Here is a 57671-nt window from a genome sequence, read left to right on the forward strand (position 1 = left end):
GCGACCATTGTGCTGGCCGGGATCGCCGGCGGTTCGATATATTGGCCCTTTGGCGGCTGCTGGTCGGCCTTGGCGAAGGCCGGATGGACGATCTTGCCGCCGTCGGTCAGCATGGTCGCCTTGACCAGGTCGTCATCGCGATTGATGGCAAGCGTCTTCGTCGCCTTGTCGACCAGGGTCTCGAGGAAAGCAAAAAGGTTCCTGGCGTAGAGCAGCGAGGCGGAGGCCGCGACGCGGCCCGGCACGTTGAGATGGCCGACGATCTTGACGCCGTTGGCCGTCGTCACAATCTTGCCCGCCTCGGCGCCCTCGACATTGCCGCCGCGCTCCACAGCAAGATCGACGATCACCGAAGCGGGCTTCATCGAGGCGACCATGTCAGCCGACACCAGCCTCGGCGCCGGGCGGCCGGGGATCAGCGCCGTGGTGATGACGATGTCCTGCTTGGCGATGTGCTCGGCGGTCAGCGCCGCCTGCTTGGCCTGGTATTCCCTGGACATCTCCTTGGCGTAGCCGCCGGCGGTCTCGGCCGCCTTGAACTCCTCGTCCTCGACGGCGAGGAACTTTGCGCCAAGCGAGGCGACCTGTTCCTTGGCGGCGGGGCGAACGTCGGTGGCGGTGACGACCGCGCCGAGCCGGCGCGCGGTGGCGATCGCCTGCAGGCCGGCGACGCCGACGCCCATGATGAACACCTTGGCGGCAGGAACCGTGCCGGCCGCCGTCATCATCATCGGCAGCGCGCGATCGTATTCGGCTGCGCCGTCGATCACCGCCTGGTAGCCGGCAAGGTTAGCCTGCGAGGACAAGACGTCCATCGACTGGGCGCGCGTGATGCGCGGCATGAATTCCATCGCAAAGGCCGTCACCCCGGCCTTGGCCAGCGCCGCGACGGCGGCATCGTTGCCATAGGGATCCATGATGGCGATGACCGCAGCGCCTGACTTGTAGCTTTTCAGCTCCGCATCAGTCGGCCGGCGCACCTTCAGAATCACATCCGCACGGGCCGCATCGGATGCGGAACCAATGGTGGCACCGGCCTTCGCGTAGTCTTCGTCGGCGATGCGGGACAGTGTGCCCGCTCCGCTCTCAACCACCACGTCGAAGCCAAGGGCGGCTATGCGCTTCACCGTATCGGGCGACGCCGCGACACGGGGTTCGCCCGAGCCGCCCTCGGCGGGAATGAAGATGATCTGGCTCACGCTTGGCTACCCCTCCCCGGCACGCGGCGCATCTGCGCGCCTGCCGTATCGTTCACATCTTACTACAATCCACAAAATGGGCAATTTGTCCACATATCTGATTGAGGGTACTTGTCCGCCAGTTGCCGATGCCATATCGATGGCCAAACGGCGGTTCTGGAGGTGTAAATGTCCAAGATCAATGGTGCGAAGCGGCTACGCTCGCGCGAGTGGTTCGACAATCCGGACAATCCCGGCATGACGGCGCTCTACCTCGAACGCTATCTGAACTATGGGCTGACCCGCGAAGAACTGCAGTCCGGAAAGCCGCTTATCGGCATCGCCCAGACGGGCTCGGACCTGTCACCTTGCAACCGGCATCATATCCAGCTCGCCAAGCGCGTGCGCGACGGCATTGTGGCCGCCGGCGGGGTGCCGTTGGAATTCCCGGTCCACCCGATCCAGGAGACAGGCAAGCGGCCCACCGCCGCGCTCGACCGCAACCTCGCCTATCTCGCTCTCGTCGAGTTGCTTTATGGCTATCCGCTGGATGGCGTCGTGCTGACCATCGGCTGCGACAAGACCACCCCGGCGCTGCTGATGGCCGCGGCCACCGTCAACATTCCAGCCATAGCGCTGTCCGTCGGCCCGATGCTGAACGGCTGGCACAAGGGCGAACGCACCGGCTCCGGCACGGTCGTGTGGAAGTCACGCGAAAGGCTGGCGGCAGGAGAGATCGACTACGACCAGTTCATGGACATCGTCGCTTCATCGGCGCCGTCCGTCGGCTACTGCAACACGATGGGCACGGCGACGACGATGAACTCGCTGGCCGAGGCGCTCGGCATGCAGTTGCCGGGCTCCGCCGCCATTCCAGCACCCTATCGCGAGCGCGGCCAGATCGCCTACCAAACCGGCAAGCGCATCGTCGACATGGTGCGCGAGGACTTGAAACCCTCCGACATCATGACGCGGCAAGCCTTCGAGAACGCCATCGTCGTCAATTCTGCCATCGGCGGCTCGACCAATGCGCCGATCCACCTCAACGCCATCGCGCGGCATCTCGGCGTGTCGCTGACCGTCGATGACTGGCAGAAGGTCGGTCACCACGTTCCGCTAATCGTAAATCTCCAGCCGGCCGGTGAATATCTCGGCGAGGACTATCATCATGCGGGCGGTGTGCCGGTCGTGGTGGCAGAGCTGATGAAGGCCGGCTTGCTGCCGCATCCTGGAGCCATGACCGTCAATGGCCGCACGATCGGCGACAATTGCGCCGCGGCAGAGAATCTCGACGGCAAGGTCATCCGTACCGTGGCCAATCCGCTCAGGAAGGATGCCGGCTTCATCAACCTGAAAGGCAATCTGTTCGATTCCGCAATCATGAAGACGTCGGTCATCTCGCCGGAGTTTCGCGACCGCTATCTGTCAAATCCGCGAGACCCCGATGCCTTCGAGGGCGTCGCCGTCGTCTTCGACGGTCCGGAAGACTACCACCGTCGCATTGAGGATCCGTCACTCGGCCTGAACGAGAATACCATCCTGTTCATGCGCGGAGCCGGCCCAGTCGGTTATCCGGGCGGCGCCGAAGTCGTGAACATGCAGCCGCCAGCCTACCTGCTGAAGGCGGGCATCCACTCGCTTCCCTGCATCGGCGATGGCCGTCAGTCCGGCACTTCCGGCTCTCCATCGATCCTCAACGCCTCGCCCGAGGCGGCCGTCGGTGGTGGCCTTGCGCTGCTGCGTACGGGTGACCGGGTACGCATCGACCTGCGCAAGGGGACCGCCGACATCCTCGTGTCGGACGACGAGATTAAGCGCCGTCGCGTCGACCTGCAAAACGAGGGCGGCTATGCATATCCGAAGCATCAGACACCCTGGCAGGAGATCCAGCGGTCAATGGTTGACCAGTTGTCCGAGGGAATGGTTCTGAAGCCGGCGGTGAAGTACCAGAACATCGCCGTCACCAGCGGCCTGCCGCGCGACAATCATTAGGACAGTTCCTACTTGGGCCTGCGTTCAAGATCGGTGCTCGATTGGCGAAGAACTGTGACTGATCTGGAATTAGGACCTGAAGATGCGCTATGATTTGTATTCACGCGGGCGACGGAACTCCGGATCCGGTGCCGGCTTCTGCTCTGGGGTTTGACCGGAATGGCTTATCCTTTCACCGCGGCGATCCGCGGCTTGGATGACTGGATCGCGGGACCGGCCTCCCTGCTGGATGAACTTGCGCGCGTCAAATCCAGCAGCCGCGTGGTCGCGCGGGTCGCGGACGATGGGAGCGCGTTTGAAATCGAGCCGGCGACCAGCCGAAAGCCGTCAGCACCCCTGTTGATACTGATTTCTCCAGACACGCAGGCGCCGGCCGCATTGCGCGCCGCGGTGAATGGAAAGGCGGTCCATCTCGGCATCCCGGCGAGCTGGGTGATCGCGCGCCGGATCGAACTGCCGATGGAGGCTGCCAGCCACGTCGAAGGCATCGTTACGTCGCGGATGGGCGCGCTTTCGCCATTGCCTGCTTCCGATATCTATTTCGGCCACAGGGTCCTCGGGATCAGCCGTGAGGCGCGGCAGATCACCGTCGCCGTCGCAATCGTTCCGAGGTCGCGTGTCGCTGCTGCCTTGGCCTGCCTGAATGTGGCCGAGGCCCGCCAGGTCGTGATCTCGGCGCCGTTTCCGGAAGGCGATGCCGTGGAAGTATTGACACAGCGGCAACGGGTCACCGGCACGCGTGGCCGGATAAAGTTTGTCCTTGCCGGAGTTCTGGGCGTAAGCCTAGTTGCTGCAGTCACGGCTCCGGCGGTGCGGCCGATGATCCAGAACAGCTATGCCGAGCGCCGCGCCGCCGTCGAGATCCGGGCCGAGAAGGCGCGCCAGGCAATCGCGCTGGCGGCGACTCCGGACAAGGCTGAAACAGCGCCTGAGCAGGAGGCGCTGAATATCAAGGACGACGCGATAAGCGCGCTGGGAGCATTGGACGACCTGGCTCAGGTTTTGCCGACGCATTCCTATGCCATTGAGGTGTCCTTCGCCAATGGCCGCATGCGTCTCTCGGGCCGGACCAAGGACCTACCCGAAGTACTGACCGCGCTGGAATCATCGGGTCGCTTCGAAGACAGCAAGCTGGTCGGATCGGCCCTGCGCGGCGAGGATGGCGTTACCTCGGAGTTCGAGGTCGATACCCGCCCGCTCATCCGCACGGGAGGTTCGCTGCGATGAGGACGACACCCCTGTGGCGCGACACGCGGCTTCAATCCCTGGTGGTCATGGCCCTGCTGGTCGTCGGAGCTCTTGTACTCGTCGCCGATACGCTGCTGTCCTGGCGCGCGGAGGCGGGCGCGCTGGCGCTCTATGAGGAACGTACCGCCTTGCTCGAAAGCAAGGCGTCCACTTCCCCGGTTCCCCAAGGCGCGAACCAGGCTCTGGATTCCGGCGAGGGCAAGATTCTTCTCGATGCGCAAACCAGTGGGCTCGTCTCGGCCGAATTCCAGAGTCTGCTCTCCAACCGCGTTGAACGCGTGGGTGCCGTTATCCGGCGCGTCGATGTTCCCACAGACGGTCAGGTCGCCGATATAGGCGATCCTCAGTTGGAGTCTTTGGAACGCATTCGTTTAACTGCCGATATCGAGGTTATGGAGCAATCGCTGCCCGATCTCATGTATGCCATCGAGGCAAGCTCGCCCGTCATGGTCGTTGATAGCTTCAGGCTTCGGTTGAACCGAAACGTCGATCTGGGGGGAAATCAGACCTCGGGTTCCATGGATCGGCCGCTGTCGCTGAACGTCATGCTGTCGGCCTTCCGGGAGAAGGGACCCCAGTCATGATGACCATGCTGGGCGCGACAATGATGCTCGCCGCCATCGCGGCCTCTTCGAGCCTGTCCTTCGGCGCAGAAAAGCTATCGGTCAGGGAACGCCAGGTGAGCGACTATGCGGCGCTTCGGGATCGGCCCCTGTTCTCGCCGGACCGGACTGCCCCGATCGCGTTCGGTGCCCCCGAGCCGGAACCTATTGTCGTGCAGCCCGAGCCGGAACCCGAGCCCCCGCCTGCCGCGGCGCCCGAGTGGCAATTGGTTGGCATCGTGCGGTCGGAAAGGCTCAACAGCGCGACCTTCACCACCCCGGCCGAAATGGCGGCCTTCACGCTGCGCACGGGGGAAAGCCGGGAAGGTTGGACCCTGAAGGAAGTCGGCCAGTTCGAAGTCAAGCTCGATGGAGCGGGAGGACGCGCCTCGCTGCGGTTTTCGGATGAGGCAAGCGGTGAACAAATGTTGCCACCGGAGGAGCCGGTGCCCACGCCTTCAGGGGGTTGATCCAAATGGAGTGGTTGCACATTCCGAGCCTCCGGCAGGGATTAATGGAGCGAGTTTCTTTCACAGACAGCAATCAGGAACGAACGCCTCCAGTAGAGGCGTACAGTTAGGAAATTTGGCCTCCATGGTCTCCACGGCATTCGCATACAAGGCTTTGAATGGCGAGGGTCGTCTCGAACTCGGGCGGATCGATGCGTCCGATTCCGACGATGCCGTCCAGAAGCTCGGGGCGCGCGGGCTGATCCCGGTAAGTGTCGAACCGAGGCAGTCTGCATCGCGCGCACCGCTGTTTTCGACCCGGATACCGGCGTCGCAGATCACGCGGCTGCTCTCCGACCTGTCGATCATGCTGAATGCGGGGATCCGGATCGACGAAGCGCTGGCGATCATGGAAAAGGAATTCGACAGCGGCAGGCTTCAGCCCGTGGTTGCCGGCATTCGCACCGACCTGGCGTCGGGCAACTCGTTCTCCAGAGCGCTGGAAGCCTGGCCCGCTCTGTTCCCGGCGTTCCAGGTCGCCATGGTTCGTGTCGCGGAGACCTCCGGCAAGTTACCCACCCTCCTGTCGCGCATCGTGCAGGAGCGCCAGCATTTCGAGGCATTGCGGGCCAAAGTCAGCGAGGCGCTGCGGTATCCGGCAGTCCTGTTTGCCGGCACGATCTGCGTACTGGTCTTCTTCCTGGTGGGGGTCGTTCCTCAGTTCGAACCGATGCTCATGCAGAGCGGCAAGAAGGACATGCTGATGGTGGTGATGTTCGCGGTCTCGAATTTCCTGCGCGCTTATGGGCTGGTCCTTTTGCTTGCGGCTTCGATACTCGTATTGCTGGGGTTCGTGGCGGCGCGGCGGGGCCTTCTCTGGGCATGGCTTTGGGGTTTCGCCAAGAAACTTCCGCTTTTGTCGGAGATACCGGGGAGCTATCGGACGGGGCGCTTCGCCCGTCTCCTGGGCATCATGGTCGAGACCGGCGTGGCGGTTCCTGTGGCTTTCAAGCTCATCAGCGATACCGTCGACCACGGCGAGGCCGCGCGAGCACGCGCGCAGCAGGCGTCCGACGCGCTGAGGCAGGGGAATAGGCTTGGCCATGCGCTTGAGATTCTTCAGCTTCCCCCGCTGGCGGTGCGCATGTTGAGGCTCGGCGAGCAAAGTGGCGAACTCGCAGGGCTGGCCTATCGCGTCGCCGACTTCTATGAAGTGCGGCTGGAGCGTTCGCTGTCCCGTATCGTCGGGCTTGTCGGCCCTGCGGCAGTGGCAACCATCAGTATCTTGATCGGTGGTATGATCGTGTCGATCATGTCCACCCTCATGTCATTCAACGACATGGTCCGCTAGGAGGCTGTTTGCATGAGCGTTCATTTCGCAGTTGGTCCCAATCTCATGCAGCGCAAGCGTGCCCGGCGCCGCGAGGCAGGCTTTACGCTGATCGAGATGCTGGTCGTGCTGGCCATCATCGGCCTGATCTCGGCGCTCGTCGGTCCTCGTGTTCTCGCGCAGTTGTCCGACTCGCGCGTGCGTGCGGCGAAGCTTCAGATCGAGGCGTTTTCCAGCGCGCTCGACATCTTCTACATCGATGTCGGCCGTTATCCGGTGCAGGCCGAGGGGCTGGGAGCGCTGGTGCGCAAGCCCTCGACCATCCAGGTCTGGAACGGGCCATACGTTCGCGGCGAGACCGTTCCGCTCGATCCGTGGGGCCATGAATACAGATACGCAAGCGACGGAAAGACGTTCAACATCACCACCGACGGGCCCGGTGGGCGCGGCTCCAATGTGTCCGCCCAGCCCTAAGGGCAACAGCAACCGCAAAAGGACGCAACGCGGTGTCGTGCTGCTCGACGTGGTCGCGGCGCTTGCGATCGTCGCTCTCGCGGCCTTCGTGCTGATGCCGCGCCCGCGTTCCAGCATCGGGGCTGCCGAGCTTTCTGGCGAGGCGGTTCGTGTCAGCGGGGAGTTCCGCAAGGGCAGAGCGAAGGCGCTGACCACGGGCAGCGTCGCCGACGTGAGGGTCGATCCGGGAAACAAACGCATCCAGGTGGATGGCGCCAATCCGATCTCGATCAGGGATGGGGTGGCCATGAACTGGGTCACGTCGGACCGGTGTCCCATACGAGGCGGAACCAGAGCCTTGCGCTTCCTTGCCGACGGACGGTCGTGTGGGGGCGTCATGACACTGTCCGCCAGCGGCCGGGAGATCGAACTGCGCGTCGACTGGTTGACCGGCCGCGTGGAAATGAGCCCGAAATGACAGGACGGCGCAGACGCGGCTTCACGCTGATCGAGGTTCTGGCCTCGCTTGCCGTCGCCGTGCTGCTGATCGTTCCGATCGCGCGCATGATCACGGGCACCGCAGGTGCGTTCGCGGGTCTGGAACGATCGACCGAACGCCGTGTCGGCATGCAGGCTGCCATGGCGGCGGCGATGACCCTTAACCCGTTGCGAACGGGCCGGCGCGTGATCGGAGGCTTCACGGTCATCGTGGAACCGTACCGCTTCGAACGCGGCACTGCCCTGGCTCGCGCCGGATGGCAGCTTTACTCCGTCACCGTTCGCAGCACCGACGGATCGGATGACGACGCGATGCAGACCGTGCGCCTCGGCAAGCGGCAATGACAAGGAAACGCAGCGCTCGGGCCGGCTTCACGCTGATCGAGGCATTGGCTTCGCTGGTGCTTGCGACGATGCTGTTTGGCGGGCTGGCACTCTACACCGGAACCTGGCTGCGCCAATGGCAGGGGATAATCGCCAGAGGCGGGCAGGAGGACACGGTGGCGGTGATTCTCGACCGGATGGTCGAGGATCTGGAGGCGGCGCAGCCCGGCTATTCCAACCCGGAGGGAGCCGCTGCGATCCGCTTCACCGGCCATGCCGACGAGGTCACCTTCGAGCGCCCAGCGCTCGGCTACGAGCCGCGTGCGGGACTTGATGACATCACCTATTCGATGGGTCGGGCCGGAGCCGACGAGGCCCTCATTCGTGCCCGCCGCGATCACAAGATGGGCGAGGGCGGGGAGGATCTTCCGCTGGTGCGAGGCGATCTGAAGCTTTCGTTCAGCTATGCCGGGCCGGACGGCGCGCTCAGCCCCGAATGGACAAGCACCAACCGCATGCCGTCACTCGTCCGTATCGAGATATCCGGCAGTTCTCCGCGTCCCTGGCGGCAATGGGCCTATGCGCGGTTACGCGTCGAGCTGCCCGCGCGTTGCGGCGCGGCCGAAGCGCTCGCGCCGTGTCTGCAGCGCTACGGCATCGGCTTCTGAACTCCGCAGGGCTGTACGATTGGCGCCGATAACAGGCTTGCAAAACAGCGTGGCATGCAGACGGCGCAAGGCTGCCGCTGGCTATCGACATTCGCGCGGGCTCTGTCGCAAATCGTTCTTTTGTTTTCGCGTCGCTGATCAGGCTGCCAGGATCTCGAACTGCTCGGCGATCGAGGGAGATGGATTGTAGGCAAACCTCGCCTGCTGTCTGCGCATCATGTGAACCATCTCGATGCCAGTGAGAATAACCTCGGCGGTCGCCATTCACTTGAAGCCGAGCATGGATGCGGCGCTTGACGCGTCGATGGTTCTGTTCGATCCAATTATTGAGGTACTTGCTGTTGCGGATGTGAATCGGCTTCGGTGAACGTCGCGGGCGGTCCCGCAGACGGCTTTCAGCATCGCAGGAAATGACCGCCTCGCGGTTGGTTTGGCTGCCGTCGATGACAATGCGTTCCGGCCTGCTGTGGCCCAGCGGCGTGCCGAAGGTCGTCTCGATTTCCTGCAATGCCTTGCTCGCGCCCGGCTGCGTCGACGCGACCTGCTGCGGGGCCTTCAGGAGCGAGCCGTGCTCGCCCAGCGCGACCAGGAGCCGCAACTGTTTCAGGTGGAGCCTGGAAATGATCGAGTGGAGCGGTGGGGCCATGCCTGGGTTGAGTAAACGTTATACCGAGATCACATCTTCTCAGTTGTGGCGCGAGCGAATGCTGCAATACTCCGGCCGGCCAAGTCTCTGCGGCGATCACGATTAATGAGTTTCGCTGTTCAGGCCCAGATTCAAACAATCCCGAATGCGCTGGCCCGAATGCGCTGGTCTAAAAATATCAGGAGGAGAACGTAATGACAGTCAGCCGACGCTCATTGTTGAAGGCCGGCGCCGGAATCGCCGCCGCAGGGGTGGCCAGCAGCATATTGCAGCCGAGCATTGCCAATGCCGCGGACCCGCGCGTAGCCGATATCGTCGTTGTGGGTTGCGGCTCGGCGGGCCTCGGGGCCGCAGTCGCCGCCGCAGAGGCGGGCGCGTCGGTCATTGTCCTCGAGGCGCAACCGCACATCGGGGGACGTGGCATCGTCAGCTCAGGCAACATTCCCCTGGGAGGCGGAACCCCTGCCCAGATGGCGGCCGGCATCGCGGACTCGCCAGACCTCCTGTATCGCGACCTTACCGACTGGTCCATCGTCCAGGCGAACGGCTTTCCGAGCTACCGCTATAACGATCGCGAGCTGATCCGGGCATTTGCCGACGTCAACGTCGACCTTTACAACTTTCTGGTCCGCCATGGCGTCGTGTGGACGACATCCAGGCCCGACAATGTCGGCGGCAATGAGGTCGGCAACTCGGTGAACCGTATGATGCATACGGCGATCATGAACTACGTCTCGGTCCGGACCGGCTTGCCGGTAGCCGCGAGCCAACAGCGGACGACGTCTCAAGGGCCCGGCTTCATATATCCGCTGGAGGCCGCGGCAAAGGCGCGTGGCGTGAAGATCCTGCTGAATTACCGTTTGGAGTCACTGCTGCGGACGAAAGCGGGCGTGGTCGGGGTCGTAGCCTCCAATCAGGGCCGCCTCGTTAACATTCAGGCACGCAAGGGCGTAGTGATTGCGAGTGGCGGCGGAAACGGCAATGTGGAATACCGCCGACAGTTCGACCCACGGCTCACCGCGGAGTACTGCGGCGTCGCTGGCGAGCCCTATTCCTTCCAGGACGCCAGCGGCATACTCGCAGGGCTGAATGTCGGCGCGTCGCTCGCGGGCACGTACAACCAGACTGGAGAGTTCGGCACTAACATCACCAAGCCAACCGCCATCGGAACGCGGTACAACTACTCGTTCCTGCAGTGGGGGCCCAATAGCCCTGTCTTCCACCTTGCGAAAGCTTCGGGACTAGCCAACGTCAACAACCAGAACGTTATCCATGTAAACATGATCGGGAGGCGGTTCTACGACGAAACGGGAGGTCAATTCGGGACGAACAGCGCTGGCTCGGTCAACCCGTACACTCAGGGCAGCTACCTGAACGCCAAGAACATCACATACAACCCGCAAAACTGGATCAACGCCGCTCTGGCTGGAATCGGCGACGGCCACAACGGCGGTGGCCCGATCTGGGCCATCTTCGATGCAGATGCCGTGGCCCGCCAGAGATGGAATGTGGCGCCGCCCTTCGTCGATCCCGATGGATTCTTCTTCCAGGCAAACACGCTGGAGGAACTCGCACAGAAGATCGTCATGCCGCATCAGCGGGTTCCGATGCCGGCAAGCAACCTGGTCGAAACGGTGACGCGGTACAACAGCTTTGTTGACGCGGGTGCCGACGCCGACTTCGGCAAACCGACACCCCAATACAAGATCCAACGGGGCCCCTTCTATGCCGCCTGGTCGACGCCGGTGATCCACGACGCCCGGTCCGGCCTGCGCATCAACGGCTCAAGCCAGGTCCTCGACTATGCCGCTCAGGTGATTCCCGGCCTCTACGCCGCCGGCGAAGCTGCTGGCGGATTCAGTCAGCACGGGAACGGTCGAGCTCTCTCTCAGGGCATCATCGCAGGAAGGCACGCAGCCTCCAGTTCGTATTAGCAGGACTACGGCTCTCAACAATAGTCCCGCCAGGCCTCTCGGTCCGGCGGGACTACCTGTTCCGCGGACCCGAGGCCAGTGATTCCAGCACCGGCGGCATGGGGAACTTGGCCATGCGCGCGACACAGGCCTGCGCGATGCGCCGGCCGTTGGCCACCGAGCCGATGAAGCTGATCGCGTTGACGCGTTTGTCGTCCAGCAGCACCTGGCCCACTTCGGAGCCGCGGCCCATCACAGGTTGAACACTCCCGCTGGCAGGCCCGCGCGGTGCAGGATGTCGGCGATGGCCCAGGCGCTGCCGTATACGAGATCGGCGGGCTTGAGCACCACGGCGTTGCCGCAGGCCAAGGCCGGGGCGATCTTCCAGGCGGGGATCGCGATGGGGAAGTTCCAGGGCGTGATCAGGCCCACGACGCCTACGGGCTCGCGGGTGACTTCCACGCCGACGCCGGGCGTACGGAAGGCACCACGTCGCCGCCGACACGCAGCGCTTCGCCGGCAAAGAACTTGAAGATGTTGCCGGCCCGTGCCACCTCGCCGATGGCCTCGGGCAGGGTCTTGCCTCCCTCGCGGGCGAGCAGGTCGCCCAGTTCGGCCTTGCGCGCCAGGATCCAGGCGCCGGCGGCGTCGAGGATGTCGACGCGCTGCTGCGGGGTGGACAGGCCCCAAGCGGACTGGGCCTGGGTGGCTGCGGCGATGGCCTACCTGGCTTGGGCCGCCTCGGCTTGCGTGAACTCGCCAATGACGTCGCGCGTGTCCGAGGGTTGATGTTGCGCGAGACGCGAGGGCCTTCGACCCACTCGCCGCCGATCAGGTTGTTGAACACAGTGTGCTTGCTTCCTAAAGGCTGGCTTCGAGCATCGCTTCATAACCGGTGTCGGATGCAACGCGCGGGTTGGTCAGGTGGCTGTGGTCCTTCAAGGCGCCCCGGACGATGTCGGGGAACATCGCGCGCCACGCCCCGTTGGGCCAAGCCCGTCGGCAAGCCGAGCCGCTCGGTCGTGGCGCGCACGGACGGCCCCCCTCGGCCCCGCTGGCCAGGTCCATCGCCTTGCCCATGCGGCACCCTGGCGGATACAGCGCTGACCGGCGCGGTCGCGCCGACCTGATGCTCAGGACTGGCGATGGACCAATTCGTCGATCAGCAGTTTGGCGGCGGGCGGAACCCACGCCCCCTTGCGGGTGACGAGCTCATAGGCCTCGCTTCGCGACGCCAGGGCCAGCGGCAGGATGCGCGTCATCTGCCGGTGCGCGAAGAACTGCGCGACTTCGATCGACACCAGGGCCACGAAGGACGGGTTGGCCTGCAGCAGCGCCAGCGTCGCAAAAGCGGAGGTCGTCTCGAGCAGGTGCTGCGGGAACCGGATCCCGCAATCGCGGTATTCGCGTTCGAGCAAGAGCCGCATCGGCATGTTCGCGCGGTATACCACCCATCGGTATGGCGCCAGCTCCTGCAGGGTTAGCTTCTTCGCGTGTCGCAGCGGATGGCCGACGTTCGCGATCACCGCGAGCGTTTCATCCTGGAGCTTCACGCTGTCGTAGACCTGCGGCGCCTGGCTGATGGTCGTGCGGCAGATCGCCAGGTCGAGCCGGCCGGCTTCGAGCTGGGCCAGCAGGGCGGCGCTGGTGTCCTCGACGATCTCGACGGACAAGTCGGCCTGCCGCGCAACGAGCGCGGAGATGGCATCGGTGAGCAGCGGCACCGCGCCCATGATGACGCCGGCCGCCACCCGCCCGCCCTGGCCACGCATGATTCCGACGATCTCGTCGCGCAGGTGCGCGAGATCCGTCTGGATCAGGCGCGCATAGCGGATCACGCAATGGCCGACGGCATTGGGCTCCAGGCCCCGGTTGGTGCGAACGAACAGCGGCGTGCCGAAGGTCGTCTCGATTTCCTGCAATGCCTTGCTCGCGCCCGGTTGCGTCAACGCGACCTGCTGCGATGCCTTCAAAAGCGAGCCGTGCTCGCCCAGCGCGACTAGGAGCCGCAGCTGTTTCAGGTGGAGCCTGGAAATGATCGAGTGGAGCGGTGGGGTCATGCCTGGATTGCGTAAATGTTATATCGAGATCACATCGACCGCAAGCATTTCAAATGAAGATCATTGGCGGTTTCGCCACCGAACAGCGGGACCCGCGTGGGGCCAACCCAGCCGCTGTACCAACAGCGCGTCGGCGAACCAGGACCCGCCAGTGCGTGGAAGGCCTCGGCGCTCGACGGCCGCGAAGGCGCCGATCGTCGTTCCGACAGTGCCGTGGGTCGCAGCAAGATGCGTAAGCTCGTCTGCCAAGTCGGCCGCCGTCTCGTCATCCCGGGCAAGCCCCAGGGCATCGAGAACTCCGACGACGCTCGCCTCGTCAGAAGATCCTCCGCGGGCCGAGTTGCCAGCCAGCGCCAAGCCAATTCGGCCGGCGGGACCGACGTCGTCTCCAGGTCGCGTCAGCAGAACGGCATCACGAAGTGCCGCTTCATCGTCTACACCCCCCATCTGCCGCGCCGTTACCGCCACCGCAAAAAGTTTTTTGACGAAAACTGCTCGTTTTTCAATTTCTCCTGACCAAGGATGACCACATTTGATTAGCATATGCGGTCAAAATCAGTCAAAATAATTCCAATGGAGCCAAACAATGGGAAATCGCCCACCAAAAATGACAAACGATTGGGCTTGCTGGATGGATTCATGATATTTGCGGCAGATCGCTCGCCGTGATTCAGGCGAGCGCGTTTGCGACGCCGTGCGGAGATACAAACGTGGCTAGGAATGTCCGAAAATCAGCGGTGGAGGACATGGCGCCCTCGGCGTCCGCCGGGTCACGGGAAGACGATGGCGGGCGCGGACGGGTCGATTTGATTCCGGCCAAGCGTCATGCCTTCATCCTCGAATGCCTTAAACGGCAAGGAGCCGTAGGCGTTCAGGAGCTTATCGATCTCATCGGCGCATCGCCTTCGACGATCCGGCGCGACCTCGAGATGCTTGAACGGCAGGGAGCACTGGAGCGAACGCATGGCGGTGCGATGCTTCAGCGCACGGAACTCGCCACCTTCGAGCCGGATCTCGCCACCGCGGCGCATTTCGCCAGGGCTGAGAAAGAGGCCATAGGTGCCGCCATGATGTCGGAACTCCGCGCCGGCCAAAGCGTCATTTTCGACGCAAGCACGACCGTGCTGGAAGTCGCCCGCGCCATCGCCGCGGCGCCTATCCCGCTTACCGCCGTTACCAACAGTCTTGCGATCGCGCAGATACTTGCAGCCGTGCCGGAAGTACGCCTCGTCATGCTTGGAGGCACCTGCAAGCCGGGCTCACTGACCCTGGTCGGCCAGCCCGGCGAGAATTTCCTGCGAACCATCCACGCCGATGTGGCCATTCTTGGGACCCATGCCATCACCGGAGACATGCTCACGGAGACCTCGCTAGAGGTTGCGGCGATGAAGCAGGCGATGATCGCGGCGGCACGCCGTGTCGTCGTGCTTGCGGACAATTCGAAGTTCACTGCCCCCAATTTCTGCACCATCTGCCGTCTGGCCGATATCCACCAGATCATTACCGACGAGGGCATCGATCAAGCTCACCTCACCAATCTTCGGACGCTCGATGTGAACGTCCGCGTCGTGCGCGTCAGCCGTCCAGGTTCTTCAGTTGAGCGCTCTTGAGGGCGTGGATATCCGGGTCGTAGCCGATGACCTGACCGGCGCCCTGGACAGCGCGGTTTCCTTCGCATCGCCCGGCCACGGCATTGGGGTGAGCTGGCGACTGGACGGTCCGTTTTCGGAGCGCATGGCTGTCGATGTCGCCACACGAGAGGGCGCCGAGGCGACGGCCGTCGCCAGGCACCGGGCGCTCGCGCCATGGCTCGCCGCCGGACAGCTGAGTTTCAAGAAGATCGACAGCCTTTTGCGCGGTCACGTCATCGCCGAAATAGAAGCCTGCATCGTCGAGGGGACGTACCAGCGCGTTGTGCTGGCGCCTGCTTTCCCGTTTCAGGGGCGCGTTACGCGCGTCGGACGCCAATGGCGGCTCGATCGCCCCGAAATGGTAGGTCCCGACCTCCTCGCCGACCTCGGCCAGCGCTTTTCGGTCGGGCGTTCAACACCGGGGGCACGGTCGGCTCATTTCATCACCCTCTACGACGCCGAAACGGACACGGACCTGGACAAGATCGTCGCAACGGCCGGAATGCCGGAGGCACGGATCTTGTGGGTCGGTACAGGCGGCTTGGCGGCGGCACTCGCCCGGCACATGAAAGCACCGCAGAAGCCTGCTCTTGCGTTATCCGGGCCGTTCCTTGGCCTTGTCGGCACAAATCACGAGATCACGGCGGGACAGGTGGCCGTCTTTGCCGCCGGGCATGCGGATGCGCATATCGTCGTCGAACGCGACATCGACAAAGCGAAAAAGCGCTTGGCGGAGCGTATGATGCAAGGCGCGCCATCAATTGTCAGCGTCGCTGCATCGGGTGATCGCCACGCGGTGGCGGATCATATCGGCAAGGTGTTTGCCTCGCTTCTCGAAGGTTTGCCAAGGCCCGGCACGTTGCTCGTCACTGGCGGCGAAACATTGCGGTCGGTGTGCGACAGCCTAGGCGCCGTCGAACTCACGGTCGAAAGCGAGATCGAGCCGGGGCTGCCGGTTTCCGTCATCAAAGGCGGCGTTTTCGAGGGGCTGGCCACGATTTCGAAATCGGGCGCGTTCGGCGACAGCGCCCTGCTCTGCAGGCTTGCCGCTCTCGCGCGTTCCTGATCAGGACGATCGCCGGCGAAGACGCGGCACATCCGCCTTGCCGGTCAAATAGCGTCAAAAAACACTGCGAAGCCGAGCGCGGTCGAGATTTCAGCCCGCAGAGGGAGAGGCGCAGTCCGATCAGCCGTGAAATGTGATTGCGAATGATCGCGAAAGAAAACTATTGCGCATATCTGGCCAGAAGGATTAGAAGATGATCACAATTGACCGATATGGGGTGTTTATGTCTGGTCCAAGGCTCGGCATCACAATGGGTGATCCCGCGGGCATCGGCCCCGAGATCATCGCGAAGGCATGCGCACGGCTGAAACCGCGCCTTGCCGAGGGGTCACTGTCGCTTCTCATCATCGGCAGCGTCACCGCGATGCGCGCGATGGAGTCCATTTCAGGACGTATCGAGCGGGAAGAACCGTCGGCTTCGCCCAACGGACATTTTCCGCCCGTGGCCATTCTTGAGGCCGGACCAGAGCGGATACCCATAGAGACAGGCGTCATGTCGGCCGAAGGCGGGCGCCTTGCCTACCTGGCCATCGAAAAGGCTGTTCGCCTGGCTCAGGCCGGCTCGATTGCAGGCATCGTTACGGCTCCTCTCAACAAGGAAGCGCTCAACCTGGCCGGCTATCACTATGCCGGCCATACCGACATGCTGGCGGAGCTGACAGGCGCATGCGATTCCGTGATGATGCTTGCCCATGGCGATTTTCGCGTCAGCCATGTCTCGACCCATGTGGCGCTGGCTCAAGTTCCCTCGAAACTGACCGGACCTCGTTTGCGCCGGGTTATCAAGTTGACTGTCGAGGCATTGCAGGGCCTCGGCATTGCGCATCCGCGCATTGCGATTGCCGCGCTCAACCCGCACGCTGGCGAAGGCGGCATTTTCGGTCGTGAGGATATCGACATCACGACCCCGGTCGTCGCCTCTTACACATCGCCCGATTTCACCGTGGTTGGACCTGTTCCGGGCGACACGGTCTTCGTCAAGCTACGTGCCCGTCAGTATGATGCGGTGGTCGCGATGTATCACGATCAGGGCCATGTTCCGGTGAAGCTGCTCGGCTTCAATGTCGATCCCGCGACCGGTGAATGGAAAGCGCTCTCCGGTGTCAATGTGACGCTCGGCCTTCCGATCATTCGTACCTCCGTCGACCACGGCACGGCCTTCGACATCGCCGGCAAGGGCATCGCCAACGAGGACAGCCTGGTCGAGGCGATCGAGTTCGCCGTCCAGATGGCCGCGGCAAAATCCAAACCTTAGGCGCCGGCACGCCTGCAACGCACGAAGAAGCGGATCGAACCATGGCTGTAGAGACGTCCCATCTCATGCTGATCGACGGCAGATTTGTCACCGGCGAAGCCGGCACGCGCCCGGTGATCAACCCGGCCAACGGCAAGGCTTTTGTCGACGTGCCCGAGGCAAGTCCGGATCAGGCTCGCCAGGCGATAGAGGCAGCCCGTAAGGCGCAGAAAGCCTGGGGGCTCAAATCACCCCTCGCCCGTGCGGCGATCATGAAGCGGATCGCGGTCTTGATCCGGCAGAACGCCCGACATCTGGCCGAGGTGGTCGTCAGGGAACAAGGCAAGCCGATCAATGAGGCCATGGGTGAAGTCGGCGGTGCGGCCGAGTTCTTCGACTACTACGCCGAGTTTGCCCGCCGCATTCAAGGTGAGATCCTGCCATCCGACTATGCGGGAGAGCAGGTCTGGATCCAGCGCGTACCCGTAGGCGTCGTCGCCGCCATCATTCCCTGGAATTATCCGAGCGCCCTGGTCAGCCGAAAGGTGGCGCCCGCCATGATCGCCGGCGACACCATCGTCCTCAAACCGCATGAAGACACGCCGCTTTCGGCGCTCGAAATGGCTCGCATCTTTGTGGAAGCGGGCGTGCCGGACGGCGTCGTCAACATCATAACAGGACGAGGCGAAACCATAGGCGAGGTGCTGTGCACGGAACCCGGCGTCGACCTCATCACCATGACCGGAAGCGTGCCGACCGGCAAGCGCATCATGGCGAATGCTTCGCGCAACCTGACGCCCGTTTCGCTGGAGCTTGGCGGCAAGGCGCCCTTCATCGTCCTGGCCGATGCCGATCTCGACCTGGCGGTGCGGTCGGCGGCCACTTCGCGCTACATGAATTGCGGGCAGGTCTGCATATGCAACGAACGCACGCTCGTTCACCGTTCGATTTACGATCAGTTCGTCACGCGCTTCGTGGAGTTCTCGAAGTCGCTGGTCGTCGGTGACCCGATGCAGGCGAATACCGATATCGGTCCCAAAGTCAGCCGTGAGGAATTGGAAAAGGTCGAGGTGGTCCTGGCGGAAGCCGTCGCGGGCGGCGCGAAGCTGGCGCTGGCCGGCGGACGCCCGGCCAAGGCGCCGATCGACGGCGGCTACTGGCTCAATCCGACCGTATTGACCGACGTGACGCCCGACATGCCGATCATGACGCGGGAAATCTTCGGCCCGGTCGTGCCGATCATGCCCTTCGACACCTTCGAGGAGGCAGTCAGCATCACCAATGCCAGTCGCTATGGCCTGTCGGCCTATCTTTTCACCAACGATCTTGGTCGCGTCATGAACGCCGTCAACGAGGTTTCGTTTGGCGAAATCTATGTGAACCGGATCGGGCCAGAAATGCTGCAGGGCTTCCATGTCGGCTTCCGCGAGAGCGGATTGGGCGGTGACGACGGCGTACACGGGCTCGAGAGCTACATGCGCAAGAAGACGGTCTACGTGAATTACTCGGGTGCCGCCACGGCGGCATTGATGCCTTACGGGCGCTGAACAGCGCCCAGCCAGTACGACCAGCCAGGTCGCTACCCGGCCAAAATGGCCGTTTCATCTCATCGGGAGGAATAAAATGCACTATCGTGGATTCATAGCGGCGGCTTTGGCCGTGGCATTGTCGGGGTTGGCCGCATCTTCGGCGATCGCCGACGACACCATTCCACCGGAAGCAAAGGCGTTGCTTGAGCCGTTGCCTCTATCGCCGAGAGGCCAACCCGTTCCGGGCTTCCCGGACGGTCCACCGGCGGTGTCGCCAGACGTGCTGAAATTCTCCGATGCCGACCTTGCAAAGCTGAAGGCCGGAAAGTTCACCGCCGGGCTGGTGATGCACACCATGGATGCCGGCTGGCCTCAATTGCAGGTGGCCGGGATCTCGAACACGCTCAAGGATTTTGGCATCGAGGTTGTCGGAACCACCGACGCCAAGTTCCAGCCCGGCCAGCAGATCAGTGATCTCGAGCAGATGATCGCACGCAAGCCGGATGTGATCTTCTCGATCCCGATCGATCCGAAGTCCGAATCCGAAGCCTACAAGAAGGCGGCGGCAGCCGGCATCAAGCTTGTTTTCATGGACAACGTTCCGGTCGATATGGCGCCGGGCAAGGACTATGTGTCCGTTGTCGCCTCCGACAATGAGAAGAACGCCTATTTCGCCGCCCAGGAACTTGTCGGGGCCATTGGCGGCAAGGGCGAGGTCGGCATCATCACACTGGTCTATGACTATTACTACTCTGTCGCGGCCCGCAAGGTCGGCGCACTCAAGGCATTCGGCGAACACCCCGACATCAAGGTCGCGGACGTCGGTACCTTCACCGCGCCTGAAAAGGCCTACGAGGTCGCCACCGCCATGTTGACGGCGCATCCCGACATGAAGGGCATTTTCGTTGCCTGGGACACGCCCGCGCAGCAGGTCGTGGCCGCGGCCAAGACACTCGGCCGCGACATCGTCATCACCACGAATGACATTGCCGCAGACAGCGCGCTGAACGTTGCACGTGGCGAGTTTCTGGCCGTGGGTGCGCAACGCCCCTATGACCAGGGTGTCGCGGAGGCCAAGGCGGCCGCGCTTGCTCTGCTTGGACATGACGTCCCGCCGTACATTTCGGTACCGACGTTGCGCGTCAAGAAGCTCGACCTTCTCAGTGCCCTCAAGCAGGTCACCAAGGAAGATGCGCCGGCTTCGGTGGTGAAAATCTGCAACGGCGAGTGCTTCTAGAGCAGTTCACCGTTTCACGGAAACGGCGAACCGCTCTATCTCTTTGTTTTTGCGCAATTCCAGACGGAAAACCGTACACACTTTTCCTGGAATTGCTCTGGCTCCTTCTTTCGCCGGCGGGCCGCAGCAGTCCGCCGGCGCTCCCCGAGCGATCGAGAAATCGTCATGGCCGAAGCGAAAACTTCAACGTCCCAGCGCCCTATCGTAACGATGCAACGCATCGGCAAGTCGTTTGGCGCGAACCGCGTGCTGTCGGACATTTCGTTCGAGGTCAAGGCCGGCGAAACGCATGCACTGCTCGGCGAAAACGGTGCGGGCAAGTCGACGCTCATGAAGATCCTCATGGGCGCGTATCGGACGGACGAAGGCCGGATTCTGTTCGACGGCGAGGATGTCACCGCCCTGTCGCTTCGAGAGAGGATCGATCGCGGAATCGCAATGATCTTCCAGGAACTGAGCGTGTTGCCGAATCGTTCGGTTGCCGAAAACCTGTTTATCCTTCGCGAGCCGCTCGCCTTCGGCCGACGTGTCGATGCCAGAAAAATGCTGCGCGAGGCCCGGGCTCTGATCGAGCGATATGCCTTCTCGCTCGATGCTTCGGCACGTGTGGGCGACCTGGCGTTCGCTCAGCGCCAGATGGTCGAGATTCTCAAAGCGATCTCGCGGGGCGCCAAGCTGCTCGTAATGGACGAGCCGACTTCGTCGCTGACCATCCATGAGGAGGAAACGCTTTTTCGGACAATCGGTCAGCTCAAGCAGAACGGAATCGGTATCGTCTACATCAGCCATCGCATGGCCGATGTGCTGCAGCTTTCGGATCGCATTTCGATCATCAAGGATGGGCGACTGGTTGGCCCGCTTGATCCGGAGAAGACGTCCATCGAGGATATCGCGGCGTTGATGTCCCGGCCCAAGGTCCAAACGCCTTCCCCTGCCGCAGCCGCGCCAGCAAATCAGCAGCCCGCAACGCCCGCCGGGACGCCGGCTCTTGAGGTCCATGACCTTGCCACCTCGCGCAAACTGTCCGGCGTGTCGTTCTCGATCGGCCCGGGCGAGATCGTCGGCCTTGCTGGGCTTGTCGGCAGTGGCCGCTCGACCCTGGGCAAGGCCTTGTTCGGCATCCTTCCGGATGTAACCGGCCACATCGCCGTCGGGAGCGACCTCGTCCAGCCGGGCAGTGTGAGCAGGGCCATCGCTGCCGGTATCGCGCTTGTTCCCGAAGACCGTCGGCTCGAAGGTCTTGTGGGTGGGCGCTCGATCGAGGAGAACCTCGCGCTTCCGCGCCTTTCCGATTTCTCGCTGGCGGGTCCGTTCGGGCCGATGGCGAAGGCCCGGATAACGGCTCTGTTCAGACAATACCGGGACGATCTCAGTATCCTGTGCCGCGGTCCCTTACAGAAAGCCCAGGAGCTTTCGGGCGGCAATCAGCAGAAGATCGTCTTCGCCAAATGGCTGGCCATGAAGCCGAAGCTGTTGATCCTCGACGAACCAACCTCCGGCGTCGATATCAATGCCAAGCGCGATATGCGCGAACTTGTGCGCCGCACGGCCGGCGAAGGCGTCGCCGTGCTGCTCATTTCTTCGGAACTCGAAGAACTCCTGGATTTGTCCGATCGCATTCTGGTGATGGCGCAAGGGCGGATTACGCGCAGCATCGATCGCGCGGACGACGAGACAAAACTTCGCGCGTTGCTGCAGGCCGAGGCGGCCAGACAAGCCAGTGCGCGTGCCCAGGGAGTTGCAGCATGAAACCGTCCCCTATGCCCTCGCACGCAAATGCGATAAATTTTTTCCGCGATCACATCACCTATGTGATCTTCCTGGCGATAACCCTCTACTTCGTCCTGTTTGCTCCCCACTTTGCGTCTGTCTCGACCGCAAGCGCGGTTCTGCGCATCACAGCCATCGTTTCGGCAATGGCGATCGGCATGACATTCGTCATCATCTGCGGCGAAATCGACCTGTCGGTAGGATCGGTTGCAAGTTTTTCAGGGATGATCGGAGCGCTGCTGCTCGGCCAGGATGTTCCCACCTACGTCGCAGCTCTTCTGGTGCTGGCAGCCGGCGCAGCGATCGGGGCTACCTCGGGCATCCTTGTTACAAAAATACGCATTCCATCGTTTCTTGTGACCCTTGGCATGCTGTCGATTTTTTCCGGGCTGGCGCTGACGATCACCGGCACCCGGCCAGTGTCGATCGTCGACGATGATTTCTCGAACCTGTTCTGGAACGGCAGTTTTCTGGGCGTGCAGGCGCCAATCTGGTGGACAATCGTCCTAACTTCCGTCGGCTATTATCTTCTGCACCAGATGCCCTTCGGCAGGCGTGTTTATGCGACTGGTGGAAACCCTGTAGCCGCCCGCTTTTCCGGGGTGCGGACGGACAGCGTCAAGATCTTCGCCTTTGTGCTGTCCGGCATGATGGCATCCCTTGCAGGCATGATGCTCGCGGCCCGCTCCACCGCCGGCAATCCCAGTCTGGGAGCGGGTCTCGAACTCGACGTCATCGCGGCCGTGATCATAGGCGGGACAAGTCTCTTCGGCGGCTATGGATCGATCGTCGGTTCTGTCGTCGGCGCAATCTTCATAGGGATTCTCGGATTCGGTCTTCTCGTGCTCGGTCTTTCGACCAGCATCCAGGAGGTGATCAAGGGCGCGATCATCATCATTGCCGTCTCGTTGAACCGGCGTTGAAAGCAGCAGAGTTCCATGACCCGACGAAACGCGCGCGTTCCACGCGTTGACTGATGAAATCGCGCCGCGCCCACCTGAAATTTCTCCACCGGCTACACGGCCCGCTCGGCGCCTGCGCTAGCCAGCTTCGTTGGCCAGGTGATCCTTCATGAGGTCACCATAGGGTTCAACATTGAATGCGGTTGGAAAATTCTCGGGCTTATAGGCCGGGATCGCCGCCTTCCGATCCAGAACCGACTGATGGACCAGCGGCCGCCGTTCCTGTCGCTCGATCATGCGCGGCTCGGCTTGCGGTAGGTAGAAGCCGAGGACCGATTTTCGCTTCCATTCACGCCATTTAACCGATTTTGGAATCCACTCGAGCGGCTTCCAGCCCACGGCCATTGAATCATGCACGATCCCCAACGGATCGGGGCTGACGAACGTCATCGTCCCCTCGCCCTTCCCTTCCCCGAAGACAAGCCGCTCCAGCATGCGGGAATTGGTCTGCAATCCAAATGCTTTGGCCTGATCAATCATCCAGTCGAGCGGAAATTTGGATATGGCGCTGTCCTCTTCAGGATAGCCACCGCCGATATCCGAATGAGATCCGGCGAACCAGACTTGCCTGATATCCTGCTCTTTTGCCGGCGCAATCTTGTCGAAAGGATTTTCGACGAATGGCTGCGGCTCGACCCACCGGTTCAGCCGGAACATGCGACGATGCTCATCGATCGCAATTGCATGTCGAAAGACTTCGACGCTCGGGTTGGTCCTCGTATGCGGCAGTGTGAGGAGCTGTGGCAGAAGCCGGTCGCTTCGCGGCACGATGATCGACGCTACGGTGTCCCAGACACCAAGAAACTTGATGCGCGCGTCCCGGGCTCCTGAAACCTTGGAAAAGTGCCAGGCAACGCTAAGGTCGTGCTCGTCGCTGGCTTGCTTGTAAGAGCTTACGGCATACTCGACGATGTTGAGTTGGTCCGGATGCAGCAGGCCGATCATGTGGATCAAGCCCGCAACGGCGCGGGCTGTATAGGCTCCCCGGCTGAAGCCAAAGAGGAAGATTGCGTCCCCTTCGACGTAGTGCCTGCAGATGAAGGCGTAGGCGCCGGCGATTTCGGCGTCGAGACCATATCCAGTTGCGAGCTCGAACACGGATTTCGCGTTCTGGCGCCATCGCGTCCAGGCATCGCTGGCACCGATGGTTCCTATGCCGGCGTCGTAATAGACGCGCTGCTCCTCATTCTTCTTCAGGATGCGGAACAACTTCAAGACATTCGAGAGATTGCGCTCGATCTGGTTTCCCGTTCCATCGCAGCAGACAACGATGTTTTTGCCAGTCCGCTTCAACGCCACCGCCTTTGAAGGTCCAGTTCAGACCAACCGACTTTGACCCAAGCTGTGGATCACATCAACAGGCGTCTGACGATGGATACCGATGAGAATGTAGCGGCGCGGTCGGCGTGGTTCCGGTGGCGAAAGAAGAGGGGTTCAATCAAAGAAGCCCGTATCCTCTTCCCTGAGATACTTCCTGGCTGCTTCGGCGTCGATATCGAGGCCCAGTCCCGGCGCTTCCAGCAGGTCCACCATGCTGTCCTTCACGATCTGCGACGGCAGGCCGATCACGAGATCCTCCCACCAGGGGTCAGAGGCGCTCGGATATTCGAAGGCAATGTAGTTGGCGGGCAAGGTGGCGCAAACGTTGATCAGGGCGCCGAGGCCCAGCAGGCCGTTGGCGGTGCCGTGCGGCGCCATCAGGATGGAGTGCATGTAGGCGTGCTCGGCGACCCATTTGAGTTCGGCAATACCGCCGATATCGGCAGGATCGGGGCCGATGACGCGCACGGCCTGCGTCTCGATCAGCTCCTTGAAATTGTGCCGCAAGTAGATCTGCTCGCCGGTATGGATCGGCGTCGAGGTGGAGGTGGTCAGCTCCCGATAGGCCTGCGGATTGACCCACGGCACATAGTCGCCGGTCAGCATGTCCTCGAGCCACATCAAATTGTACTTCTCCACCGCGCGAGCGAACTTGATCGCATCGGGCAGCATCCAGCCCGGGCCGCAGTCGAGCGCCAGGCTGACCTTGTCGCCCAGCACTTCCTTCATGGCGATCACGCAGTCGAGCATGTGGTTGAAACCGCGCTCGCTGATCACGCCCTGATCCATGGCACCGTGATAGCCGGCCTTCTTCTGCGTCACGCCATAATGGAAGTCCTCGATGCTGTCCTTCATGTTCGAGTGGAACGAGATTCCTTGCTTGACCATGAAGAAGTTCTGCGGCTGCTCCATCATCCATTTGACGTCGGCCGCATAATCCTCCGGCCGGTCGCCCGCGCGTTTCCGGCGGATCGAGCCGTTATAGACGCGCACCTTGTCGCGCACCTTGCCGCCGAGCAGTTTGTAGGCCGGCACGCCAGCGGCCTTGCCGGCAATGTCCCACAGCGCATGCTCGATCGCGGAGACGGCGGCGCCATAGGGCTTGAACGAACCTCGCTGGCGGATCTTCAGCATCACCCGCTCGACGTCGGTCGGATCCTCGCCGATCAGCGCCTCGCGGAAATGCAGCACAAAGGGCTTGAGATAGGTCTTTGTGAACTCGACCTCGCCAAGGCCATGGAGGCCCTCATCAGTGACGACGCGAACGATGGGATGCCGCCCGATGACAGCGCAGCGCAGGTCGGCGATCTTCATGGCACAGTCCTATTTCACAGACGAGAAAGCTGTCGGTGTGAGCAGCTGGCTGGCGATATTGGCAACGATCTGCCCGTCACGCTCAGACTCGTCCCGGGCCCTGTGCCATGCCGGATCGGTGACGAAAGCCGCCCATTTCGCCTCACGCTCGGCCAGCGATTCCCAGGCGAGGAAATAGGTAAGGCGATTGCTGTTTTCGCCGATCGCCGTGGTGAAAAACCCGGCTTGGCGGATGCCATGCCTCTCCCAGATGGCCAGCGTCTGGTCGGAAAAGCGCTTGAGCAAAGCCGGCAGCCTGCCCGGCAGGCAGTCATAGATACGCAGTTCGTAGATCATGGTTTCGTCCGTTTCTTTCTTCGCCTCTCCCCTCGGAGAGGTCGACACGAATGGCCGGTCGTTGGCCCTGTGAGCTGGAGGAATGAGGGCTGGGGGTCTGGGCTAACTCCAGGTCCGGTCCCAGCTATATTCATTGTCCCAATGCTCGGTGGATTGCCAGATGCCGACCACACCCGGCTGCAGATGCTGCGAGATCACCTCGTCTACGACGTCGTCGATCCCCAGACCCGGCTTGTCCGGAACAGTGATGAACCCGTCCTGCACGAGCGGCTTGGGAAGGCCGGTGACGATATCGTCCCACCAGTCGACATCGGCGGAGTGATATTCGAGCGCCATGAAGTTCTCGGTCGCGGTGGCGACATGGGCCGCGGCCATCGCGGCGATTGGACTTTCGGCCATGTGGATGGCCATGGCGACGCCGTGATCCTGCGCCATGTCGCCGATCTTCTTGGTCTCCAGGATGCCCCCGCTGGTGAGCAGGTCCGGGTGGACAATGGAGAGGCCACCGCTCTTGAGCAGAGGCTCGAACCCCTCCTTGAGGTAAATGTCCTCGCCGGTGCAGATGGGCACCGTGGTGGCGTCCTGCAACTGCCGGTACTGCTCGGTGTATTGCCAGGGAATCACGTCCTCAAGCCAGGCCGGCACGTATTTTTCAATTCGCCTGGCGAGCCGAATGCCGTTCTGGAGTGAGATGTGGCCGACGTGGTCGATAGCGAGCGGGATCTCCATGCCGATGACCTCGCGAACTTCGGCAATGTACTGCTCGAGCAGGTCGAGGCCCTTGTCGGAAAAATGGAGGCCGGTAAACGGGTGGGCGACATTATGCAGGTCGTAGGCCGCGTTGCGGGCGCGCCGCTCATCAACGGTCTTGAGCGGGCCGCGGGCAGGATGAACGCGATAGCCTTCGAGTGAGCCGGCAGGAGACACGACCGCGCCGGGCACATCCGCGATCTGCATCAGCCCCAGATCCATCTTGAGGAAGGTGAAGCCGAGCTCCATGCGCTGCTTGAGACGTTTGCCGGTCTCTGTGCCGCTCGGCACGGTTGCATCGGTATCGCAATAGAGGCGCACCTTCTCCCGAAACCGGCCGCCGAGCATCTGGTAGATCGGAACGCCATAGGCCTTGCCGGCGAGATCCCACAGCGCGATTTCGACCGCCGAGACGCCGCCGCCTTGCCGGCCGTGCCCGCCGAACTGCTTGATCCGGCGAAACAGGCGATCGATGTTGCAGGGATTCTCGCCAAGCAACCGGCTCTTCAGCATCAGCGCGTAGGTGGCGCTGGCCCCGTCGCGCACCTCGCCAAGCCCGACGATGCCCTGGTTGGTGTAGATCTTGAGCAGCGCCGTTGTGAACGGTGCGCCGACGATTTCAGCCACCCGCATGTCGGTGATGCGAAGATCGGACGGCTTGGAGTTCATGTTCACCCGATCAAGGGCTTCGTCGGCTCCACCGGTCTTGGGCATCACTTATCCTCGTTTTTGGTAGGCGGGCTTTTCGGCGGCATGCAGCCCCGACATGAGGCGACATGCGTCAGCCCAGCTCAATCTCGTGGGCTTGCAGGTACTCGCGGTCCATCTCGATGCCGAGACCGGGCCTCGACGTCAGTTTCAGGCTGCCGTTCGAAACGTCGAGCGGTGTGTCGATGAGATGATCGTATTTACCCAGGTTCCACTCCGACGTCTCGAGCTTGTAAAAGTTAGGAACTGTCATCATCACCTGCGCGCCCGCCACCACGTTGATCGGCCCTGCGGCGTCATGCGGCGAGACCGGGACGTAGTAGGCTTCGCACAGGGCAGAGATCTTCTTGAGTTCGGTAATGCCGCCGGTCCAGGTGACGTCAGGCATGATGTAGTCAGCGAGCTTGTTTTCGAGCACCGGCACGAAGTCCCACTTGGTGTGGCCGCGCTCTCCCCACGAGATGGCGGCGCTGACCTTCTCACGCACCTGCTTGAGGGCATTGAGGCTCTCGGGCGGGCAAGGCTCCTCGAACCAGTCGATCTGGCCGGCTTCCTCGAGGCTTCGGCAGAGGCGAATGGCGGTTGGAACATCGAAACGGCCGTGCGCGTCGATGAGAATGTCGACATCAGGGCCCGCCGTTTCGCGGATCAGAGCCGTGAGTTCGGCCGCTTCGCGCTCGTCCTTGCGAGTCATGCTGCCATCGAGGTAGCCGTCCCGCTGTTCGCGCGACACGCCATCGGCGCCACGTCCCTGATGCGGGAAAGGATCAAACTTGAGCGCGGTGTGTCCGGACTCGACGATGTCCCGAATTTCGCGGACCACCGCCTCCTTGCTGGTAAATTTGGACTGGTTAGGATGGGTGTAGAGCGCGATTTCATCGCGCACCGGCCCGCCCAGCAGCTCGTAGATGGGCTTGCCCAAAACTTTGCCCCGGATGTCCCAGAGAGCTATGTCGATGGCGCTCACGCATTCGACCGCGGCGCCGCGGCTGCCCATATAGGTGAAGCTGCGGAAAATCTTGTGCCAGAGATGCTCGATCCGGGCCGGGTCCTCGCCGGTCACGGCGGCGCCGATCTGCCGTAGGATCGTGCAGAGCGCGCGGTTGGCGAGCTTGGTGGTGGTCGTGATCTCTCCCCAGCCGCTCACCCCCTCGTCGGTCGTCACTTCGACGAACAGGTACTCTCCCCAATAGGACGCATCGGACTTGATCAGCCACGGCCGAATGCTCGTAATTTTCATGTCAGCTACCTCTGTCTGATCGTCGGGCTAGCGATGTTCTGGAACGGGCATTCTATCCGGCCCGAGCGGCGTTGCGCGCACGCATATGTTCGAGGATGTGCCGGCCGGAGCCCTCGACATGGCGAGCAACGAGTTCGGCCGCCTTGTCGGCGTCTCCGGCTTTTACGAACGCGATGAGCTCGCGGTGCTCGCGAATGATCGCGGCACGCCGGGCAAGCGTGAAATTGAAACGCCGGCTCACGGCTCGCAGCACTTCACGATGCTTCCACCAAAGCTCGGCGGCATGGCGGTTGTAATGCCGCTGGTACATCACGGTGTGGAAGGCGGTATCCAGCTCGCTGTGCCTGAACGTATCGGCGAAGTTGTTCTCTTCAATCAGGTCCTGGAGACGTTGGAGTTCGGCGATGTCCTCGCCGGTGGCCATATTCACAAACCATCGCGTCAGGGCCGGCTCGATCAGAACGCCGATCTCATAAATGTCGCGGACAAACTCCTGATCGATAGGCCGGACGCGCGCCCCGCGGTTGGGGAGAAAGGTGACAAAGCCTTCGCCGCGCAACAGCTGCAAGGCTTCGCGCACGGGGTTGGTCGAGGTGCCGTGGCGCCGGGCGAGATCAGTGACCACGAGCCGTTCGTTGGCGGCAAGCCGTCCCTCGATGATGTCTTCCCTGATCAGCTCATAAAGCGAGGCGCCCTCGCTGGACGCCCCTATGGGGTCAATCCCCACCGGTGGCTTGGCTTTGAAATCGTTTGGTTCGGCCAAGGCCGGCTCCCCTGGATTAATACACACCCTTTCCGATTAACACGCAAAGTTTCGATAAACAATGTACGATCTAACGCGTTGACAGGCAATTCATGATCTGAAAACGTACAAGGCTCCCGAACGGGTACACAGATACAAAGACGTCCTGCGATCAAACGAGCAAGACCGCTTTGCCTCGCCGCAAAGCGGCATGGGAGAACCAGGGAGGATACCTATGACGAGGATTATACTCGGCAGTGCGGTCCTGCGCGGCACTGTCGCCAGCGTTTTGGCGGCATCACTGATGTCCACATCGGCGCTGGGCGCGCCGCCGGTCGACCTCAGCAAGTGGTCGCCGGAATATGTCCGCGCCATTGCGGGCACACAGGATTTCGACACGGCGGCCGATTGTGCCAAGGTCACCCCGCTGGACTACAAGGGGCGACTGACCTTCTGGTATCAGGGCGTTTTCGAGGGCGACCCCGACCTCCTGCGCCAATACTACAAGGAATTCTTCGAAACCTTCCGCAAGACCTATCCAAACATCCAGCTCGAGGAACAAGCCCTCACCTATAACGATCTTCTCGACAAGTTCCGCACCGCGCTCCTCGGCAATGCCGCGCCGATGGCGGTCCGCTTGCAAATCCTGGGTGGTACCGAATTCGCTTCAAAAGGCTATCTGCAGCCGCTGAAGCCCGAGGATGTGGGCTATTCGACCGAGGACTTCTGGCCCGGCGCCATGAAGGCCGTGACCTGGGACGGGGTGACCTACGGCATTCCAACCAACAACGAAACGATGGCGTTCATCTGGAACGCCGACATCTTCAAACGCGCCGGCCTCGATCCGGACAAGCCACCGGCAACCTGGGACGACGTCATCAAGTATTCCAAGCAGATCCACGACAAGCTCGGCATTGCCGGGTATGGCCTCGTGGCTCGCAAGAATGCCGGCAATACGCCGTATCGCTTCATGCCGCAGCTATGGGCCTATGGTGGCGGCGTCTTCGACGAAGCGGCGGCAAACCCGACCTATGAGCAGGTCGAACTCGACAGCCCGCAGAGCAAGGCGGCGCTGCAGGCTTCCTACGACATGTATGTTCGCGACAAGTCGGTTCCGGTTTCGGCACTCACCAACCAGCAGGCCGATAACCAGCCCCTGTTCGTCGCCGGCCAACTCGGCATGATGATCTCGCACCCGTCCGACTACAATGTCATGCTCGACCTGCAGAAGAAGGCGACGGGCACCGACAAGGACAAGGCGCAGACCGTCATCGACAACATGCGCTACGGCCTGATCCCGGCCGGGCCCGACGGCAAGCGCGCGGTCGTGTTCGGCGGCTCGAACATCCACATCCTGAAGCCCGAATATGTCGAAGGCGGCAAGGTAGACGAGCCGGCGGCGAGGGCTATCATCTGCATGTGGACGAGCCCTGAATGGTCGCTGAAGATGGCCTATGCTGGATCGAATCCCGGCAACCTGAACGGCTTCAAGACCAAATGGATGAAGGAACGTCTGGACAACATCAAATTCCTCGATGTCACGACCTCGATGCTGCCATACGGCATCCCGTTCCCAGCGCTGCCGCAGGCCCCGGAGATCATGAACATCATCGTCCCGGACATGCTGCAGAATGCTCTGACCGGAGCGATGACCGTCGACCAGGCGGCGGACGACGCGGCCCAGAAGGTGAAAGACCTGATGGGCGGGCTCTAGCCTGCGCCTGACCCACGACCTGACCGGCTGCGCTGACAGCGCAGCCGGTTCGTTCCGAAGAAACAAGGGCATACCATCGTGACGATCGTGACCGGCAACGCCGAGGCGCGCCGAAAATTGCAACCCGGCAGGTCCGGTGCGCTGCGGGATATCTGGGAGCATCGCGCCGACTACGCGTACGTGCTGCCCGCGATCGCCGTGATGCTCATCGTCATCGCCTATCCGATCTACTACACGATCGAGCTGTCGTTCTATAAGACGCCGCCTGGCTTGCAGCTTCGTGACAAGACCTTCATCGGCTTCGACAACTACACGGCCATCCTCACCAGCGAGGTGTTCTGGAAAGTCACCTGGAACACGCTGATCTGGACATTCGGATCCACTTTCATCTCCTTTGTCCTGGGGTTTGCCACTGCGCTGGCACTCCACCGCGACTTTATCGGCCGCGGTGTGCTGCGCGCTATCCTGATCATTCCCTGGGTCATCAGCGCGGTCGCCGCCTCCTATATCTGGAAGTGGATCTACCATTCGGATTTCGGCATCATCGGCGCAGTGCTGGTCGGCCTCGGATTGGCCGACCGACCGCCGAATTTCATCGACAATGTCAGCACGGTTCTCCCCTCCCTGATCGTCGTCAACATCTGGCGCGAGTTTCCGTTCGCTATGATCATGATGATGGCGGGCCTGCAGACAGTCCCCGAGCAATTGCTGCTCGCCGCGAAAGTTGACGGAGCCAATGCCTGGCAGCGCTTCTGGCACGTCACCTTCCCGCACCTTCGAAACGTCTCGGTGGTGACGATCCTGCTGCTGGCAGTGGCCAACTTCAATTCCTTCATCATCCCCTGGATCATGACCGGCGGCGGGCCGTCGAACGCGTCGCATATCTGGATCACCCATATTTACGAACTCGCCTTCGGCCGGCAGCGCTGGGGCGTGGCATCGGCCTATTCGGTGCTCCTGTTCATCATCCTGATGACGCTGGGCTACTTCTATGTCCGTGCGCTGAGCGGCAACGAGCGGAAGGAGGGCGGTGCATGAGCGCGATTGCCGAGACGGTCTCCCGAGGCCAGACCCGTCGCCGTATGCGCGTCGACGGGTGGCGGTGGGCCGGGCGCATCTTCCTCGTTTTCATGCTGCTTTATACGGCGTTGCCGATGATCTGGATGCTGATCACCTCGATCAAATCCGGGTTCGCGGCGACGCAATTCCCGCCGCAATGGTGGCCGGACGAGCCGACCCTCGCCAGCTATCAGAAATTGCTCGATCCGCAGAACAGCGTCGGCCAGGACTTCCTCCGCTTCTTCTGGAACAGCCTGTTCGTGTCGACCGTCACGACAATCCTTTCCGTAATCGTGGCTGTCCCCGCGGCCTACGCTTTTTCGCGCTTCAGTTTCCCCGGACGGAACTTCCTGTTCTTCGCCGTTTTGCTGCGCAACATGTTTCCGGCAGTGATCTTTCTCGTGCCGCTCTTCATCCTGATGCGCGCGATCGGCCTGGTGAACACGCACGGCTCGCTCATTCTCACCTATCTGACCTTCGGGCTGCCGCTGGCGATCTGGCTGCTCAAGGGCTTCTACGACAACATCCCGGTGCAACTCGAGCAGGCGGCGCGCATCGACGGCGCAACGCGGTTCCAGGCCTTCATCCTGATCGTGATGCCGCTCTCGACGCCTGGGATCATCGCCACCGCGATCTATTCCTTCATCGGCGCCTGGAACGAATACATCTACGCCTACACCTTCCTTTCCAAGAACGAGCAATTGACGCTGCCGGTCGGCATCCAGCGCTTCTTCTCGGAAAACACGACGGACTTTCCGGGCCTGATGGCGGCCAGCTTCATGATGAGCGTGCCCGTCGTGGTGCTGTTCCTCGTCCTGCAACGATACTTCGTACGCGCCCTTACAGAAGGCGCGGTCAAGCATTAGGGAGTTGCCAATGGCCCACGTGGTCCTCAAAGATCTCGTCAAGACCTATGGCGGCTTCAAAGCTGTCAACGATGTTTCGCTGACGGTCAATGACGGCGAGTTCGTTGCGCTGGTCGGCCCGTCAGGCTGCGGCAAGACAACCACGCTCAATCTCGTCGCGGGGCTGACCTCGATCACATCGGGCGACATCGTCATCGGAGACCGGGTGGTCAATGATCTCGACCCCAAGGACCGGGACATCGCAATGGTGTTCCAGAACTACGCGCTGTACCCGCAGAAATCGGTCTACAAGAACCTGGCGTTCCCGCTGCAGATGCGGAAACTCTCCAGGGACGAGATCGACAAGAAGGTCAGGGAAGCGGCGCGCGTTCTCGACATGACGCACCTGCTCGAGCGCAAACCGCGGGAACTTTCGGGCGGGCAGCAGCAGCGCGTCGCCCTTGGCCGTGCCCTCGTCCGCGACCCCGCTGTGTTCCTCATGGACGAGCCGCTCTCCAACCTCGACGCCAAACTGCGCGTGCAGATGCGATCCGAGATCAAGCGCTTCCACCAGGACCTCAAGGCAACGATCATCTACGTGACGCACGACCAGCTCGAAGCCGTGACCATGGCCGACAAGATGGCGGTGATGAATGGCGGCTATCTGCAGCAATACGATTCGCCGGCGCAGGTCTTTGCCCATCCGGTCAACATGTTCGTCGCCAGCTTCATCGGCAGCCCGGCGATGAGCCTCATTCCGCTGGAGGCTTCGACGGCAAACGGCAGCACCGCATTGACCAGCGCGGAAGGCTGGACGCTTGAGCTGTCGCAACTCAACGCGCGCAAGGTCCAGGGAGCGACCACCAAGAAGGTCGTGCTCGGCGCGCGGCACTCGACGATCAAGCTGCACAAAAGCGCGGTCCCCGGTGCCATTCCGGCCAAGGCCTATACGGTGGAGCCGACCGGAGACGTCACCTTCGTGCAAGCATTCCTGTCGGGCGCCATCGTCAACATCAGCGTGTCGCCCAACGTCGCCGTCAAAGCTGATGAGCGTATCTGGCTCGAGTTCGACCAGGAGCGGATGCATCTGTTCGATGGCGAAACTGAAATGGCCCTCAAGGCCGACTGAGACAGGGGATGCGCGTGGAACGCGGGGGTGGATGACTAAGAACCTGAAGATCACCGCGATCAAGCCCTACCCGGTGTGGGTGGGAACGCGCAACCAGATGCTCGTCAAGGTCGAGACCGATCAGGGTATCTTCGGCTGGGGCGAAAGCGGCTTGAGCGGTCGCGAGAAAGCCGTGGCGGGCGCGGTCGAGCACTATCGCGAGTTTCTCATCGGCCGCGACCCGATGCAGATCGGCCTGATCTGGCAGGAGGTTTACCGCAGTCAGTACTTCGAAGGAGGCCGGGTCCTGCAGGCGGCGATTTCCGCCATCGACATCGCCCTTCATGACATCAAAGGCAAGGCGCTGGGGGTGCCCGTCTACGAGCTGCTTGGCGGCAAGCAGCGCGACCGCGTGCCCACCTTCGCCTCGACCGGAGACGAGGCCGAGGGCGATGTTGCGATCGAACGCGCCCGCGAACTGCGCGCGCAGGGCTGGCAGGCAATCCGCTTCTTCCCCATCGGACAAAGCAGCAAGGACGTCTTCGAGCCGCGTGAATCGATCGGCCCTACGGCGAGCATGCTGAACAAAGCGCGCGAGGCGCTGGGCGATGAGGTGGTGCTCGGCGTCGATTATCATCACCGGCTGTCGGTGGCCGAGGCGGCGAGCTTCTGCAGCAAGCTTGGCCGCGGCGTGCTTGATTTCCTCGAGGAGCCGATACGGGCCGAGACACCAGAGGCGTACGAGTCCCTTCGTACGATGACCGACATCCCCTTTGCCATCGGCGAGGAATTTGCCAGCAAGTGGCAGTTCCTGCCTTACATCGAGCGCGGCATCCACCAGTTCAACCGGCTCGATGTCTGCAATGTCGGCGGGCTCACCGAGGCGATGAAAGTCGCTGGCTGGAGCGAGGCGCACTATGTGGACCTGATGCCGCACAATCCCCTTGGCCCGGTGTGCACGGCCGCAACCGTGCATCTCGCCGCCGCGGTGCCCAACTTTGCGTGGCTAGAAACCAGGATCCCCGAAAGGAAGCTGGGTTTCGACAATTCCGACTTTTTCCCCGTACAGCCAAGGCTCGACGGGACCGATTATCCGGTCAGCGACCTGCCGGGCCTCGGCGTCGAGGTCAATGAAGCGGCGGTCCAGGCGCAGAGTTTCCGTTTCTGGGAAGCACCACATCTCAAGCGCCGCGACGGCTCTGTCACCAACTGGTAATTCAATTTCAACCGGAGTCCGAAAATGACGCATACTCCCGATATCACGCGGCCGCCCAAGGACCTGATCGACGCGCTAAGGGAGATCGGCGCCGCCACGGTCGCGGGCACACTTGGCCATATGGGCTTTCGCAATCCGCACATGGTCGGCCCGGTGCCGCAGAACCATGGGAAGTCGATCGTCGGGCCGGCACTGACATTGCAGTTCATGCCGCAGAGACCGGACCTCTTCACCGAGGGAGAATATGCCGATCCGGAGACGCAACTTCACAGACATGTGCTCTACCATGCGCAGGAGGGCGACGTGGTCGTCGTCGACGCGCGCGGCGACATGAGCTCCGGTGTCTTCGGCGATATGATGTCGACCTATTTCAAGGGCAGAGGCGGTGCGGGCATCGTCATCGATGGGTGCATGCGCGACCGGCCCAATGTCGAAAAGCTCGACCTGCCTCTTTGGCTGCGCGGCTGGACGCCAAATTATCATGTGCAGACCAGCATCTATCCCAATGCGGTCAACGTTCCGATTGCCTGCGGCGGTGTCACGGTGATCCCCGGCGACATCATCGTCGCCGATGACGACGGGGTGGTGGTGCTTCCCGTCGCAATGGCCCCGAAGGTCATCGAAGAATCCCAGAAGCATCACGATTGGGAGGAATTCTCACGAATGAAACTCATGGGGGGCGCGCCGTTGCAACGCTACTATCCACTGCACCCAAGCGCGAACGACGAGTACGAGGCTTGGCGGAAAGCCAACGCCAAACCTTGATAGACAGGATGAACTGACAGTCGCCAGCGCGCGTCAGCCATTCCCCCTAATTTATCCTGGCGCCGCGCTGTGCGTCGAACAGGTGCGCCTTGCGCATCATCGTCTCCAGCCCGATCTCCTGATCAGGTTTGAATGGCGGCCGATCCCGGCTCTCCGCCCGCTCGTTGACCTAAGCTGGGTTTAATCCCTGGCCACTCCAGACCTGTCCCTGCCGAAAGCTGGCGGCTTTTGCATCGGGAGATACCTGACCGCGCTGGTGGCGACACATTACCGTAACGGAAGCGGTCCTATCATTCATTCGGTGATTTTGGGCGAGGGTCGGGGATCGTCGGCCGGGACCGTCAAGATTAGGGGACCTGATATGGCCACGCAGCTTTGTCACATAGAGACAGCATTCTCGGGAACGGGCTCGGCAATGGCTCCAAAGTTCGCGGAATCATGCGCTTGGGCGAATGCACGAGGCGTAACGATCTATCAGCGTTCAAAAACGGTATGGATCGCGGCCGGCGGCTATCGAGGCCGCGATTTGAAAGTAAAGGGACGGTCGCCTGCCACCGCGCTCGCACTATGGATTGAGGCTGTCCAGTACAGAGGTTCGACATGAGGCTGACCAACGAGGCGTCCAAGGCACGCAAGGAGATCAGCATCCATCGTATCGCCGCCCTGATACCAGCTTAGGATATCGCAGGCCGTCGCCGAAAATCGATCCCCGGCCGAGCTTTGTCCATGCGATCAGCCCGGCCGCTTTGGTCGAGCTGGTTCATCATGAGCCCGCGAGCGCCAGCATGACGCTCGCCCAAGTGCGGAACGCACCTGGCTCAACATCAAGCGGACGCCCGGAGCTGAAAATTTTACGCGGCCGCGCCTGGCGCCGCGGCTCCGGTCGCGTAAAAATGCTTCTGTCGAAGCTCGAATCAACTCCGCCATCATGTTTTCTCCAGAAGAAACGCCTATATAAAAGCAGGTTGGCGGGCCGTTGCCATTCGGGCAGACACCGCTGGCGTTGCGGCGGTGATCCGAACCCGCCAAAACGGATGGCGCGCCCTGCCGGACGGTTTGATATCGCGGTCAACACGTAGGGAGAAACACGCGATCGGGTTGCGCTCGGCATGTGTTGATGGTTTGTTGCCGGTCAGCGGAGAACGAGTGATGCGAGAATCCATCGGTCAAGACGAATACGGGTCGACCAGCCCCTTCGATCCGGATGACCTGCCGAATTTGAATGCGATCGGTCCGGCGATGGGCAGCGGCAATGACTTCGAGAGATACGCGGTCGCCGTCATAATCGTGTTCGGCGCCCTGATCATAGGCGGGCTGATGGCCGCGTCGATGACCTTCGGCCACCGCAACGGTTTCCTGTTCGCGCTCGGCGGCGCCACATCGGCCTGGATATCGGGAAACGCGCTTCTGCTCGACCGGCCGCGCATCTACGCACTGTTCGTCGGCATCGCGGCCCTGATGCTGATCGCATCCACCGTCACGCTGATTTCGTGACGGCTTGATCGTCAATTAGAGCGGTCGTTTCACGGAAACTCAGGTCGCCCTGTCTTTTCGTTTTCGGTGCGATTGCGGACGCGGGTTCACGCGCTTGCGGAGTGCGCCAGTCCCATCAGTAGCCGAGCGCCTCGCCGGAAGCGGCGCGGCTGTCGATGGCGCCATTGTAGCGCGCGCCGCCACCCTTCCCGATTTCCGCAAGGCTCTTGCCGCCGACCAGGATGCCCGCCGCCTGGCCCCAGGTCTTGTCGCTGAGATCGAGGTGATAACCCATGCCGGCCAGCAACCTTTCGGTGTCCGGCGACAGGCCGAACGGCTCGATGTAGACCGTGTCGGGCAGCCATTGATGATGGATGCGCGGCGCGTCGATCGCCTCCTGGATGTTCATGCCGTGGTCGATGACGTTGACGATGGCTTCCAGCGTAATGGTGATGATGCGCGAACCGCCGGGGCTGCCGATGACCATGAACGGCTTGCCGTCCTTGGCCACCACGGTCGGGCTCATCGACGACAGCGGCGTCTTCTTCGGCTGGATGGCGTTGGCCTCGCCCTGGACCAGGCCGTAGAGGTTGGGCACGCCGGGCTTCTGGGTGAAATCGTCCATCTCGTTGTTGAGCAGGATACCGGTTCCGTCGGCGACGACGCCGGCGCCAAACGAGCCGTTGAGCGTGTAGGTGACCGCGACCGCGTTGCCGTCCTTGTCGATGATCGAATAATGCGTCGTCTCCTTGCTCTCGCCGAACCCCTTCGGCATCAGGTCCTGAGACACGCCGGCCCGGAACGGATCGATCTTGTCGCGGATGTCCTTGGCGTAGGCCTTGTCCAGCAGTTTCGAGACCGGATTGTCGACGAAATCGGGATCTCCGAGCGCCGAATTGCGGTCGACATAGGCGTGGCGCATGGCCTCGACCATGACATGCACGGTCTCGGCCGAACCGGCGCCAAGATAGGACAGCGGATAGCCTTCCAGCACGTTGAGGATTTCACAGATGATGACGCCGCCGGAGCTGGGCGGCGGCGAGGAAATGATCTCGTAGCCGCGATAGGAACAGGTCACCGGCTTGAGCTCGCGCACCGCATATTGTTCGAAATCGCCCTTGGCCAGGATACCGCCCTTGGCGCCGCTTGCCTTGACGATGGCATCGGCGATGGCGCCCTTGTAGAAGGCGTCGGGGCCTTTTTCGGAAATCGCCGAGAGCGACGCGGCTAGGTCGGGTTGGACCAGCCGCTCGCCGATGCCATAGGGCTTGCCATCCGGCTTCAGGAATATGGCCGCCGCGGCGGGATCCTTCGCCAGCCTGTCGGCACCTCCGGCAAACGAGGCGGCGTCACCCTGATTGAGGATGAACCCGTCCTTGGCATAGCGAATGGCCGGCGCCATGAGGTCCTGCCGGGACAAGGTGCCGTATTTTTCGCGCGCCATCTCGAAACCGGCGACGGAGCCCGGCACGCCGACGGCGAGGTAGCCGTCGAGGCTGGCGCCTTTCACCGGTTTGCCGTCCTTGTCGAGATACATGGTCTTGGTCGCGGCCAGCGGCGCACGTTCGCGGAAATCGAGGAAGGTCGACTTGCCGTCCTTGAAGCGGACAGTCATGAAGCCGCCGCCGCCGATATTGCCGGCATTGGGATAGACGACGGCGAGCGCATAACCAACGGCGACCGCCGCATCGACGGCGTTGCCGCCCTTCTTCAGGACTTCGACGCCCACCTCCGACGCCAGATGCTGCGCGGTGACAACCATGCCGTTCTCGCCTTTGGCAGGCGCTGGCGAGGCGGCGAAGGCGGCCGCCCATGGCGCGAAAGCGATTGTGAAGGAGAGGCTGACGGCGATCAGCGTGCGGCGAGTGATATGCATGGCGAGGCTCCTGGCGGGGGACGCCTAGGAAACCGTGTTGGGGTGATCGAGTCCACTAACAATTGAGGGGGCACGAGAAAGAGCCCCACCCGGATTGCCATCCGACCTCTTCCCTAGTCTAGTGGAGAGGAGGCTGTCAGCGCTCGCGCCAGTCTCTTCTCCCCAGCGGGGGAAGGTGGCCGCGAAGCGACCGGATGAGGGGCGGGCTCGGCCTCAGACAATGCCACCGCTGCCGCCGGCAACGGCCGGGCGTTCCGCCGCGACCTTGGCGCGGTAGCCTGCCGCCCGGTAAGCGGCGACCGGATCGATGGCGCCGCCGGTGTTCAGCCGCGCCATGGCCAAGATCGGCTCGACATCGGTGCGGTAGGCTGATTTTAGCGTCTGCGTTGCCATCAGCGCGTCATTGCCGTCCTGAAAAGCTTCAAGCGCCTTGCGGTCGACCAGCAGCGCCTGCGCGTAGGCGCGCTGCACCTCGACCGCGGACAGCATCAGGCTCTCGATCGGATCGGTGACGTTGTGGCTCTGGTCGAGCATATGGGCCGGATCGAAGCCGTCGGCGCCGGACAGTTCGGCGTCGACCAGTTCGTTGAAGACCAGGAACAGCCGGTAGGGGTCGATCGAACCGGCATCGAGGTCGTCGTCGCCATATTTCGAATCGTTGAAGTGGAAGCCGCCGAGTTTCCTGAACTGGATCAGCCGCGACACGATCATCTCGATGTTGACGTTGGGCGCGTGGTGGCCGAGGTCGACCAGGCAGAACGCCTTGTCGCCGAGTTCCTTGGCAATAATGTAATTGGTGCCCCAATCCTGCACGACGGTGGAATAGAAGGCAGGCTCGTATATCTTGTGTTCGGTGAACAGCTTCCAGTCAGCGGGCAGCCCGACATAGACCTCTTTCATGGCATCGAGATAGCGCTCGAACGCCTTGGCGAAGTTGACCTGGCCGGGGAAGTTCGAGCCGTCGCCGATCCACACCGTCAGCGCCTTCGACCCAAGCGTCTTGCCGATCTCGATGCATTCAAGATTGTGCTCGACCGCTTGCCGGCGCGTTCCGGCATCGGCATGCGAGAGCGAGCCGAATTTGTAGGACAGCTTTTGGTCCCTGGCGTCGGAGAACGTATTGGAGTTCATGGCGTCGAAGCCGAGGCCGAAACGCGAGGCCGCCTGCTTCAGCCGGTTCGGGTCGGCCTTGTCCCAGGGAATGTGCAGCGACACCGTCGGTGTCGCCTGCGTCAATTGCTTGATGACGGCGCAATCCTCGATCTTGTCGAAGATGTCGCGCGGTTCGCCGGCGCCGGGGAAACGGGCAAAGCGCGTGCCGCCGGTACCGACACCCCAGGAGGGGATCGCCACCGCGAATTTCTCGACCTTGTCTCGGATCGCGTCGATGGCGATGCCGCGACGGTCGAGCCGTTCGCCGAGCGAGGCGTAGTCACGCTCGAGGTCGGCCTTGCGCGCGGCGTTGTTTTTTTCGACGACGTCAGCCGAGATGATGGTTTCGGACACTGCTGTTCCTCCCAGATTTCGTTCGGCTGGCGCTGCCCCTCATCCGCCTGCCGGCACCTTCTCCCCGTGAACGGGGAGAAGGAAGGCCTAGCGCGTAAAGCTTTGCGCGTTACCGGCGTCGACATTGACGATGTTGCCGGTCGACTTGGCCGACATGTCGGAGGCGAAGAAATAGATCGCTTCGGCGATGTCCTCGGGAAACACCGAGCGCTTCAGCATCGAGCGCGAGCGGTAATGTTCCTCGAGGTCGTCGGTCGACATCTTGTAGGCGGCGGCGCGCTGTTCCTTCCACTCGCCGGACCAGATCTTGGAGCCGCGCAGTACGGCGTCCGGATTGACGACGTTGACCCTGATCTGCGCCTCCGCGCCCTCAAGCGCCAAGCAGCGGGCGAGATGGATCTCGGCGGCCTTGGCGGTGCAATAGGCGGCAGCGTTCGGCGAGGCGGCAAGGCCGTTCTTGGAGGCGACGAAAACGACGTTGCCGCCGATCTTCTGCACCCTGAACAGCCGGAACGCTTCCCGCGAGACCAGGAAATATCCCGTCGACAGGATGTCCATGTTCTTGTTCCACAGCGCCAGCGTCGTGTCCTCGATCGGCGCCGAGGAGGCGAGGCCGGCGTTGGAGACCAGAATATCAATGCCGCCGAACTCGACCGCCGTTTCGGCAAAGCCGGCGACGACCTGATCCTCCGACGTGACGTTGATGACCACGGGGCGGACAAAATCCTTGCCATAGGCCTTGGCCAGTTCGTCGTTGGCGCTGGCAAGTGCTGTCTCGTCGATGTCGGCGAGCACCACGCAGGCGCCTTCGCGCAGCAGCCGGCTCGCCGTCGCGCGGCCGATGCCGCCCGCGCCGCCAGTGACGAGCGCGATCTTGCCGGCAAGAGCCTTGGGCTTCGGCATGCGCTGCAGCTTCAGATCCTCGAGCAGCCAGTATTCGATGTCGAAGGCTTCCTGCGCAGGCAGGCCGACATAGGAGGAGACGGTCGAGGCGCCGCGCATGACGTTGATGGCGTTGACGTAGAACTCCCCCGAAATGCGCGCCGTGGCCTTGTCGCCGGCGAAGGTGAACATGCCGACGCCGGGCATCAGATAGACGACGGCGTTGGGATCGCGGATGGCGGGCGAGTCCGCATGCTTGCAGCTGTCATAATAGGCCTGGTAGCCGACGCGGTATTCGGCAATGTCGTCGGCCAGCCGCGCGATGACGGCATCGACATCGGGCTTGGCCGGATCGAACTCGATGACCAGCGGCCGGATCTTGGTGCGCAGGAAATGGTCCGGGCATGAGGTGCCGAGTGCCGCCAGCGGGCGCAGATCCCTGGAATTGACGAATTCGAGCACGGCGGCGGAATCGTCGAAATGGCCGAGCTTATGACTCTTTTCCGAGATGAGGCCGCGGATCCTCGGCATCAGCTTCGCGGCGATGGCGCGGCGTTCGGCGGCGTCGAGCGACTTGACCGCTTCGCCACCGAAAATGGCGACGCCCTCGGAACGCCGCTCGAACCACTCGATCGCCTGGTTGATCACCGAGATCGTCGTTTCGTAGCATTCCTTCGGGCTGTCGCCCCAGGTGAACAGGCCGTGGCTTTCCAGGATCACGCCCTTGGCGGCTGGATGGTCGAGGCAGAATTTCTCCAGCCACAGGCCAAGTTCGAAGCCCGGCCGCTTCCACGGCAGCCAGCCTATGGCGTCGCCGAAGATTTCCTTCGTCAGGGCCTTGGAATCTTTGGCGGCAGCGATGGCGATGATGGCGTCGGGATGCATGTGATCGACATAGGGCTTCGGCACGTAGGCATGCAGCGGCGTGTCGATCGAGGCCGCGCGCGGATTGAGATTGAAGGTGCAATGGGGTAGATAACCCACCATCTCGTCTTCATGCTCGACGCCGCGATAAAGGCCTTTGAGGGCTCGCAATTTGTCCATGTAGAGCGTGGCAAAACCATCAAGCTTGATCGAAGCGCTGTCGCCGCCGGAGCCCTTCACCCACAGCACTTCCACGTCCTGTCCGGTGAGCGGATCCTGTTGCCGGATTTTCGACGATGTGTTGCCGCCGCCGTAATTGGTGACACGCTTGTCGGAGCCGAGCGTGTTCGAACGATAGACCAGAAGCTCGGGATCGCTCATCCCCCTTGCCTTCGCATCATCCCAAAGATTGGCGAGGCGCGAGCCGGAGCGCTTGTCGAGCATGGGTAATCCTCCCTTGAAGCGCGGACGGTGCGCTCCTCTTTTCGTCGGGAATGTCTACGCAAGGCGTGGCTTTGTCAATCACAAACGATCAACATCAATCATATTGCACTGCACAATGAAATTATATGATCGGAAATGATTGACACTGCGCGATTTCTAATGCCAGATGGCCATGCAGGGAGGAACCATGCACGAAAAAGAGCGCCACAGGATCATTCTGTCCGCCGTCCAGGAAAAGCCTGTGGTGACGGTGCAGGAAATGGTCGACCTGACGGAGTCTTCCGAGGCGACGATCCGGCGCGATATCGCGGCCCTGCACGTGCAAAAGCGACTGCGCCGGGTGCGCGGCGGCGCCGAGGCGATCACGCCGCCACAGTTCATCGGCCTTGCCGGCAGGCCTTTTTCCGTCAACGAGACGCTCAATGCCGCGCAGAAGCGGGCGATAGCGCGGGAAGCGGTGGAACTCTGCAAGGACGGCGAGCCGATCATCATCAACGGCGGCACCACCACCTTCCAGATGGTGCATTTCCTGACCGGCCGCCGCATGCCGATCTTCACCAATTCCTTCCCGATCGCCGAAAGCCTGCTCAAGCACTCCAAGAACACGGTGATGCTGTCCGGCGGCACCATCTACCGCGAGCAGAACATCATCCTGTCGCCCTTCGACAATGACGTGACGCGCAATTTCTACGCGCGCCGCATGTTCATGGGCGCCCAGGGGCTCGGGCCGCTCGGCCTGATGGAAGGCGATCCGCTCTTGATCCAGGCGGAACAGAAGCTGATCGATCAGGCCGACGAGTTGGTGGTGCTGGTCGATTCCTCGAAATTCCGCAAACGCTCCAGCCTGATCCTGTGCGGCCTGTCGCGCATCGCCACCGTCATCACCGACGACGGCATCGAGGACCGCGAGGCAAAGATGCTCGAAACAGCGGGGGTAACGCTGATCGTCGCCCGCAAGTCGGCAAAGGAAGAATCTTCGCTGCAAGCCTGAGACACCCTCACGCCCGCAGCGGCGATGGAATGCAACGCTCAAGGGAGGAATATTCGATGAGCTTTCTGAAGAAACTGATGGTTACGGCGGCCTTTTCCGCCGCCATGGTCGTGAATGCCGCCTATGCCGAGAACGTCAAGATCGCGCTGGTGGTGAAGTCGCTCGGCAACGGCTTCTTCGACGCCGCCAACAAGGGCGCCGAAGAGGCGGCCAAGGAACTGGGCGATGTCGACATCATCTACACCGGCCCGACCAAGGCGACCGCCGAAGCGCAAATCGAGGTGGTCAATTCACTGATCGCGCAAAAGGTCAACGCTATCGCCATCTCGGCCAATGACGCCGACGCGCTGGTGCCGGTGCTGAAGAAGGCCATGGAGCGCGGCATCACCGTCATCTCCTGGGATTCGGGCGTCGCCAAGGAAGGCCGCCAGCTTCACCTGAACCCGTCCGACACCGGCCTGATCGGCGAGACCATCATCAAGCTCGCCGCCGACTATTTGCCGGAGGGCGGCGACGTCGCCATCCTGTCGGCCTCCTCGACCGCGACCAACCAGAATGCCTGGATCGACGCGGCCAAGAAGGTGCTGCCGGAGAAATTCCCGAAGATCAAGCTCGTCGCCACCGTCTATGGCGACGACGATTCGGCCAAGAGCACCGACGAAGCCAAGGGCCTCTTGAAGTCCTATCCGAACCTGAAGGCGATCATCGCGCCGACCACCGTCGGCGTCGTCGCCGCTGCCCAGGTCGTCACCGATGAGAAGCTGATCGGCAAGGTCAACGTCACCGGCCTCGCGCTGCCGTCGGAGTTCAAGAAGTTCATCGACAACGGCGCTTCACAGGCCGTGGCTCTTTGGAACCCGATCGATCTCGGTTACTCCGCCGTCTACCTCGCCCACGATCTGGCGGTGAAGAAGGAAGAGGCCAAGCCCGGTGCGACGCTGTCGATCGGCCGCGTCGGCAAGGTCACGCTCGACGACACCAATTCGGCTGCGATGGCTCCGCCCTTCCAGTTCGACAAGACCAACATCGAGAAGTTCTCCAAGATCTACTGATCCGGAGCTTCAAGCTGACGCGGCGGGGTTCACGCCCCGCCGCAACTTCAAACGCACCTTGTTTCAGGGCTTGATACGACCATGGACACGACAGCCCAACACGGCACGGTGAAGGATGGGCCCCAGGCCTCCACGCCACGCCTGACGCTGTCCGGCATCTCGAAGAGCTTTCCCGGCGTGCGCGCGCTGCACAATGTCAGCCTCTCGCTCTATCCGGGCCAGGTGACGGCGCTGATCGGCGAGAACGGCGCCGGCAAGTCGACGCTGGTCAAGATCATGACCGGCATCTACCAGCCCGATGCGGGCACGATCAGCATAGACGGGCAGGACGTCACCCTGCCCAGCGCGCACGCCGCCTTCGGCCACGGCGTTACCGCCATCCATCAGGAAACCGTGCTGTTCGACGATCTGACGGTCGCCGAAAACATCTTTCTCGGCCATGCGCCGCGCACCCGCTTTGGCACCATCGACTGGCGCACCATGCGCAGAAATGCGCGCGAAGTGCTCGACACCATGCATGCCCGCCATATCGACGCCGATGCAAGGCTGAAGGACCTCGGCATTGCCAACAAGCATCTCGTTGCCGTGGCGCGGGCCATGTCGATCGACGCGCGGATCGTCATCATGGACGAACCGACGGCCGCCCTTTCGATGAAGGAGATCGAAGAGCTCTTTTTGCTGATCGAGTTCCTCAAGAGCGAAGGCAAGGCGATCCTGTTCATCAGCCACAAGTTCGACGAGATCTACCGCATCGCCGACCGCTACACCGTGTTCCGCGACGGCGAGATGGTCGGCGAAGGGCTGATCAAGGATGCCGCCCAGAGCCAGATCGTGCGCATGATGGTGGGCCGTGCGGTCGATCACATCTTTCCACAGCGCAAGGCCGAGATCGGCGCGCCGGTGCTGTCGGTCTCCGGCCTGTCGCACCCCACCGAATTCAACGACATCGGTTTCGAGCTGCACAAGGGCGAGATTCTCGGCTTCTACGGCCTTGTCGGCGCCGGCCGCAGCGAGGTGATGCAGGCGATTTCAGGGATCACCCGCACCTCCGGCGGCACGATCACGCTGGACGGCAAGACGATCGCGCCGAAATCGGCGGCGGATTCGATCGAGGCCGGCATCGTCTACGTGCCCGAGGAGCGCGGCAAGCAAGGCGTGGTGATCGGCCTGCCCATCTTCCAGAATGTTTCTCTCCCGTCGCTGGCACGCACCTCCAAATCCGGCGTGCTGCGGCTGGCGGAGGAGTTTTCGCTCGCCCGCTCCTACACCGAGCGGCTCGACCTCAGGGCCTCCTCGCTCAGCCAGGATGTCGGCACGCTGTCGGGCGGCAACCAGCAGAAGGTCGTGATTGCCAAATGGCTGGCGACCGCCCCCAAAGTCATCATCCTGGACGAGCCGACCAAGGGCATCGACATCGGCTCCAAAGCCGCCGTGCACGGCTTCATGGCCGAGCTGGTGGCGCAAGGCCTGTCGGTTATCATGGTTTCGTCGGAGCTGCCCGAAATCCTCGGCATGTCCGACCGCGTCGTCGTCATGCGCGAGGGCCTTGTCGCGGCCGTCTACGACAACAACGGACTGGACGCCGAGACGCTGGTCCGGACGGCGGCGGGGATCGCGGCATGAAAACTTTGCTGAAATATCGCGAAATCTGGTTGCTGGCGGCCATCGTCGTGCTGATCGGGCTGATCTCGACGCGTTTTCCCGCCTTCGCCGACCCCGGCAATTTGCGCCAGGTGTTCAACGACACCTCGATCCTGATGATCCTGGCGCTCGGGCAGATGGTGGTCATCCTGACCCGTTCGATCGACCTGTCGATGGCATCGAACCTCTGCTTCACCGGCATGGTGGTGGCGATGCTGAACGCCGCTCACCCGGCGATCCCGATCCCGCTGCTGATCGTCATTGCCCTGGTCGTCGGCCTGGTGCTCGGCGCCATCAACGGCCTTCTGGTGTGGCGGCTGAACATCCCCTCGATCGTGGTGACATTGGGCACGCTGACCATCTATCGCGGCGCCACCTTCGTCATCTCCGGCGGCGCCTGGGTCAATGCCGACAAGATGAGCCCCGAGTTCATCGGCTTCCAACGCGCGGCCTTACTCGGCATTCCGGTGCTGTCCTGGATCGCCATTCTGGTCATCGCGCTGTTCTTCATCCTGATGACGCGCACCGCGCTCGGCCGCTCGATCTATGCCATCGGCGTCAATCCTACGGCGTCGGTTTATGCCGGCATCGATGTCGGGCGGACGAAATTCATCGTCTTCTGCATCTCCGGCATGATCGGCGGGCTCGCCGGCTATCTCTGGATCTCACGCTACGTGATCGCCTCGGTCGAGGTCGCCAATGGCTACGAGCTCAACATCATCGCCGCTTGCGTCATCGGCGGCATCTCGATTGCCGGCGGCATCGGTTCGGTCGGGGGCGCGGTGTTGGGGGCGCTGTTCCTGGGCATCATCTCCAACGCGCTGCCGGTCATCAACATCTCGCCCTTCTGGCAGATGGCGATTTCGGGCAGCGCCATCATCCTCGCCGTCGTGCTCAACGCGCGCGGCGAACGCCAGCAGGGCCGCATCATCCTGAGAAAAATGGAGGCGGCATGAGCGACGTCCCTGCCCCGCGCCACATTCCGGACCGGCTCGACAAGCCGTTTCGTTCGGCGATCTTTTCCTGGGAAGCGCTGCTGGTCGTGGTGGCCCTCGCCATCTTCGCCATCAACAGCTTCGCCTCGCCCTATTTCCTCGACCCTTATTCGCTGTCGGACCTGACCTTCAACTTCACCGAGAAGGGCCTGATCGCCTTCGCCATGGCGCTGCTGATCATTTCGGGCGAGATCGACCTGTCGGTCGCCGCCATCATCGCGCTGGCCTCGACCATGATGGGCATGGCGGTGCAGGCCGGCGCCGGAACGCCGGTGCTGGTGGCGATCGGCATCGTCGTCGGGCTCGGCTGCGGGGCCTTCAACGGCCTTCTGGTCACGAGGCTTGGCCTGCCCTCGATCGTCGTCACCATCGGCACGATGAGCCTGTTTCGAGGCATCGCCTTCATCATCCTCGGCGACCAGGCCTACAAGGGTTATCCCGAGAGCTTCGCCTTCTTTGGCCAGGGTTATGTCTGGTGGGTGGTGTCGTTCGAGCTGGTGCTCTTTCTCATCGCCGCCGTCGCCTACTGGTTCGCGCTGCACCGCACGAGTTTCGGCCGCCGCGTCTTCGCCATCGGCAACAATCCGGTCGCGGCACAGTTTTCCGGCGTGCGTGTCGGCCGCATCAAGTTCATCCTGTTCTGCCTGACCGGGCTGATGTCCGGCATCGCCTCTGTGCTGATCACCTCCCGGCTCGGTTCGACCCGTCCCTCGATCGCGCAGGGCTATGAGCTGGAAGTCATCACCATGGTGGTGCTTGGCGGCGTCAGCATCCTTGGCGGCGCAGGCAGCATTGTCGGCGTCGTGCTCGCCGCCTTCATCATGGGGCTGGTGACCTTCGGGCTCGGCCTGCTCAACGTGCCCGGCATCGTCATGTCGATCTTCATCGGCCTGCTCCTGATCATCGTCATCGCGCTGCCGATCGTCTGGCGGCGGCTGCGCGGGGGACGCTGATGGCCGAAAAATACGCGTTCAAGATGATGCTCAAGCCCGGCATGAAGGCGGAATATAAGAAGCGTCACGACGAGATATGGCCATCGCTGGTCGCGCTGTTGAAGCAGGCCGGGGTTTCCGACTATTCCATCCATCTCGACGAGGAGACCAACATCCTGTTCGGCGTGCTGTGGCGGCGGGACGACCATGGCATGGCCGACCTGCCGAAGCATCCGGTGATGCAGCGCTGGTGGGCAGACATGGCCGACCTCATGGAGACCAGGCCTGACAATGAGCCGGTGGCCGTGCCCCTGGAAACCATGTTCCACATGGCATGAGTGCCCCGCGCCACATCGCCGTCATCGACATCGGCAAGACCAACGCCAAGGTGGCGCTGGTCGACCTCGCCACGCTGCGCGAGGTCGCGCTGCGCCGAGTGGCGAACGCGCCGGTGCGGCAAGCCCGCTACCCGCATCACGACGTCGAGGCGCTGTGGGCCTTCATCCTCGACAGTCTTGCCGATCTCAACCGCGAACAGACCATCGACGCCGTTTCGATCACTACCCATGGCGCGACGGGCGCTCTGGTTGAGGCCTCCGGCGAACTGGTGTTGCCCGTGCTCGACTACGAATTCGACGGCCCGGAGGAACTCGCGGCCGAGTATGACGCGATCCGTCCGCCCTTCGCTGAAACCGGCACGCCGCGGCTGCCGCTCGGCCTCAATCTCGGCGCGCAATTCTTCTGGCAGCAGAAGCGCTTTCCGACGGAATTCGCCAGGGCAACGGCGATGTTGATGTATCCCCAATATTGGGCGCTGCGGCTGACCGGCATCGCCGCCAACGAGGTGACCTCGCTCGGCTGCCACACCGATCTGTGGAACCCGTGGAAAGCGGATTTCTCGGCGATGATCGACCGCCTCGGTTGGCGCGCGTTGATGGCGCCGGTGCGGCCGGCAAGGGACCGGCTCGGCCCGCTCCTGCCGGCGCTTGCCGAGCGAACGGGGCTCGATCCGCGGACGCCTGTGTTCTGCGGCCTGCACGATTCCAACGCCTCGCTGTTGCCGCATCTTCTCGCCGACGCGCCGCCTTTCAGCGTCGTCTCGACCGGCACCTGGGTGGTGTCGATGTCGGTCAGCGGCAGATCGGTGGCGCTCGACCCGGCGCGTGATACGCTGGTCAACGTCAACGCGCTGGGCGATCCCGTGCCATCGGCGCGCTTCATGGGCGGCCGCGAATTTTCCGTGCTGACGGATGATCAGCCGGAGAACTGGACCGAAGACGATGTCGGGGCCGTGCTGGCAAAAAGGACGCTGCTGCTGCCATCGACACAACAGGGGTCGGGACCGTTCCCGCATCATGCGGCGGCGTGGCTCAACGCTGACGGCATGAACAGCGGCCAGCGCTTTGCCGCCATCTCTTTCTATCTGGCGCTGATGACGGCGACCTGCCTCGATCTGATCGGCGCCGACGGCCCGACCATTGTCGAAGGCCCTTTCGCCCGCAACCGGCTCTTTGTCGGCATGCTGGCGGCGGCGACCGCCAGAAGCGTCGTCGCCTCCGAAGCCGCGACCGGCACCAGCATCGGTGCCGCGTTGCTGGCATCGGACAAGGCTGAGGCGCATGGCAAGGGCTTGAGACAAGAACCGCCGGTCGACCCCGCCTTGACGGATTATGCAAGCACCTGGCGTGCGGCGGTCGAAGGGCGGGGCTAACTACGGATCCGCTTGCCTAATCTTCATAGACCAGCCCCTGTGGATCGATTTCGGGCTTTCGGCCGGCGACGAGATCGGCGAGGAATTTGCCCGAGCCGCAGGCCATGGTCCATCCGACATGGCCGTGGCCGGTGTCGAGATAGAGATTTTTGTAGCGGGCCCGGCCGATGACCGGCACGGAATTGGGCATCATCGGCCGCAGGCCCGCCCAGAACATGGCCTTCTTCTCGTCGAAGGCGCCAGGGAAAAGATCCTTGCCGGTGCTGATGATGGTGTTGAAGTCAGCGGGCTTGAAGCTTCGGTCAAAGCCGGTGAACTCGGCCGTCGAGGACATCCGCAAGCGGTTGCCCAGCCTGGAATAGCCGATCAGCCGGTCCTCGTCGGCGCCACCCATAGTCGGCCCCTTGCTTTCGTCCTCCAGGGGGATCGTCGCGGTATAGCCTTTCACCGGATAAACCGGCAGGTCGATGCCGTAGCGGCGGCCGAGTAGGCCGCTTTCCGGGCCCATTGCGATGACAACCGCATCGCCGGCCACCGGGCCTGACGAGGTGATGACGGCCCGCACCCTGTCGCCTTCGATATCGAAACCTTCGACCGTGGTGCCGAACCGGAACTCGGCGCCAAGCCTCTCGGTCGCATAGGCGGCGAGCCTGTCGACAAACAGTTTGGAATCGCCAGTCTGGTCAGTGGGCGAATAAACCCCGCCGGCTATCTTGTCCTTCACCCCGGCAAGCCCCGGCTCCAGTTCGACCAGCCGGTCGCGCCCGACGATCTCGATCGGCAAGCCATGCTCGGCAAGATAGCGATAATTGTCGGTCCCGGTGTCGAGACTCTTCTGCGAGCGGAAGAAGTAGAGGATGCCCTTCTTGCGCTCGTCATAGTGGATGCCGGTCGCCTCCGACAGCGCATTGATGCAGTCGCGCGAATAGAGCGCGAGCCGCAGCTTGATGTCGGTGTTGGCGCGCAGGCGCGCCACCGTGCACTGGCGCAGGAAGCGCAGGCTCCAGGCGAGAAAATAGGGATCGAAGCGCAGTCGCACCTTGATGCCGAGATCGTGGTTGTAGAGCCCGCGCAGGAAGGTCTTCAGCGCCGCCGGGGAAGCCCAGGCGGTGGCATCGCCCGGCGACACCAGTCCGGCATTCGACTGGCTGGTGCCCCGCGCCGGCGCCGGATGACGCTCGATGACGGTGACCTCATGGCCGTCGCTCGCCAGATAGTAGGCGGCCGCCGTGCCGACGACGCCGGCCCCGAGCACCGTTATCTTCATGTCGTCCCCCCAAAAAAGGTCGAACCGGGCAGCGCGCTTCCGCACCCTCCGCGAACGCTTCCATAGCGCTTCGCGGAGCGGCTTGCGAGCCCTTGGGAAAACCCGCTCAACCGCGTGCGGAATTCTTCCCCGTCAGGATACGCTCCCAGGCGAGCGCATCTGCAACGATCTGGTCGAGATCGTCGCGTTGCGGCGTCCAGCCGAGTTCCGTCCGGGCGAGATCGGAATTGGCAACCACCGCGGCGGCGTCACCGGGGCGGCGCTCGCCCGTCCTGACCTCGAAATCATGGCCGAAGGCGCGGCGCACGCTCTCGATCACCTCCAGCACCGAGTAGCCGTGGCTGTAGCCGCAATTGGCGACGAGGCTCGCGCCCCCGGCGCGCAGCCGCTCAAGGGCCAGGCGATGCGCCGCGGCCAGGTCGCTGACATGGATATAATCGCGCATGCAGGTGCCGTCGGGCGTCGGATAATCGGTGCCGTACACCTGCATGAACGGCCGCTTGCCGAGCGCCGTCTCGCAAGCGACCTTGATCAGATGCGTGGCGCCCGGCGTCGACTGGCCGGTGCGCCCCCTGGGATCGGCGCCCGCGACGTTGAAATAGCGCAGCGCCGTATAGCGCAGGCCATGCGCGATCGCCGCATCGCGCAGCATCCATTCGCTCATCAGCTTGGAGAGGCCGTAGGGCGATTCCGGCGCCAGGCGGGCATCCTCGCGCACCGGTTCCAGCCCAGCGCCGCCATAGACGGCGGCTGTCGAGGAGAAGATGAAGTTCGGCACGCCCTCGCGCACCGCCGTTTCGATCAGCGTGCGCGTCTTGCAGGTGTTGTTCTCGTAGTAGCCGAGCGGATCGGCGACGGATTCGGGAACGACGATCGAGCCGGCAAAATGGATGATCGCATCGACATTGTTGTCGCGGATGATGGAGCCGACCAATTCCTTGTCGGCGACATCGCCGACGACCAGCTTTGCCTCCGGTGCCACCGCCCATTCGAAACCGGTCGAAAGCCGGTCGAGAACGACCACGCTTTCGCCCGCATCCAGCAATTCCCAGACCATATGGCTGCCGATATAACCGGCGCCGCCCGTCACCAAAACCGTCATTCCGCGTCCTCGCATTCAAGATCTATCGGAAACTGTCTCAATACCGCTCTACTGGAAAGCCCGCCCCATGACCAATAAAACCCTGCGTAACCGACTTGGCCGGCATATGGCATCATGTCGAAACAAAGCGCCCTACAGGCCGTTATCGCCAGGAAATAGGCCATGATCCGCCCCTCGTTAGGAACAGGTGCGGGGCGTGGCATTTTGACCAAAACGGGCCGGTGGACGGCCAATCGGGCAATGATTATGATCCAGCGCAAAACTGGGAAGCCGACATGAATTATCAGCGGTTCTTCGAGGACGCGATCGACCAGCTCCATGCGGAACGACGCTACCGCGTCTTTGCCGACCTCGAGCGCATAGCGGGCAAATTTCCGCGTGCCATCTGGCGCGCCAACGGCCGCGCAGAGGAAATCACCGTCTGGTGCTCCAACGACTATCTCGGCATGGGCCAGCACCCGGATGTCATCGCAGCGTTTCAGAACGCGGCGGGCCGGATGGGTTCGGGCGCCGGCGGCACCCGCAACATCTCCGGCACCAGCAATCCGCTGGTCGAACTCGAGCATGAGCTCGCCGACCTGCACGACAAGGAAGCCGCGCTGGTCTTCACCTCCGGTTTTGTCTCCAACGAGGCCTCGATCTCGACCATCGCGCGGCTTTTGCCCAACTGCCTGATCATCTCGGACGAGTTGAACCATGCCTCGATGATCGAAGGCGTGCGGCGCTCGGGCGCGGAAAAGAAGATTTTTCGCCACAACGATGTCGCGCACCTGGAAAGCCTGCTGCAGGCGGCGGGCCGCGAACGCGCCAAGCTGATCGTGTTCGAGAGCGTCTATTCGATGGATGGCGATATCGCGCCGATCAGAGAGATCGTCGACCTCGCCGAGCGCTATAACGCCATGACCTATATCGACGAGGTCCACGCCGTGGGCATGTATGGTCCGCGCGGCGGCGGCATCACCGAGCGGGAAGGCCTCGCCGACCGCATCGACATCATCGAGGGCACGCTCGCCAAGGCTTTCGGCACGCTGGGCGGCTACATCACCGGCACGAGCGCTGTCATCGACGCCGTGCGCTCCTATGCGCCGGGCTTCATCTTCACCACCGCGCTGCCGCCGGCCATCGCCGCCGCTGCCACTACCTCGATCCGTCATCTCAAGCGCTCGCAGGCCGAGCGTGACGCCCAGCAGCAGCAGGCGACGCGGACCAAGCAGATCCTCTCCGCCGCCGGCCTCCCGGTGATGGAATCGGCGACCCACATCGTGCCAGTGCTGGTTGGCGACCCCGAGCTTTGCAAGATGGCAAGCGACCGGCTGCTCGGCGTGCACGGCATCTACATCCAGCCGATCAACTATCCGACCGTGCCGCGCGGCACGGAGCGGCTGCGCATCACGCCGACGCCGTTCCATTCGGATGCGCTGATCGCCGAGCTGCAGGACGCCCTGGTCGAGACCTGGGACGCGCTCGGCATTTCCTATGGTTCAGCAGGACGACCTTCCGTGGCCAAGACCGACCGGATCATTCCCCTGCTGGTGCCCAAGTCAGGCGGCTGAAGCCGTTTGAAACTCCACTCCGGCGGCCGTCTGGCGCGCCGGAGCGACTTTCAATTCGGGCTTCGTCAACCTCTCAAACAGCCGTCATCCACTTCGCCAGCCGGTGCGCCGCCTCCTCGAGCTGGTCGAGGCGGCGGTGGAAGCACAGCCTGAGGAAGGCTTCGCCGCCCGGGCCGAAGGCCGTGCCCGGCGCCAGGCCGACATTGGCCTTGTCGACGATCTCGAAGGCGGCGCTGCGCGAATCGGTGATGCCGTCCACCCTGAAGAACAGATAGAAAGCACCTTGCGGCACAGTGAACCGGGCGCGGTCGGTGGCGCCGAGAATGCCGCAGACCAGATCGCGCGCCTTTCTTGCCCTCTCCACCTGTCCGGCGACGAAGACATCGCCTTCATCGAGCGCCGCGACCGCGCCGCGCTGCATGAACTGGGCGACACCTGAATTCGAATACTGGATCAGGTTCTCGAACACCTGCTGCAAACTCGGATGGGTTTTGATCCATCCGACGCGCCAGCCGGTCATCGCCCAGTTCTTGGAGAAGCTGTTGACGAACAGGATGCGGTCCTCTGCGGTCGCGATGTCGAGGAAGGACGGCGCGCGGCCTTGGCCATAGTGGAACAGCGAATAGATCTCGTCGGCGATGATCCAAAGGCCATTTGCCCGGGCGAGATCGAGAATGGCGCGCAAAGTCTCATGGTCGGCGGTCCAGCCGGTCGGATTGGACGGCGTGTTGATGAACAGCGCCCTGGTCCTGGGCGTGATGGCGGCCGCGATCTTCTCGACGTCGCACGACCAGCCATTGCCGGATTGATCGAGCGTGACCGGCACCGGCACTGCACCGGCGATGGCGGCGGCGGCGTCGAAATTCGGCCAGGCGGGCGACAGATAGATCACCTCGTCGCCGGCACCGGCGAGCGCGTCGAGCGCAAGCTGGATCGCATGCATGCCCGAGCCGGTGACGATGAATTCGTCCTCTGCGAAGTGTTTGCCGAAATGCCTCTGGTAATAGCGGGCAAGCGCCTGCCTGAGATCGGGGATGCCCCTCTGCCAGGTGTAGAACGTCTCGCCACCGGCCAGCGCCTTCGACGCGGCATCGGTGATGAAGGACGGCGTCGGCAGATCGCCCTCGCCGGCCCAGAGCGGGATCAAGCCGTCGCGCAGCCTGCCATAGTTGACGACGGCGACGATACCGCTTTCAGGCGCAGCCAGGGCCTCGGGGCGCAGGTTCTGGATCAGGGGCATGGGCAGGTCCGTTCCAATAGGGATAGCATGCCGGCTGTTCTACTACGGGCGAAAGCAAAAAACCCCGGCCGTGAACGACCGGGGTTTTGGTCCAGAAGAACCTGATGCCTCTATCTCTTGGCGAGCAGATCGCGGATTTCGGTCAGAAGCTGCACATCGGCAGGCGGCGGTGCGGCGGCAGGCGCGGGCTTTTCGGCCTCCAGGCGCCTGCGCAGGTTGTTCACCGCCTTGACCATCAAGAAGATGATGAATGCGAGGATGAGGAAGTTCAGCACGACGGTGATGAAGCTGCCATAGGCGAAGACGGCGCCCTCTTTCTTTGCCTCCGCCAGCGTGCCCGAGTGGACGTTCGAGGACAGTCCGAAGAAGTAGTTGTTGAAGTCCAACCCGCCGAAAATCGCGCCCACGATCGGCATGATGATGTCGTTGACAAGGGAATCGACGATCCTGCCGAAAGCAGCGCCGATGATGACGCCGACGGCCAGGTCCATCACATTGCCCTTGGAAATGAATTCCTGGAATTCTTTCAGCATTTCGACCCTCCTTGCCATGATCGGCCGCGTTCTCCAGCGCCGGCCAAGCCCACAATAGCAAAAACCTCCGGTTGCAAAACCGGAAAAAGGGCCAAGGCACCGGTTTGTTTTTACCCGCATCATCAGACGTCCATGCGCCGAACGCCGCGATGGACTCAGCTTCCAAGCTGTGGTTGCGTGCGGTGAGCGGGCGTCGAGCCGGCCAGGGAGGAAGCGCGAGCCGTGCAGGGCTTGTTCATCGCGATCGCTTATGTGACGCTTCTGTTCGCCATCGCCAGCCTTGGCGACCGCCGCTCGGCCAGCTCCGGGCCCGGTCGCGCACGTCCGTTCATCTACGCGCTCAGCCTGGCCATCTATTGCACCTCCTGGACGTTTTTCGGTTCTGTCGGCCTGTCTTCCGAGCGCGGCCTGGAGTTCCTCGGCATCTATACCGGCCCGGTGCTGGTGTTCGTGTTCGGTTTTCCCTTGCTCAACCGTCTCGTGCGGCTGGCCAAGACCGAGAAGATCACCTCGATCGCCGACTTCCTCGGCGCGCGCTATGGCAAGAGCTTCACCGTGGCCGCCATCGCCACGCTGATCGCGACCATCGGCGCGGTGCCCTATATCGCGCTGCAGCTGAAGGCGATCTCCGGTTCCGTCAGCCTGATGGTCGAGCACTACACCGGTTCGCCGCCCTCGTTCGACCCCTTCGTCAGCGACATCTCGCTGGTCGTCGCCATGCTCCTGGCGCTGTTCGCGGTGCTGTTCGGCACGCGCCACGCCGACGCCACCGAGCACCAGGACGGGCTGGTGCTGGCGGTGGCGGTCGAAACCGTGGTCAAGCTTGCCGCCTTCCTGGCGATCGGCCTGATGGTCACTTTCCTGATCTTCGGCGGGCCCGGCGACATGTTCGGCAAGCTGGCCGAAAACGGCCAGGTGCGGCAGGCGATGGGCTATTCGACGTCGCTCGCCACCTGGCTGGTGCTGACCTGCCTGAGTGGCTTCGCCATCATCCTTCTGCCCCGGCAGTTCTACGTCACCATCGTCGAGAACCGCAGCGAGGCGGAACTGCGCACCGCGACATGGGTGTTTCCGCTCTATCTGGTGGCGATCAACCTGTTCGTGCTGCCGATCGCCTTCGCCGGACTGTCGCTGGTCGGCACGAAGACGAGCAGCGACCTATATGTGCTGTCGCTGCCCTTGTTCGGCGGTCACGATTTCCTGGCCATGGCTGCCTTCATCGGCGGCCTGTCGGCGGCCACCGCCATGGTCATCGTCGAGAGCGTGGCGCTGTCGATCATGATCTCCAACGACCTCATCATCCCGCTGTTCGTGCGGCGGCTGCTGAGGACGACGTCTTCCGAAAACGAGGACTGGTCGACGCTCATCCTCAACGTGCGGCGGGCATCGATCTTCATCATGCTTTTCATCGCCTTCCTCTACTACCGCGAGAGCACCGACAGCGCGCGGCTGTCGTCGATCGGCCTGATGTCGTTCGCGGCGATCGCGCAATTCGCGCCGGCGCTGATCGGCGGGCTGATCTGGCGCGGCGCCAATGGCAGGGGCGCGGCCCTCGGCATGGTCGCCGGCATCCTGATCTGGGGCTACACGCTGCTGTTGCCATCGCTCGTCGCGCCCGAAACCGGCATATTGGTGCATGGCCTGTTCGGCTTCGAAGCGCTGCGGCCGCAGGCGCTGTTCGGCACCGTTGCGGAGCCGTTGA

At 62.6% G+C, this 57671-nt stretch carries 49 protein-coding genes and 2 pseudogenes (1 of these 51 running past the window's edge); 34 read left to right on the plus strand and 17 right to left on the minus strand.

Annotated elements, in window-relative coordinates:
- A partial coding sequence (locus FJ946_RS13275; RefSeq protein WP_140732235.1) for a Re/Si-specific NAD(P)(+) transhydrogenase subunit alpha occupies positions 1 to 1199 on the minus strand: 1199 nt, incomplete at its 3' end.
- Positions 1200 to 1367: 168 nt separating this feature from the next.
- Between FJ946_RS13275 and FJ946_RS13280 the strand changes: the two genes are divergently transcribed.
- From FJ946_RS13280 to FJ946_RS31115, 9 genes are all read left to right on the plus strand, one after another.
- Entirely contained in the window at positions 1368 to 3170 is a 1803-nt protein-coding gene (locus FJ946_RS13280) for an IlvD/Edd family dehydratase (RefSeq protein WP_140564745.1), read from the plus strand.
- 192 nt (positions 3171 to 3362) lie between these two features.
- The gene (locus tag FJ946_RS13285; protein WP_140564747.1) at positions 3363 to 4397 is read left to right on the plus strand and encodes a PilN domain-containing protein; all 1035 of its coding nucleotides are present in this window, start codon (positions 3363 to 3365) and stop codon (positions 4395 to 4397) included.
- Positions 4394 to 5002, plus strand: coding sequence for a GspMb/PilO family protein (locus FJ946_RS13290; RefSeq protein WP_140564748.1), 609 nt, complete (start codon positions 4394 to 4396; stop codon positions 5000 to 5002). Before FJ946_RS13285 ends, FJ946_RS13290 begins: the two co-directional genes overlap by 4 nt.
- Positions 4999 to 5490: a hypothetical protein gene (locus tag FJ946_RS13295; protein ID WP_140496494.1), complete on the plus strand. Its 492-nt coding sequence runs from the start codon at positions 4999 to 5001 to the stop codon at positions 5488 to 5490. Before FJ946_RS13290 ends, FJ946_RS13295 begins: the two co-directional genes overlap by 4 nt.
- A 10-nt stretch (positions 5491 to 5500) precedes the next feature.
- Positions 5501 to 6820, plus strand: coding sequence for a type II secretion system F family protein (locus FJ946_RS13300; RefSeq protein ID WP_181167617.1), 1320 nt, complete (start codon positions 5501 to 5503; stop codon positions 6818 to 6820).
- A gap of 12 nt (positions 6821 to 6832) precedes the next feature.
- Positions 6833 to 7273: a type II secretion system major pseudopilin GspG gene (gspG, locus tag FJ946_RS13305; RefSeq protein WP_140496499.1), complete on the plus strand. Its 441-nt coding sequence runs from the start codon at positions 6833 to 6835 to the stop codon at positions 7271 to 7273.
- A gap of 37 nt (positions 7274 to 7310) precedes the next feature.
- Positions 7311 to 7730 carry a hypothetical protein gene (locus FJ946_RS13310; RefSeq protein WP_140557696.1) on the plus strand — a complete coding sequence of 140 codons (420 nt, stop codon included), beginning with the start codon at positions 7311 to 7313 and terminating at the stop codon, positions 7728 to 7730.
- Positions 7727 to 8095: a prepilin-type N-terminal cleavage/methylation domain-containing protein gene (locus tag FJ946_RS13315; RefSeq protein WP_140524045.1), complete on the plus strand. Its 369-nt coding sequence runs from the start codon at positions 7727 to 7729 to the stop codon at positions 8093 to 8095. The genes FJ946_RS13310 and FJ946_RS13315 overlap by 4 nt, the downstream gene beginning before the upstream one ends.
- Positions 8092 to 8742 carry a prepilin-type N-terminal cleavage/methylation domain-containing protein gene (locus FJ946_RS31115; RefSeq protein ID WP_140564752.1) on the plus strand — a complete coding sequence of 217 codons (651 nt, stop codon included), beginning with the start codon at positions 8092 to 8094 and terminating at the stop codon, positions 8740 to 8742. The genes FJ946_RS13315 and FJ946_RS31115 overlap by 4 nt, the downstream gene beginning before the upstream one ends.
- A 138-nt stretch (positions 8743 to 8880) precedes the next feature.
- Here the strand turns inward: FJ946_RS31115 and FJ946_RS31120 are convergent.
- Positions 8881 to 9211 (minus strand): annotated as a pseudogene (locus tag FJ946_RS31120) (DDE-type integrase/transposase/recombinase); the annotation flags it as partial.
- Between the two features lie 371 nt (positions 9212 to 9582).
- Here FJ946_RS31120 and FJ946_RS13335 point away from each other — a divergent pair.
- A complete protein-coding gene (locus FJ946_RS13335; protein WP_140560898.1) occupies positions 9583 to 11322 on the plus strand; it encodes an FAD-dependent oxidoreductase in 1740 nt (579 codons plus the stop codon).
- A gap of 121 nt (positions 11323 to 11443) precedes the next feature.
- Here FJ946_RS13335 and FJ946_RS13340 read toward each other — a convergent pair.
- Together FJ946_RS13340 and FJ946_RS13350 are read right to left on the minus strand one after the other, a co-directional pair.
- A pseudogene (locus FJ946_RS13340) lies at positions 11444 to 12148 on the minus strand (aldehyde dehydrogenase family protein); the annotation flags it as partial.
- A gap of 286 nt (positions 12149 to 12434) precedes the next feature.
- Complete coding sequence (locus FJ946_RS13350; RefSeq protein WP_140496511.1) at positions 12435 to 13361, minus strand: LysR family transcriptional regulator; 927 nt, start codon at positions 13359 to 13361, stop codon at positions 12435 to 12437.
- Between the two features lie 63 nt (positions 13362 to 13424).
- On the opposite strand from FJ946_RS13350, the gene FJ946_RS31125 reads away from it, so the two are divergent.
- The 8 genes from FJ946_RS31125 to FJ946_RS30760 all read left to right on the plus strand — a co-directional run bounded on the left by FJ946_RS31125 (position 13425) and on the right by FJ946_RS30760 (position 22751).
- Entirely contained in the window at positions 13425 to 13877 is a 453-nt protein-coding gene (locus FJ946_RS31125) for a hypothetical protein (RefSeq protein WP_246673027.1), read from the plus strand.
- Between the two features lie 194 nt (positions 13878 to 14071).
- Positions 14072 to 14971 carry a DeoR/GlpR family DNA-binding transcription regulator gene (locus tag FJ946_RS13360; RefSeq protein ID WP_318013633.1) on the plus strand — a complete coding sequence of 300 codons (900 nt, stop codon included), beginning with the start codon at positions 14072 to 14074 and terminating at the stop codon, positions 14969 to 14971.
- Positions 14958 to 16058 carry a four-carbon acid sugar kinase family protein gene (locus tag FJ946_RS13365; RefSeq protein WP_140564755.1) on the plus strand — a complete coding sequence of 367 codons (1101 nt, stop codon included), beginning with the start codon at positions 14958 to 14960 and terminating at the stop codon, positions 16056 to 16058. Before FJ946_RS13360 ends, FJ946_RS13365 begins: the two co-directional genes overlap by 14 nt.
- Before the next feature lie 223 nt (positions 16059 to 16281).
- On the plus strand, positions 16282 to 17313 hold the full coding sequence (pdxA, locus tag FJ946_RS13370) for a 4-hydroxythreonine-4-phosphate dehydrogenase PdxA (protein ID WP_210240085.1): 1032 nt from the start codon (positions 16282 to 16284) through the stop codon (positions 17311 to 17313).
- A 41-nt stretch (positions 17314 to 17354) separates the two neighbouring features.
- Positions 17355 to 18839 (plus strand): aldehyde dehydrogenase, encoded by a 1485-nt coding sequence (aldA, locus tag FJ946_RS13375; protein ID WP_140564758.1) that lies wholly within the window; start codon positions 17355 to 17357, stop codon positions 18837 to 18839.
- A gap of 76 nt (positions 18840 to 18915) precedes the next feature.
- Positions 18916 to 20058 carry a substrate-binding domain-containing protein gene (locus FJ946_RS13380; RefSeq protein WP_140564759.1) on the plus strand — a complete coding sequence of 381 codons (1143 nt, stop codon included), beginning with the start codon at positions 18916 to 18918 and terminating at the stop codon, positions 20056 to 20058.
- 165 nt (positions 20059 to 20223) lie between these two features.
- A complete protein-coding gene (locus FJ946_RS13385; protein WP_140564761.1) occupies positions 20224 to 21807 on the plus strand; it encodes a sugar ABC transporter ATP-binding protein in 1584 nt (527 codons plus the stop codon).
- Between the two features lie 62 nt (positions 21808 to 21869).
- Positions 21870 to 22751, plus strand: coding sequence for an ABC transporter permease (locus FJ946_RS30760; protein WP_181165435.1), 882 nt, complete (start codon positions 21870 to 21872; stop codon positions 22749 to 22751).
- 117 nt (positions 22752 to 22868) lie between these two features.
- On the opposite strand, the gene FJ946_RS13395 is transcribed toward FJ946_RS30760, so the two are convergent.
- The 6 genes from FJ946_RS13395 to FJ946_RS13420 form a co-directional block, all read right to left on the minus strand.
- Positions 22869 to 24083 carry a DUF2235 domain-containing protein gene (locus FJ946_RS13395; protein ID WP_140564764.1) on the minus strand — a complete coding sequence of 405 codons (1215 nt, stop codon included), beginning with the start codon at positions 24081 to 24083 and terminating at the stop codon, positions 22869 to 22871.
- A gap of 141 nt (positions 24084 to 24224) precedes the next feature.
- Positions 24225 to 25424 carry a mandelate racemase/muconate lactonizing enzyme family protein gene (locus FJ946_RS13400; protein WP_140564765.1) on the minus strand — a complete coding sequence of 400 codons (1200 nt, stop codon included), beginning with the start codon at positions 25422 to 25424 and terminating at the stop codon, positions 24225 to 24227.
- Positions 25425 to 25433: 9 nt separating this feature from the next.
- Positions 25434 to 25760 (minus strand): NIPSNAP family protein, encoded by a 327-nt coding sequence (locus tag FJ946_RS13405; protein ID WP_140496531.1) that lies wholly within the window; start codon positions 25758 to 25760, stop codon positions 25434 to 25436.
- A gap of 102 nt (positions 25761 to 25862) precedes the next feature.
- The gene (locus tag FJ946_RS13410; RefSeq protein ID WP_140564767.1) at positions 25863 to 27224 is read right to left on the minus strand and encodes a mandelate racemase/muconate lactonizing enzyme family protein; all 1362 of its coding nucleotides are present in this window, start codon (positions 27222 to 27224) and stop codon (positions 25863 to 25865) included.
- Positions 27225 to 27291: 67 nt separating this feature from the next.
- Positions 27292 to 28458: a mandelate racemase/muconate lactonizing enzyme family protein gene (locus FJ946_RS13415; RefSeq protein ID WP_140564768.1), complete on the minus strand. Its 1167-nt coding sequence runs from the start codon at positions 28456 to 28458 to the stop codon at positions 27292 to 27294.
- A gap of 52 nt (positions 28459 to 28510) precedes the next feature.
- Positions 28511 to 29221, minus strand: a complete 711-nt coding sequence (locus tag FJ946_RS13420; protein WP_140496537.1) for a GntR family transcriptional regulator — start codon at positions 29219 to 29221, stop codon at positions 28511 to 28513.
- A gap of 214 nt (positions 29222 to 29435) precedes the next feature.
- On the opposite strand from FJ946_RS13420, the gene FJ946_RS13425 reads away from it, so the two are divergent.
- The 7 genes from FJ946_RS13425 to FJ946_RS13455 all read left to right on the plus strand — a co-directional run bounded on the left by FJ946_RS13425 (position 29436) and on the right by FJ946_RS13455 (position 37401).
- Positions 29436 to 30914: a sugar ABC transporter substrate-binding protein gene (locus FJ946_RS13425; protein ID WP_140564770.1), complete on the plus strand. Its 1479-nt coding sequence runs from the start codon at positions 29436 to 29438 to the stop codon at positions 30912 to 30914.
- A 78-nt stretch (positions 30915 to 30992) separates the two neighbouring features.
- Positions 30993 to 31952 (plus strand): sugar ABC transporter permease, encoded by a 960-nt coding sequence (locus tag FJ946_RS13430; protein WP_140564772.1) that lies wholly within the window; start codon positions 30993 to 30995, stop codon positions 31950 to 31952.
- Positions 31949 to 32839 carry a carbohydrate ABC transporter permease gene (locus FJ946_RS13435; RefSeq protein ID WP_140496543.1) on the plus strand — a complete coding sequence of 297 codons (891 nt, stop codon included), beginning with the start codon at positions 31949 to 31951 and terminating at the stop codon, positions 32837 to 32839. The genes FJ946_RS13430 and FJ946_RS13435 overlap by 4 nt, the downstream gene beginning before the upstream one ends.
- Before the next feature lie 10 nt (positions 32840 to 32849).
- Complete coding sequence (locus FJ946_RS13440; protein ID WP_140557664.1) at positions 32850 to 33947, plus strand: ABC transporter ATP-binding protein; 1098 nt, start codon at positions 32850 to 32852, stop codon at positions 33945 to 33947.
- 31 nt (positions 33948 to 33978) lie between these two features.
- Positions 33979 to 35142, plus strand: a complete 1164-nt coding sequence (locus FJ946_RS13445; RefSeq protein WP_140564773.1) for a mandelate racemase/muconate lactonizing enzyme family protein — start codon at positions 33979 to 33981, stop codon at positions 35140 to 35142.
- Positions 35143 to 35166: 24 nt separating this feature from the next.
- The gene (locus FJ946_RS13450) at positions 35167 to 35907 is read left to right on the plus strand and encodes a ribonuclease activity regulator RraA (protein WP_140496549.1); all 741 of its coding nucleotides are present in this window, start codon (positions 35167 to 35169) and stop codon (positions 35905 to 35907) included.
- Positions 35908 to 37056: 1149 nt separating this feature from the next.
- Positions 37057 to 37401, plus strand: coding sequence for a hypothetical protein (locus tag FJ946_RS13455; protein ID WP_140496551.1), 345 nt, complete (start codon positions 37057 to 37059; stop codon positions 37399 to 37401).
- Between the two features lie 115 nt (positions 37402 to 37516).
- Here FJ946_RS13455 and ggt read toward each other — a convergent pair whose 3' ends face one another.
- From ggt to FJ946_RS13470, 3 genes are all read right to left on the minus strand, one after another.
- Positions 37517 to 39256 (minus strand): gamma-glutamyltransferase, encoded by a 1740-nt coding sequence (gene ggt / locus FJ946_RS13460; protein WP_140496553.1) that lies wholly within the window; start codon positions 39254 to 39256, stop codon positions 37517 to 37519.
- Between the two features lie 213 nt (positions 39257 to 39469).
- Complete coding sequence (rhaI, locus tag FJ946_RS13465) at positions 39470 to 40762, minus strand: L-rhamnose catabolism isomerase (RefSeq protein WP_140564775.1); 1293 nt, start codon at positions 40760 to 40762, stop codon at positions 39470 to 39472.
- An 87-nt stretch (positions 40763 to 40849) separates the two neighbouring features.
- Entirely contained in the window at positions 40850 to 42952 is a 2103-nt protein-coding gene (locus FJ946_RS13470; protein WP_140564776.1) for a bifunctional rhamnulose-1-phosphate aldolase/short-chain dehydrogenase, read from the minus strand.
- A gap of 187 nt (positions 42953 to 43139) precedes the next feature.
- Between FJ946_RS13470 and FJ946_RS13475 the strand changes: the two genes are divergently transcribed.
- The 7 genes from FJ946_RS13475 to FJ946_RS13505 all read left to right on the plus strand — a co-directional run bounded on the left by FJ946_RS13475 (position 43140) and on the right by FJ946_RS13505 (position 50274).
- The gene (locus FJ946_RS13475; RefSeq protein ID WP_140496559.1) at positions 43140 to 43943 is read left to right on the plus strand and encodes a DeoR/GlpR family DNA-binding transcription regulator; all 804 of its coding nucleotides are present in this window, start codon (positions 43140 to 43142) and stop codon (positions 43941 to 43943) included.
- Between the two features lie 56 nt (positions 43944 to 43999).
- A complete protein-coding gene (rhaS, locus tag FJ946_RS13480) occupies positions 44000 to 44995 on the plus strand; it encodes a rhamnose ABC transporter substrate-binding protein (RefSeq protein WP_140496561.1) in 996 nt (331 codons plus the stop codon).
- An 81-nt stretch (positions 44996 to 45076) separates the two neighbouring features.
- Positions 45077 to 46618: a sugar ABC transporter ATP-binding protein gene (locus FJ946_RS13485; RefSeq protein ID WP_140564778.1), complete on the plus strand. Its 1542-nt coding sequence runs from the start codon at positions 45077 to 45079 to the stop codon at positions 46616 to 46618.
- Positions 46615 to 47592, plus strand: coding sequence for an ABC transporter permease (locus tag FJ946_RS13490; RefSeq protein WP_140564780.1), 978 nt, complete (start codon positions 46615 to 46617; stop codon positions 47590 to 47592). Before FJ946_RS13485 ends, FJ946_RS13490 begins: the two co-directional genes overlap by 4 nt.
- Complete coding sequence (locus FJ946_RS13495; protein ID WP_140564781.1) at positions 47589 to 48584, plus strand: ABC transporter permease; 996 nt, start codon at positions 47589 to 47591, stop codon at positions 48582 to 48584. The genes FJ946_RS13490 and FJ946_RS13495 overlap by 4 nt, the downstream gene beginning before the upstream one ends.
- The gene (rhaM, locus tag FJ946_RS13500; protein ID WP_140496569.1) at positions 48584 to 48901 is read left to right on the plus strand and encodes an L-rhamnose mutarotase; all 318 of its coding nucleotides are present in this window, start codon (positions 48584 to 48586) and stop codon (positions 48899 to 48901) included. The genes FJ946_RS13495 and rhaM overlap by 1 nt, the downstream gene beginning before the upstream one ends.
- Positions 48898 to 50274, plus strand: coding sequence for an FGGY-family carbohydrate kinase (locus tag FJ946_RS13505; RefSeq protein ID WP_140524001.1), 1377 nt, complete (start codon positions 48898 to 48900; stop codon positions 50272 to 50274). The genes rhaM and FJ946_RS13505 overlap by 4 nt, the downstream gene beginning before the upstream one ends.
- Before the next feature lie 16 nt (positions 50275 to 50290).
- Here FJ946_RS13505 and FJ946_RS13510 read toward each other — a convergent pair whose 3' ends face one another.
- On the minus strand, positions 50291 to 51541 hold the full coding sequence (locus tag FJ946_RS13510; RefSeq protein ID WP_140496573.1) for a D-amino acid dehydrogenase: 1251 nt from the start codon (positions 51539 to 51541) through the stop codon (positions 50291 to 50293).
- A gap of 106 nt (positions 51542 to 51647) precedes the next feature.
- On the minus strand, positions 51648 to 52643 hold the full coding sequence (gene galE / locus FJ946_RS13515; RefSeq protein WP_140496575.1) for a UDP-glucose 4-epimerase GalE: 996 nt from the start codon (positions 52641 to 52643) through the stop codon (positions 51648 to 51650).
- A gap of 275 nt (positions 52644 to 52918) precedes the next feature.
- On the opposite strand from galE, the gene hemA reads away from it, so the two are divergent.
- Positions 52919 to 54196: a 5-aminolevulinate synthase gene (gene hemA, locus FJ946_RS13520; RefSeq protein ID WP_140513285.1), complete on the plus strand. Its 1278-nt coding sequence runs from the start codon at positions 52919 to 52921 to the stop codon at positions 54194 to 54196.
- Positions 54197 to 54269: 73 nt separating this feature from the next.
- Here hemA and FJ946_RS13525 read toward each other — a convergent pair whose 3' ends face one another.
- Positions 54270 to 55436 (minus strand): pyridoxal phosphate-dependent aminotransferase, encoded by a 1167-nt coding sequence (locus tag FJ946_RS13525; protein ID WP_140564783.1) that lies wholly within the window; start codon positions 55434 to 55436, stop codon positions 54270 to 54272.
- Between the two features lie 110 nt (positions 55437 to 55546).
- Positions 55547 to 55969, minus strand: coding sequence for a large conductance mechanosensitive channel protein MscL (gene mscL, locus FJ946_RS13530; RefSeq protein WP_140564785.1), 423 nt, complete (start codon positions 55967 to 55969; stop codon positions 55547 to 55549).
- A 222-nt stretch (positions 55970 to 56191) separates the two neighbouring features.
- On the opposite strand from mscL, the gene FJ946_RS13535 reads away from it, so the two are divergent.
- Positions 56192 to 57671, plus strand: partial view of a PAS domain-containing hybrid sensor histidine kinase/response regulator gene (locus tag FJ946_RS13535; RefSeq protein WP_140564786.1) — the 5' end (the start) only. It continues 2018 nt past the right edge of the window; 1480 of the gene's 3498 nt are visible here — the first part of the coding sequence; the start codon lies at positions 56192 to 56194; its stop codon lies beyond the right edge, outside the window.

The organism is Mesorhizobium sp. B2-4-7 (assembly GCF_006442685.1).
Classification (GTDB): domain Bacteria; phylum Pseudomonadota; class Alphaproteobacteria; order Rhizobiales; family Rhizobiaceae; genus Mesorhizobium.

Coding starts and splice junctions, on each gene's coding strand:
- FJ946_RS13450 (WP_140496549.1), top strand. CDS start 35,167: ATGACGCATACTCCCGATATCACGCGGCCGCCCAAGGACCTGATCGAC.
- FJ946_RS13425 (WP_140564770.1), top strand. CDS start 29,436: ATGACGAGGATTATACTCGGCAGTGCGGTCCTGCGCGGCACTGTCGCC.
- FJ946_RS13400 (WP_140564765.1), bottom strand. CDS start 25,424: ATGAAGATCGCCGACCTGCGCTGCGCTGTCATCGGGCGGCATCCCATC.
- FJ946_RS13350 (WP_140496511.1), bottom strand. CDS start 13,361: ATGACCCCACCGCTCCACTCGATCATTTCCAGGCTCCACCTGAAACAG.
- FJ946_RS13490 (WP_140564780.1), top strand. CDS start 46,615: ATGAAAACTTTGCTGAAATATCGCGAAATCTGGTTGCTGGCGGCCATC.
- FJ946_RS13405 (WP_140496531.1), bottom strand. CDS start 25,760: ATGATCTACGAACTGCGTATCTATGACTGCCTGCCGGGCAGGCTGCCG.
- FJ946_RS13415 (WP_140564768.1), bottom strand. CDS start 28,458: ATGAAAATTACGAGCATTCGGCCGTGGCTGATCAAGTCCGATGCGTCC.
- FJ946_RS13455 (WP_140496551.1), top strand. CDS start 37,057: ATGCGAGAATCCATCGGTCAAGACGAATACGGGTCGACCAGCCCCTTC.
- galE (WP_140496575.1), bottom strand. CDS start 52,643: ATGACGGTTTTGGTGACGGGCGGCGCCGGTTATATCGGCAGCCATATG.
- FJ946_RS13485 (WP_140564778.1), top strand. CDS start 45,077: ATGGACACGACAGCCCAACACGGCACGGTGAAGGATGGGCCCCAGGCC.
- FJ946_RS13380 (WP_140564759.1), top strand. CDS start 18,916: ATGCACTATCGTGGATTCATAGCGGCGGCTTTGGCCGTGGCATTGTCG.
- rhaM (WP_140496569.1), top strand. CDS start 48,584: ATGGCCGAAAAATACGCGTTCAAGATGATGCTCAAGCCCGGCATGAAG.
- FJ946_RS13280 (WP_140564745.1), top strand. CDS start 1,368: ATGTCCAAGATCAATGGTGCGAAGCGGCTACGCTCGCGCGAGTGGTTC.
- mscL (WP_140564785.1), bottom strand. CDS start 55,969: ATGCTGAAAGAATTCCAGGAATTCATTTCCAAGGGCAATGTGATGGAC.
- FJ946_RS13475 (WP_140496559.1), top strand. CDS start 43,140: ATGCACGAAAAAGAGCGCCACAGGATCATTCTGTCCGCCGTCCAGGAA.
- aldA (WP_140564758.1), top strand. CDS start 17,355: ATGGCTGTAGAGACGTCCCATCTCATGCTGATCGACGGCAGATTTGTC.
- gspG (WP_140496499.1), top strand. CDS start 6,833: ATGAGCGTTCATTTCGCAGTTGGTCCCAATCTCATGCAGCGCAAGCGT.
- FJ946_RS13440 (WP_140557664.1), top strand. CDS start 32,850: ATGGCCCACGTGGTCCTCAAAGATCTCGTCAAGACCTATGGCGGCTTC.
- hemA (WP_140513285.1), top strand. CDS start 52,919: ATGAATTATCAGCGGTTCTTCGAGGACGCGATCGACCAGCTCCATGCG.
- FJ946_RS13470 (WP_140564776.1), bottom strand. CDS start 42,952: ATGCTCGACAAGCGCTCCGGCTCGCGCCTCGCCAATCTTTGGGATGAT.
- FJ946_RS13290 (WP_140564748.1), top strand. CDS start 4,394: ATGAGGACGACACCCCTGTGGCGCGACACGCGGCTTCAATCCCTGGTG.
- FJ946_RS13510 (WP_140496573.1), bottom strand. CDS start 51,541: ATGAAGATAACGGTGCTCGGGGCCGGCGTCGTCGGCACGGCGGCCGCC.
- FJ946_RS13525 (WP_140564783.1), bottom strand. CDS start 55,436: ATGCCCCTGATCCAGAACCTGCGCCCCGAGGCCCTGGCTGCGCCTGAA.
- pdxA (WP_210240085.1), top strand. CDS start 16,282: ATGTCTGGTCCAAGGCTCGGCATCACAATGGGTGATCCCGCGGGCATC.
- FJ946_RS13445 (WP_140564773.1), top strand. CDS start 33,979: ATGACTAAGAACCTGAAGATCACCGCGATCAAGCCCTACCCGGTGTGG.
- FJ946_RS13315 (WP_140524045.1), top strand. CDS start 7,727: ATGACAGGACGGCGCAGACGCGGCTTCACGCTGATCGAGGTTCTGGCC.
- FJ946_RS13505 (WP_140524001.1), top strand. CDS start 48,898: ATGAGTGCCCCGCGCCACATCGCCGTCATCGACATCGGCAAGACCAAC.
- ggt (WP_140496553.1), bottom strand. CDS start 39,256: ATGCATATCACTCGCCGCACGCTGATCGCCGTCAGCCTCTCCTTCACA.
- FJ946_RS13435 (WP_140496543.1), top strand. CDS start 31,949: ATGAGCGCGATTGCCGAGACGGTCTCCCGAGGCCAGACCCGTCGCCGT.
- FJ946_RS13385 (WP_140564761.1), top strand. CDS start 20,224: ATGGCCGAAGCGAAAACTTCAACGTCCCAGCGCCCTATCGTAACGATG.
- FJ946_RS31115 (WP_140564752.1), top strand. CDS start 8,092: ATGACAAGGAAACGCAGCGCTCGGGCCGGCTTCACGCTGATCGAGGCA.
- FJ946_RS13295 (WP_140496494.1), top strand. CDS start 4,999: ATGATGACCATGCTGGGCGCGACAATGATGCTCGCCGCCATCGCGGCC.
- FJ946_RS13335 (WP_140560898.1), top strand. CDS start 9,583: ATGACAGTCAGCCGACGCTCATTGTTGAAGGCCGGCGCCGGAATCGCC.
- FJ946_RS13495 (WP_140564781.1), top strand. CDS start 47,589: ATGAGCGACGTCCCTGCCCCGCGCCACATTCCGGACCGGCTCGACAAG.
- rhaS (WP_140496561.1), top strand. CDS start 44,000: ATGAGCTTTCTGAAGAAACTGATGGTTACGGCGGCCTTTTCCGCCGCC.
- FJ946_RS13410 (WP_140564767.1), bottom strand. CDS start 27,224: ATGCCCAAGACCGGTGGAGCCGACGAAGCCCTTGATCGGGTGAACATG.